This is a genomic window from Streptomyces abyssalis (assembly GCF_001751365.1).
Classification (GTDB): Bacteria; Actinomycetota; Actinomycetes; order Streptomycetales; family Streptomycetaceae; genus Streptomyces; species Streptomyces abyssalis.
Window position 1 is genome coordinate 1 of record NZ_LJGT01000037.1, and the last position, 57,671, is coordinate 57,671.

Here is a 57,671-nt window from a genome sequence, read left to right on the forward strand (position 1 = left end):
CCGTCGTAGTGGTCGACGAGGTACTGGCACAGCTGCTGCACGCGCTTGGCCATCGAGCCCGGATAGCGGTGCACCGCGGGCTTCTGAGACAGCAGAGCCGCGAACTCCTCGGGGTCGCGTGCGGCGATGGCGTGCGCGTCCAGATCGTCCTCGCCCATGCGCTGCGCGATGGTGTACGGGCCCGCGAACGCCCACTCCATGGGCACCTGCTGGTCCAGCAGCATGCCCGTCATCGCGGCGAGTGGACTGCGGCTGAGCAGTTCGTCGGCTTCCGGCTGCTGCGAGAGGCGAAGCGTGATGTCCATGCACAGATGATCGCCCTCTCGGCGCCGCACCGCACGCTTGCCGCCGTGTCCTTCACAAGGGGTGACCGGCCGGCTGCCGTGAGCCAGGGTGTACGCCGCTGCCCGCCGCTCGGTCGGTCCCGGGGCTCGCGTCAGCCGGCGGGAGCACGGGATGTGCGGATCGGAGCGTGGCCGATTCTTTCAAGACCGGCTGAATCAGCCTGCTTACGCTCGGGGCATGAGCACAGATGCCGGAGGCGGCCGCACGTACGACGAGCACTTCGCCTTGCGCCACCCCAGCCGTACCCCGCCGCTCGACGCGCCCGGGCCCAAGGACGACCCGGGCCGGGAAAGGGACGAAGGAGGGCCCGATGAACTCGAGTCGGGTCCCGGGTGAGGATTCGGACCTCACTGAGCTGGTCAACGTCGGCCGGTCCGTGGCCCGTTACTTCGAACGCATCGGCATCACTCGCATTGCGCAGTTGGTGGATCAGGAGCCGGTCGATCTGTACGAGCAGATGTCAGCCGCCTTCGGCGAACGGCTCGACCCGTGCCTGCTCGACACCGTCATGTCCGCCGTGGACCAGGCCGAAGGGCGGCCTGCCCGACCGTGGTGGCACTACACCCCGCAGCGCAAACGGCTGCCGGCCTGGCGCAACCGCTGAGACCGGGCTGCCCGTGCTCCTCGTCCGTCGTGCTGCCGGACCGACGCGGCCTCTCAGCACGCCCGCAGTTCGGACCGGCCGACGGCGGGGAGCACTTCGGCCGCGAAGCGTTCGTTGGATTCCGTGACGAAGGACGGGTCGGCGTCGCGCGAGGCCGGGACGGCGACCAGCCGGCCGAGGCCGAGGCCGCGCAGCTCCGCGATCCGTTCCGTCAGCTCCTCCGGCGGGCCGGCGAGCGCGAACCGCCGGAGGAAGGCGTCGGGCAGCGCGCTCGCCTGGGCGGAGCGCGTGAGTCCGTGCGCCGACTCGCGATAGCCGTCCCTGAGCGCTTCGGCCGTCGACCGGTCGGCCTCGGTGAGGGGCACGCCGTGCCGGGCAGCCTCGGCCGCGAAGTGCGCGAATATCGACGCGGAGCCGCGCACCATCTCCGTGGCGCCGTCCACGTCGTCGGCGCAGGCGACGTTCACGTAGGCGCCGTAGGAGACGTCGTCCGGGTCGAGCCCGGCGCGCTCGCGGGCGCGGCGAGCAGTGCCGAGGGCCCAGGAGAGCAAGCCCGGCTCCGCGCCGAGGTTGAACGTGAGGCGCTCGGCCCGGAGGGCGCCTGCGGCGATCACCTTCGGCCCGCTCGCGGCCACGTCCAGTGGCACCTTCGTGAGCCCGGCAGGCAGCCAGGCCAGCCGTGCGCCGGTTCCCCGTACCTCGACGGTTCCGCCCCGCAGGTAGCCCTGGAGTGTCTCCAGCGCCTGCGTGAAGACATTGAGAGGCGCCGGCTCCAGCCCGATCTGCCGCAGCGCGGAGTCACCGCGGGCGAAACCGAGTACTGCCCGGCCTCCCGACTCGGCGTGCACGGTCGCTATCGCGGCCGCCGTGACGGACGGGTCGCGGGTGACGGGATTGGTGACGGCCACGCCCAGCCCGAGTCGCCCGGTGGCGCGGGCGGCCAGCGCCAGCTCGACATACGGATCGCCGACGAGATTCTGCGAATCGGCGAGAAGCAGCCCTGCGTAGCCCTGGCGCTCCGCGGAGCGGGCCGCCTGCTCCGTCGTACCGGGGAGGGGGAAGCCGTGCAGCCAGACATCCATGCTGCTCACACCTCGTCCTGCCAGTGGTCCGGACACCACTCGTGAACCGCTCGCACTCGGTTCGCCATCTGTGTTCGACGGTAACTCCCGACGCTGTGCCGGGGACCGCACACCCTTGATCGCCTGGTGAGACCGGCGGAGGGCGAGGGAACCATCCGCCGCGGGGCGGGGTCGCGCCGGGTCGCCCGGGGAATCCGAGCCGGCGCCCTGCGACGGATGCGAGCCGAGCCGGGGAGCGCGAAATATGACTGCCGCACGCAGGGGATAATCGTGCAATTCGCAAGTATCAATATCAGGGAAAGGCTGCTGAGTTCGGTGAGGTTGAACCGGCCAAGCCGTCAGATACGCCAGTAGATCCTCACAACGCGCCTTGAAAACAAGGCAGTTGGTGGGCGAGCCAAGCCTTTCTGTGCTGCCTGTCCGTGGTTCGGTTCGAGAGCGGCTCGAAAAAATCCGCGAATTCGACACGTCAGTTGGCGCCTCTTCATTACGGGTATCGCCATGATATTGGATGCGCAGAAGGTAACCCTGGGAGACCGTTCATGCTATTAACAACGCTGGCTGAGTATCAGGTGCGCCCGGGGCTGCTCAGGGAGTGGAAGCTGGACGCCGCCTCGTTCCACGAGGCGGCGGGAGCGGCGGACGGGACCACGCCTCCCTCGTACAACCAGGAATGGCACCTGAAGTATGTGTCCAAGCTCGCGGAGCGCGGCATCCGGATACCGATGTGGATGGGGTTCGTATTCGAGATATCCGGGTCGCTGAGAACCGAGATGTTCCGCGAGACGCTGCGTGTGTGTGCCGAACGCCACGAGACGCTGCGCAGCGCGTTCCGCGTGCGGGACGGGCGGACGGAGTGCTTCACGGTCGCCCCCGAGCGCCTGCGCGTGAAGGACGAGATACTGGGTGACTTCGCCGGTGGCGATGAGATGTGCCTCTGGCTTCAGGAGCGCATCGACGATGCGACGGATGCGTTCTGCCGGCCCAGCTATGTGGTGGAGACCGTCGAGCGAGTGGATTCCACCACGGTCATTGTGGCGCTGGACCACGCACACACTGACGGTTTGTCCGTGATGACAGCCGTCCAGGAGTGGCAGGACCTGTACGCGGCCGTCGCCGGGGGGCGGACGGTCGAGCACCAACAGGTCGGCAGCTACGTGGACTTCGGCGTCGCCGAACGCGCGGCCGCCGAGAGCGTCGGCAGCGACGATCCGGCCGTCGGATGCTGGCGCCGCTTCATCGAAACCGGCGGTGAAGGGCTCCTGAGGTTTCCGCTCGACCTCGGAGTCGCAGAGGGAGAACTCCTCCCGCACACCAAACTCGACGTCCGGCTGCTGGACGGCCCGGCTGCCGAGGCGGTCGAGGAAGCGTGCCATGGCGCGGGCGGCGGCTTCCTCGCCGGACTGCTCGCGGCCTTCGCGATCGTGACCCATCAGATCACGGGCGATCCGGTCTACCGGACGGTCATGCCGTGGCACACCCGTTCCCGGCCGGAGTGGCTGCGCTCGATGGGCTGGTACGTCGGAATAGGCCCGGTCGAGATCGACCTCAGCGCGGCGGAGAGCTTCCGCGACGTGGTGCGGAGCGCCCAGCGGTCCGCGGTGACGGCACAGCTCCTGAGCCGCACACCGATCGCCAGAATCGCCCAACTTCTCGGAATTGAGGATGAGTTGGAGCAACGGATGCCCGAGGTGTTCCCGTTCGTCTCCTTCACGGACATGCGGGTGATCCCGGGAACGTTGCGGTGGAGCGAATGGAACGCCCGGCCCCTGGTCCGGATGAAGACCCGCGGAAACAGAGTCAACACCTGGATCCACCGCACCCACGAGGGCGTGTGGGTCACCGCGCGCTATCCCGGCACGGAGACCGCCGATGCCGGCGTGGCCTGCTACGCCAACGGCGTTCGGAAGGTGCTTCAGACGGTGGCGCAGACCGGTGACTACGTTCTCGGCGGATGCCCGACGACAGCCGGAGGGGCGGCATGATCCCCGTACGTGAGACGTTGGCGGCCGTTCTGACCGACCAGTTCAGGGTGCCTCCCGAGGAGATGAGCCCCGAGACGGCCCTGGCCTCCTTGGACGTGGACTCCCTGGCCGTGGTCGAACTCCTCTTCGCCCTGCAGGAGGAGCTGGGGGTGACGATCGGCGAGGACGAGGTGACTCCGCGGCACACGCTGCAGGACCTGGTGGAGATGCTGGAGTGGAAGCTCCAGCAGAAGTCCTCGGAAGGGGACCGGTGATCCGCCGCGAGGTCGCCGTGACCGGGATCGGCGCGGTCACCCCGGCCGGCGTCGGCGCAGAGAACACCTGGCGGGGCGTGATCGCGGGGACACCGACCGCCGCACCCGATCCGGAACTCGCGGGCCTGCCCGTCGACTTCTCCTGCCGCGTCCCCGGCTTCCGGCCCGAAGACCATCTCGGTCGCAAAGCCCTGTGGCGTACGGACCGCTGCTCGCAGTTCGCTGTCGCGGCGGCCCTCGAAGGCGTACGTGACGCGGGCCTGGACCCCGGCACATGGGGGGCTGCCAGGGTGGCCGTGATCATCAGTACCTGCTTCGGCGGCCAGTCTGCGTGCGAGAACGCCCACCGTGGCCTGCTGAGGGAGGGACACGAGGCCGTGCCACCGACCCTGGTGCCGAAGATGCTGCACAACATGCCGGCCGCCGAGGTCTCCATGGCCCTGGGTGCCCGCGGAGTCAGTCTGGGCGTCTCGGCAGCCTGCGCGTCGAGCGCCAATGCCCTGGAGCTTGGCAGGGGCCTGCTCGTCGCCGGCTCCTGCGACATCGTGATCGCCGGCGGCGCCGATGCGGCCGTCACACCGCTGATCTCCTCGGGCTTCCACCGGATAGGCGCCCTCTCCGGTCGCCGCGACGACCCGGCCGCGGCCTCACGCCCCTTCGACGCCGACCGGGACGGGTTCGTCCTCGGCGAAGGAGCCGCTGCGCTGGTCCTGGAACGGATGGCCGATGCCCTGCGGCGTGGAGCGAGGCCCCGCGCGATCCTGGCGGGCTGCGGCTCCACCAACGACGCCTTCCACGCCACCGCCCCGAGTCCCGGACACCTCGTCGCGGAAGCCGCGTTGCGTGGCGCTCTGTCCCAGGCCGGTGCCACCCCCGATGAGGTGGACCACGTCAACGCACACGGCACCTCGACCCGCCTCAACGACGTCACCGAGGCGGCCATGATCGCCCGCGTCCTCCCGCACATGCCCAGCGTGACCTCGGCCAAGGGGGCCCTCGGTCACTCCTTCGGCGCCAGCGCGGCGGTGGAAGCGGCACTCACCGTGCTGACCCTCCAGCACCAACTGGCCCCGCCCACCGCCAACCTGGAGACCGTCGCCCCGGACATCGAGATCGACCTGGTCTCCAAGTCCGCCCGAACGCAGCGGATCGACCTCGCGGTGAGCAACGCGTTCGGTTTCGGCGGGCACAACGCGGTCCTGGTCTTCCGGCGCTACCCGTAGCGGCTCTGCGGCCACTCCTGCTGCACCTCGTCCACGGACGGCCGCTCCGACGGGGTGAGCCAAGGGCCGGCGGAGCAGCCGCGGAGCCCGGCAGCAGGCGGTGCGAAGCAGTGGGTCCCGCCGCCCTTGCCGGGTTGACGAGGACGTCGACGGGGGAGACGCCGGAGCATCCCGTGGCGGCGAGGTGGGCCTCGTCACGGGCGACGAGAACGAGATCCGCTCCGCGGGCGGCGAGCCGGCGGGCGAAGGAGGCTCCGATGCCGGAACTGGCTCCGGTGATCAATACCGTGTCATGGGTCCCCGGGGGTGAGGTGTGCCGGTTCCCCCGGTGGGCCGACTGTCAGCCGGTGGGTCAACTGCCAGTACGGACAAGCTCCGTGTCCGGGGGGCGCCTGCTGAACCGGGCAGTGGTGATGGGCAAGACGAAGCGGGGACCGGGCCGCCGCAGAAATGCCTCTCCGTCACGCACGTACGGCCCTTGGGTCATGCCCGGCCCCGGACCAGGCCGGACACCGGGCCAACCCTCTCCGCACGACGGCGATTTCCACCGTCGGTCCCTGGAGTCCCGCCAAGGCGCCTCGGTGCTCATGGCGGCAGCACGGGACTCGGAACGTCAGAGCTGGAACTCGGCCGGAGGCACCTGCAGTGTCGTGCAGGCTTCCCGGATGACCGTCTGCTCGGCCGGGGAGAAGTCGCCGTCGGCACCAGCGATGACGATGCCGGTCTGCACCACGGCCCTTGCTTCGGCCGGCTTCTTGGCGGCCTTGGCGATCTCCTGCATCGCTTCGGCCTTGCCCTGCGCGAAGTTCTGCGTCAGCTGGTCCACGTGCTTGTTGAAGCGCTGCCGCAACTGCTCCGGTGGGAAGTTCTGCAGGACCTCGTTGCTGACGATCATCGACTCGACGCGCTGCCGCTCGGCGGGGTCCACATGCCCGTCCGCGGCCGCGACCAGCGCACACATCGCCATGCTCGCGTCCCGGTAGGCGCCGCTCTTCAACTCGGTCTTCAGGGAGCCGAGTTGCGTCTTCAGCGCGCTGACCAGCTGGGCACGTGAACCACCTCCGGTGCCGCTGCCGCCGCTTCGCCCGCCGGCTCGTCCGCCCTGGGACTGCTGCAGAGTCCTGGCCTGATCCTTGAGCCGGTCCCACATTGCCATGGAGTCACCTCGGTATTCGTCTCGGTCGTCGTCGCGCATGCCACGCGCACGCCTACCGGCCCAACGCCCGCGCCCGGCTCAGGGTTCCGCAACGTACGCAGCCCCGCCCCCCGTTGGGGCTCCCTCCGTCACGGCTCGGGTCCTCCCGCTTCACGCCCGCTCCGCCGTCCCCCGAAGCCGGCGGCGCGGGGGGACGCACAGACCTGACGCATCATCAAGGTTCTCACCCCGCACATGACTTGTCAGAAAACAGCACTACAGAAGGAGTTACATCAGTCAAAACATGAATCAGATCGGACAAGCCTCTTGTTTTTCCGTTCAGGGGCATCGAATACTCCCTTCGGCGCTTGTCATGAGCACGGGGCCACAGCTCCGTTGTGCTCATGGCCGCGCCTCACGGGCCCGTGAAGCGGACCCACGAATCCCCCCAGGAGGCATTGTGAGGATCAGGCGCATCACCCCCACCAAGGGCACCCCGAGACGCACCCGGCTGATCGCCGTCGCGTCCGGACTGGTCGCAGCGGCAGCGCTCACCACGCCTGCCGTCGCTGCCGACGCTCCGAGCCCCAGGTTCAGCGCCTCCCAGCTGGCGGCGGCGAGCGACGCGGTGCTCGGCGCCGATGTCGCCGGCACCGCGTGGCACGTCGACAAGAAGGCCGACACCCTCGTCGTCACGGCCGACAGCACCGTGTCCCGCGCCGAGATAGCCAAGATCAAGAAGGCGGCGGGCTCCGAGGCCGCCGCCGTGAAGATCGAGCGCACCCCGGGCAAGATCCGCAAGCTGCTGCAGGGCGGCGACGCCATCTACGCCAGCAGCTGGCGCTGCTCGGCGGGCTTCAACGTCCGCAGCGGCAGCACGTACTACATCGTCACCGCCGGGCACTGCACCGACGGCGCGGGCACCTGGTACTCCAACTCCGGCCGTACGTCGGTGATCGGCCCCACCGCCGGGTCCAGTTTCCCGGTCAACGACTACGGCCTCGTCCGCTACAGCTCCTCCTCCGCCAGCCACCCGGGCACCGCGGGAGGCGCCGACATCACCAGTGCGGCCAACGCCACCGTCGGGATGTCCGTGACCCGGCACGGCAGCACGACTGGCACCCACAGCGGCACCGTCACCGGCCTGAACGCCACCGTGAACTACGGAGGCGGCGACGTCGTCTACGGCATGATCCGGACGAACGTGTGCGCGGAGCCCGGCGACAGCGGCGGCTCCCTGCGTTCGGGGAGCAGGGCGATCGGCCTGACCTCGGGCGGCAGCGGAAACTGCTCCTCGGGCGGTACGACGTTCTTCCAGCCCGTCGTGGAGGCGCTCAACGCCTATGGCGTCAGCGTGTACTGACGTGAACTGACGGCGCGGTCACCGTCGGCACGAGCCCGGGTCGTACGTCACCGCCCGGGCTCTGCCGGCTCCGCCCGGGGAAGCCGGATGCCCTGTGCGGCGGCTCGCAGAGATCCGCGAGATCCGAGTGGTGGGTGTTGTTCAGGGGTATGGCGGGAGCGAGCGGTGACAGGAAGTACGTCCTTCCAGGCACGCGAAGGGGCGGCGTGAGGCACTCCGCCAATTCGCGTGTCATGCACCGAACATGCACGTCCACGTGACGCCCAGGAGAAAGGCGCCGACGCCATGAACAGATCCGCCTCCCGCGGCTTATTCCGTACGAGCCTCGCGTTGTTCGGTGCCGCGGTGGCATCGACCGCGCTGACCACCGCGGCGAGCGCGGCCGTGCCCGCGGCGGCGTCGCACGACGCTCACGCAGGGGCGCGTGCGGCCGCCGAACACGGCTGCGCCGTCGTCTGGTTCGATCTGGGCGAGACACTGGTGCACACCGCTGAGGACTCCAGCACCGGCTACATGCCCGGCGCGGCCGCCTATCTGCGCGAGCTGCGGGAACGGAACATCGACGTCGGCCTGATCACCAACGTGCCGTCCTCATGGGGCGAGACGGACGCCGAGCGTGCCGCCGCTCTGAAGAAGGAGGTCGACGGGACATGGAAGGGCTCCGTCCCCTTCGCCTGGGAGGACTTCGGCGACCGGATACTCACCCCGCGCGCCGAGGCGGAGCGCAAGCCCGCGCCCGCGCTCTGGGAGCGCGCCAAGGGGGACGCGAACGGCTGCCGTCTCGTCTACGAGGCCGAGACCGCCGATGAGACCGATGTCGCCGCCTCGCTGGGCTACGTGGCCTACCAGGTCGGGCAGCCCTCCCGTCCCGCCTACCTCCCGGTGCGCGTGATCGAACGCCTGGCGCACGACTCCTGACGTCCCGTGAGCCGCGACGGCGGCAGGCGAACACTCGCCTTCGCGGTCTCACGCGGGCACGCCCGCCCCGGAGCCGGGGCGGGCGTGCGCCCGTTCTACGGGCCGGCCGTGGGGTGCGCGCCCGCTGCCGGGTGGCCCGCTCCGCCCGCGCCTGTCGTCCCCGGTGCAGGCGACGCCGCCGGCGCGGGACCCGTGTCCGCCGTCGCTGCCGGGACGGTCCGCCCGTCCGTCTCCCGGACGGCGCTCCCGTCCGCCGACCCGTCGCGACCCTGCCGCAGCATCCCGCTGCGCAGGACCAGTTGGAAGGCGCCGAGCAGCACGGCGGTCGCGAGCGCGCTGTGCCAGAGCAGGGCGTCCAGGTGTCCGGCGGAGAGATAGGCGCCGACGGCGACGGCAGCCAGAGCGCACACCGCACGGTCGACGATCGACTCGACCGACAGCAGCGTCGCCCGCGGGGCGTGGGCGGGCACCGCGTCGTTGACCAGCTTGCGCTGGACCGGGTACGCGAAGCCGGTGGCTGCGGCGAACAGACACAGCAGGGCCACGGCCGTCCAGGGCCCGCCGAGGGTGATGCCCGCAAGGGTGCCCGCGAGGACGAGGCTGAGGACGGAGACCCAGGCAACCGGCGTCAGGCGGCGACCGAGCCACTGGGGGCGCGCGGATGCCACGGCCTCCGCCACCGTCATGGCGGCGAGCACCCCGCCGTGCGAGGACTCGCCGATGCCCTGGTCGAGCAGGATCGGCTGGAAGAGGTTGACCTGGCAGATGCGGGACAGCGTGAAGACGGCGACGCCCTGCACCATCACCAGCGCCAGCCACGGCGAGGAGGCGACGCAACGCAGCGCGGTCTTCGCCTCGTTGAGGGAGGTGGCGCGCCCGCGGCGGCTCCGCGTCGCCCCTGATGCCTTCCCCTTCGGGTCCGGCGAGTTCCGGTCCGGCGAGTTCCGGCGCGGCGAGGCCGTACCGCCCCCGCCCGCGGAGGCGGCCAGCCGGGGCAGGGCCACGGCGCAGGCCAGGGAACCCGCCGCGCTCACGGCGCTCAGGACGTACGGGACGGAGTGGGCGAGGACCATCAGCGGCCCGACCAGCGGCCAGCACAGAACCTTCGCGGCCAGCCCGAGCGCCCGGGCCGTGCCCTCCGCCTTCAGGTAGTGCTCGTCGCACCGCTCGGCGCGCAGCCCGTCGTACAGGTAGGCGCTGGCAGCTCCCGAGGTGAGGGAGCGGCCGGCGGCGATGGCGAGGAAGTGGACGAGGAATCCGGTGTACGAGGCGCTGAACACCGGGGCGAGGTTCGCCGCCGTCATGACGACGGCGCCGGCCCGCAGGCAGTTGCGGGTGCCGATGCGGTCGGCGATCAGCCCGGTCGGGATCTCGAATAGGCAGAAGGCCACGTAGTAGATGCTCTGGATGCCGAAGATCTGCCCGTCGGAGAGTCCGGCGTCCTTCTGGTACGCGTAGAACACCGGCATCCACCACAGCAGGTTGAACAGCAGCTGGAAGCCGTAGTTGAGGCGGATGATGCGGCGGGCGGTGGCAGTGAGGGGAGCGGCCGCCGTTCGCGCGGCGGAGCGCGGGCGCGGGAAGCGGGCGCTCACAGCGCGTAGGGGCGGATCTGGACCAGGCGGAAGTCGCCCTGATCGGTCAGCAGCCACTCGATGTCCAGGGGGTCGTCCACCTCGGGTGCGCTGAAGTGGGACTGCAGCAGCCGCCCGGTCAGCGACAGGTCCGCGAGCCGGGCGCGTGTGCGGGAGGACAGCCCTTCGTTCCAGGAGCCGAGGGCGACCGTGCGGCCGCCGCCCTCGACGGTGTTGTAGAGGTACTGCTGCGGCAGGACCGTTCCCTCGACGACCTGTTCGGGCGAACCCGGCGAGCAGTTGAGATAGACGTTGCGGAAGTCCTCGCGCCGGGTCGGGTCGCAGGTCACCAGGACTCCGCCGAGCGCGGCAGGGACGTACGCCTGGACGATCACGCCCATGTACGTGTCGTCCAGGGAGATGCGCACCTGGTGGCGCAGCCGCACGCTGCGCGGCGAGAGCAGGGAGGCCCACACCTGCCGTACGGCGTCGGCGAGTTCGCCGGTGCCGCGGACGGTGGTGACGGAGTCGTAGACACCGGCAGCGGAGAAGCCCGGCAGATCCTCGGCGTTGGAGGACGAGCGCACCACGAGGCGGCCGCCGGCTGCGAGTTCGGCGGGGGAGGCCTGCGTGATCTCCCGGACGACGGACTCTGGCACGGGGGTCTGCCGGATCAGGTGCTGGATCTGCAGGCAGAGCGAGTCGAGCACGTCGCCGGCGTCGAGTTCGAGCGCCATCTTCAGCTTGCCTATGCCCTGCTGGAGCGCCGGGGAGGAGGTGAGGAAGCGGTGCTGGAGGGAGAACGGCAACGCGACGCCCTCGGGGGCCTCGACCGTGTCGGCCACGAAGGAGGCCGCGGCGGCGCGGAGTTCGGCGGCGGAGGGCGCGCGGAGGCCGAGCCGGGCGGCGAGGTGCCCGTACAGGTTCTCCCGCGGCGGGCGGGGGCGGCCGTGGAACGCGGTGAGATCGGCCGTGCGGCTGTCGAGGACGTGGTGCAGCTCTCCGAGGTTGGCCGCCTTGGTGCCGTAGCGGTCCCGGTCGGCGCTGCGCAGCCGGTGGAGGGAGAGTACGGGCGCGTCCTCCAGGAGCGGTGGTTCCAGCCGGATGCGCTGCTGGTGCCAGGCCGGGGCCCGCAGTTCGGGCGGGTGCTCCAGGCGTTCCAGGGTGATCTCGTCCTCGCGGACGCGGTAGCGGACCCAGGCGCCGTCGAGGCCGTCCTTCTCGACGAGCTGTCCGAGGTCGCGGACGATCGCGTTGGGGATGCCCCATCCGGAGGCGAGGACGTTGGTGTGGGACAGCGGGGTGATGGGCGCGGTGTTGACGAATCCGGCCACCCGCCGCACGTCGTCCGGCAGGCAGGGCATGGCGACGATGTCCGACCAGCCGAGCCCGCCGGCCGCCGCCTCGTACTCCTCCACGGTACGGAAGCAGCGCAACCGGCCGGTGGCTTCCCCTGTGTTGAGCGCCGTCCGGGTCCTGGTGCCGAAGAGTTCGTGGCTGAGGATGCGCGGCACCTGCTGTTCGCTGACGGCGGCCAGCGCCTCCTCCTGGCTGTGGTTGGCGGGCTTGAGCAGCAGCGGCAGCCGGCCGTCGACGCGCTCCCGTACGAAGGCGTGGAAGAACTCCAGCAGCTCCGCGTGCATGGTGTCGGCCTCGGTCGTCTCCAGCACCAGGAAGGTGCGCTCGCGGCCGTCGGTGTCCTCGTCGGTGTGCAGGGAGAGCACGCCGAGCAGGAAGCGGCGCTCGGGGTCCATGTAGACGGAGGCGTTGAACTCGTCGAGGGCGGCGTCGAGTTCGGCGAGGTCCATGCCGAGGACGGCGGTGGCGATGTAGTCGACGTGGAAGGGGTGCGCGGCCGTGTCGAGCAGGTGCCAGGTGGCCTCGGCACGGTCGACCACGACCTTGAGGTACGGGTGGCCGGCCAGGGTGCCCGACAGTGTGCGGAACAGCGGCAGCGAGAGGTTCTCGCCGACCACCGTGCGGTCGGTCGCGGGTTCCGGGGCGCCGGTGGAGAGCGGGGCGGTGCTCACGCGGCGGCCCCCTCGGGCGCCGGCTGCGGCGCGGCGGGTACGGCGGGCGCGGACTGCGACGCGAGCGGGGCCTGCGGCGCGGGCGGGGGCTGCGATCCTGGCAGGGCGGGCGGCAGCACGGCGGGCAGGGCGTCCACCAGGGTCGTGAAGTCGCGGAGAACGGTGCGCGCATCGGTGGCGGAGAGCAGGCACAGCGCCGCCATCGTGTTCGCCCCGCCGACCGGGTCGTAGACCGGCACGGTGCTGCCGTCGTGCAGCGAACTCTCCGGAACCACGGACAGGTTGCTGCCCTCGCTCAGTGCGACTGCCTCCTTGACCACGGAAGAGTCCCAGACCCTGCGGTCCCGCCAGGCCTCGCCCCGGCCGTCCACCGCGAGGACGACGAGGGAACCCGCCGCTCCCCGCGCCTGCTCGGGGCCGAGAGTCCGCTCGGGCCAGACGACGGGGCGGCCCAGGAGGTGGTCCACGAGCATGCCGACGAGGTCGAGCCGGAAGACCTCCTCGATCTGCGGGACGGTCATCGCCCCGCCGAACCGGGCGGCCGTCTCGATGAGCCACATTTTCCCGCCGGCGCCGAGCTTGATCTCGGTGTGAGTGCCGCAATCGCGCAGGCCGAGGGCGTCCACGGCCTCGCGGGCCAGGGCCACGACGCGCTCCTGGAGGTCCGCGGGGAGCAACGCGGGGGTGATGCCGGCCCGTTCGGTGAACGGTTCCACCGTGGGCATCCGGCCGCTGACGCAGACCGGGTGGAAGACGCCGTCGGCCACCACCCCTTCGACGCTGACGTAGTCGCCCCAGCCGGGCTCGTCGAACCACCCGGCGGTGGTGCCCGTGACGATCTGCTCGACCACGAAGTGCGCGTCCGCCTCGGCGACATGGAGTTCCGCGAAGCCCAACTGGGCGGATTCGGCCATCACTTCGCGCGAGCGCCGCCAGGCGGCGTCGGCCTCCTGCGGGGACCCGATGATCTGGTGGGCGGTGGAGCCCGCGCTCCAGGCCGACTTCAGCAGCATGGGGACGGGCAGGCCGGCGGCGGCCTCGTGGAGTTCCGCCTGCGTGGCGACAGGGCGGAACTCCGGCTGCGGCAGGCCTCGGCTGTGCCAGGTGTCGCGCATCTTCCGCTTGTCGCGGGCGAGCGCCGCGGCGCCTCCCGCCCCGGCGAGGCCGAGCACCTCGCATGCCTCGGCGACCGCCACGACCGCGTACTCGGAGAAGGTGAGCACCGCATCCGCGCCGACGGCCTCCGCCCGCGAGACGATCTGCGAGACGAGGTCGAACCGCTCCGTCCCGGCGGGAGTCACGACCGATGCGCAGAGAACCCGTGCGGACGCGTCGACAGCAGACGGAAGCGCGCTGAGCGCCAGCAGGTGCACTTCCGCTCTCGCCGCCGCCCGGGACAGGACGTGACCGAGCGGCGGACCACCCTTGGCGTGCACCAACAGCACTGTGCTCACTGAAGATCGTCTCCCATCGCTCGTCCTGTCGTCCTCGCCGGTGGCGGCTCGCTCCCGCGGCACGGTCGCCGGCCCGGTCCCGCTCTCGGACCCGGCCGGGCGCATGCCGACGCAACCCGCGTAGATTCACTGCGGGTAACGGGCCCCGCACACAAGGGAATCAGGCCGTCGGCCGCAGAAGTGCCGCAGCAGGCGGGTGCCGGTCAGGCAAACGCCAAAGTCACCGACATCGCCGGGTGGTCGTGAAGGCCTGGGCTCGGCCTGGCGCCGGCCGGGACTGACCGGGACTCGCCTGTGATCACATATGGCGCGCCTCACCGGGGATGCCCTCACACTTCGCACTCGGCCGGAAACCGGGCATGGGCGGGACCGCCACGGGATAGGCATCGCGGTGTCGACTCCCGCCGTCCGGCGGGAACATGAACGGAAGGCAGTCGTGGTTGATTCCGGTCTCGAAGCACTGCTGGAGCACCTCCCCGTGTCGTGGTGGGAGGCCGACGAGCAGTGGCGCCTCCTGGAGCGGGGCGGCGGCGCCTTCGCGGACCTGCGCACCGCGCAGCGCTTCCTCGACCGCATGCGGCAGGAGATGTCCTCGCCGGGGCACTCACTCCAGGACGGCCACTGTCTGGTCCAGTTCGACGGCCGTACCTTCGACGTGAAATGGCCGCTGGGCGAGAGCCGGGGCCAGGGCTGTACCCGCGGGCTCGCGGTGGAGTCCGGTGTGCGGCCCACGGGTGGCCGCCGGTACGCCGCCTTCGCGGAGTTCGCCGACTTCGCCCCGGCGGCGGCCTTCATCCGCGACGGCGACGGCTGCTACCTGTGGGCCAACCACTCCTACGCGCATCTCTACGGCACGACACCGGAACGGGTGGTCGGCAGTCGCATCGAGGACCTCGACGCCCCCTCCGACGCCGCGCAGTTCCGCGCCCTGGACCAGGAGATCCTCAGCCGTGGCAAGCCGGTGCGCCACAACCTGAGCTATCACCGCTCGGACGGCAGCACGGGGCGGGCGGCCGGCCACCGCTTCCCCGTTGAAGAGGACGGCCAGACCTGCGTGGCCGGGATCTACGTCGACATCACCGAGCACACCCGCGCCATGAACCAGCGCCGGGAGGCCGAGGAGAACCTGCGGGCGCTGCGCGACCACAGCGGTCTGCCCTGCGCGCTGCTCTCGGCCAACGGCCGTATCGAGCAGGCGGGTACGGCGACCGCCGAACTGTTCCGGACACGCCTGTCCGAGCTCGTCGGCCGCCGCGCACACACCCTGCTCGCCACCACGCCCGACCTGCGCCAACTGCGCCTCGCATGGGAGGCGTTGATAACCCGCCGCATAAGACGGGTGGAGACGTCCGCCGTACTTCTCGATGCCCGGGGGCGCCAGCGCCGTGCGCAGCTCCACCTGGCCGCGGTGAGCCGGTCCTCCGGCCGGGCCGCGCACGTGTGGGCCGTCGTCACCCACCAGAGCCTCGCCCACGAGGCCCACCCCCCGCTCACCGCCGCGCAGATCCGGATACTGTCCCTCCTCGCGGAAGGCAGCACCAACGGCGAGATCGCCACCTCGCTCAAGCTGTCCCGGCAGGCAGTCGACTACCACCTCAGCCGGCTCCGCGACCTCCTGGGAGCCGCGACGAGACCAGCCCTCGTCGCCCGCGCCTACGTCCTCGGCATTCTCGCCCCCCGCGCCTGGCCCCCGCGTTCGGCCGCGACCACCCGGCCCCTCGGCTGACCCCGGGACCGGCCGCGCAGGTCCCGCAGCCGCGGACGGTCGGCGACTACCGGACCTGCGCAGCATTCCCGCAGCTCCCGCGGCCGGTTCCACAGGCGAGATGACGGTCTACGGCTGGAGCAGCAGGTCGCGCCGATACCAGGTGCTGGGCTCACCACCGAAGGCGGCAGGGTCGGCCGGGCCGACCGCGACGAAACCCGTCTTGGCCAATACCCTGCGGGACGCCGCATTGTTGCTGGAGGTGGCCGCCCGCAGGACGCGCAGCCCGTACCGCGTCGCCGCCAGCCGGCACAGCTCCAGTACGGCCGCGGTCGCGACGCCACGGCCGGCGGCATGCTGCGCGACACGGTAACCGAGCTCGGCGGAGCCGCCCTCGAAGTCGTACAGGTTGAACCGGCCCAGAACCGAACCGTCCTCAGCGGTGAGCACGTGGAAGGCGCTGATGCCGGCGTCTTGCTCGGCCAGCAGGGCGCTGAACCGGTCGGCGAACCGGTCGAAGAATTCGTCACCGCGGTCGGTAACCGAGGCAGCGAAGTAGGCCCGGTTGGCCAGCTCGAAGGCCAGCACCGCCGGTGCGTCACCGGCCTGCAGCCGCTTCAGCTCGGGCACGGCCCGACTCTACCCGTACAGCCTCAGGACCAGGGCGATGACGATCTTCTCCTGACGGCACCGTGGGCCGTCCCTCGCGCCGTCCCCGCGTCACGGCTCGCGTGCACCCGGCACCCGCGTCGTCCGCGGCTGCGGCCGGCGGCCAGAATGAGGCGAAGACACTGATGAACGGGGCGGGGGCGGAATGCTTTTGAAGGTGAAGTCGTGGCAGTGGGGGTACGCCGCGTGTTCGTGGGCGGTCGTCTTCGCCGGAACACATTTCTACTGGGCCCTCGGCGGCAGTGCGGGGTTGAAGGTGTCCGCCGGGGAGCAGCTCGCCACCGGGCGGCCGCTCTGGTTCGTGCTGACGGGCCTGTGGGGCGTGGGGGCTCTCTGCCTTGTCGGCGCCTGGCTCGGATGGCTGCTCGCCCGGTCACGGCCGCGTGGGGCGGCGTTGCGCATCGTTGAGTATCTGGGCTGGGTCCTGGGCTTCGTCCTGCTTGCCAGAGGCATCGCGGTGGAGTTCCTCCTGCTGACGAACGTGACGGACCTGGACGGCGTGACTGCGGACCAGCGGTTCTGGACCCATGTGCTGTGGAATCCCTGGTTCTTCGCGGGCGGGCTGGCGTTCGGGTTGGCCGCCCGCGACGCCCGCAGGCGCAGTCGCTCCTCAGCACCTCAGGCAGGGCGGAGCTTGCATACGGTGAACTCGCGCTGAAACGGGGACGGCCCTCCGGCCAGGGAAGCCGGCCGGGGTCGTTGCCGTGGACGCTGCCCGTCTGATCCCCTCGGCCAAGGGGATTGATCGTCCATGAGGGACATGGGGAGCGAAGCGGGGGAATCTTGACGACAGGACCGAACGGCGAGACGACGCTCCTGCAGGTGTTGCTGGACGCCGCCGCCGACGCCCCCGGCCAGGTGCTGGTGCATGTGGGGGGAGACGGCGGGGAACGGGCTGTCACCTTCGCGCAGTTGCGGGACGATGCGCTGCGCGTCGCGGGCGGATACCTGGCATCCGGCGTGGCACCCGGTACCTGCGTGCCGCTGCTCGCCGACCGTGGCGACGACTTCCAGGCGCTGTTCTGGGGCGCCCTGGCAGCTGGCGTCGTCCCGGTGCCGCTCGCCCCCGACGTGCGACGGTTGCTGCCGGTGTGGGAACTGCTCGGCCGTCCTCCCGTGGCCGTCGACGGGGCGAGCGAATCCCTGCTGGAGGAACTGTCCGGCGGTGTACGGGCATTGAGGCTGGCGGAGCTTCGGCAGGGGCATCCGCCGCCTCGGCTGCCGGACGTCTCCTCCGATTCGCTCGCCCTTCTTCAGTTCTCGTCGGGCAGCACCGGAGCGCCCAAGGGCGTGAGGCTGACACATGGCGCGGTCCTGGCCAATCTGGAGCAGATCCGCCTCGCCGCGGCCATCACGTCCGGCGACGTGGTGGTGAGCTGGATGCCGTACTTCCACGACATGGGGCTCATCGGCACACATCTGGCCCCGCTCGCCGCACGCATCAAGCAGGTGAGGCTGGAGCCGTTGTCGTTCGCGAAACGGCCCGCACTGTGGCTGGAGGTCGCGGAACGGCACAGGGCGACGCTGCTGTCGGCGGCGAACTTCGCTCTGGCCCTGGCCGTGCGGCGCATTCCCGACGAGGGGTTCGCCCGGTTCGACCTGGCCGCGGTGCGGCTGCTGCTGGTGGGCGCGGAGCCGATCGCTCCGGCCGTGTGGCGGCGGTTCCTGCGCAAGGCGGAACGTTCCGGTCTCGACGCGTCGGCGCCACAGCCGGTGTACGGCCTCGCGGAGGCCACGTTGGCGGTCACGTTCCCGCCGCCGGACGAGGTGGCTGTGCCGCTGGTCCTCGACCGGGCCGCACTCAGCCGCGGCCGCGCGGTGGACACCGTCCGGGGCCCGTCCGCCGTGGAGCTCATGGACGTCGGCGTGCCGGTGCCCGGATGCGAGGTCCGCATCGTGGACGACGCGGACCGCCCGCTGGAGGACGGACGGGTGGGACATCTGCAGGTGCGCGGGCCCCAGATCGCGCAGGGCTACCACAACGCACCCGAGGCGAGCGCCGGTGCGTTCGCCGGCGGCTGGCTGCGCACAGGCGACCTGGGGTTCCTGCGCGACGGGCGGCTGTGCGTGACGGGCCGCCACAAGGACGTGCTGTTCGTCGGCGGCCGCACCTTCCACGCCCCCGACCTGGAGGAAGTCGCGGTCGGCACCTCCGGCCTGCCGTCCTCCGTGGCGGCGGTCGTGGGCTCCACCGACCCTGAGGAGGGCGGGGAGCGAGTCGTCGTCTTCGTGCAGTGGGCGAGACCGCCCCGCGAGGCGGCCGATGTGCTGGAGCGGGTGGCAGGGCGGGTGCGGCAGGCTCTGGCCCACGACGACGTACGGGTGCTGCCGCTGCCGGCGGGTGCCTTCCCGCGGACGACGAGCGGCAAGCTGCGTCGGCGTGCGATGCGCGAGCGCTTCGAAGCGGGGGCCTACGCCGCGGTCGGGGAACGCTGGGCCCGCCGTGCGCCCGGCACCGCACCGACGGCGGACTCCCCGGTGGCGCCCGGCGGGTCGGTGACGCCTGCTCAGCCGGTGGCGTCCGACGGGTCGGTGACGGCGCGCTCGCGGGAAGAGGCCGAGCAGACCGTTGCCGGACTCTGGGCGCGGGTGCTGGGCCGCTCCCGGGACTCCATCGGGCCGCATGACCGGTTCCTGGCCATCGGCGGCTCGTCGCTGAAAGCCATGGAGGTGCTCGCCGCGCTGGAGGACACCTTCGGCGTCACCGTTCCACCGGCAGCGATGCGCGATCACGACACCGTCGCCGCGCTCACCGAACACGTTCTCGCGTCCCGGCGCGGCGGGCCGCCGGAGCCCGCCGCCCGCTCCGTCACCCCGGGCGGGGACGGCGACCCGGCGCCGCTTGCGGTCGTCTCCATGGCCTGCCGCTTTCCCGGTGCGGACTCTCCGGAGGCCTTCTGGGACCTGCTCGCGGCCGGCCACGACGCCGTCGGCACCGTACCGGCGTCCAGGTGGAGTACCCCTCCGGAGGCCGCTGCCCGCTGGGGTGCCTTCCTCGACGATCCGGCGGGCTTCGACGCCGCGTACTTCGGCATCGACGAGCAGGAGGCGACGGCGACGGACCCGCAGGCCCGGATCTTCCTGGAGCTGGCCCACGAAGCCCTGGAACGGGCGGGCTATGCGGGCGTACGGCGGTCGGGCCGCCGTATCGGCGTCTTCGCCGCGACAGGGGAGAGCGGCTACCGCGAACTGCTGGCGCAGGCTCACGGGCCGGGATGCGAGCTGCCTCCCGGCGCGCTGGTCGGCAACCTCCCCAACCTCGTCGCAGCCCGCGTGGCGCAGAGCCTGGACCTGACCGGACCTGCCCTCGCCGTCGACACCGCCTGTTCTTCCGCCCTGGTGGCACTGCATCTCGCGCGCCGCAGCCTCCAGTCCGGTGAGTGCGACGTCGCCGTCGTCGGCGGCGTCAACCTGACGCTGGCACCGACCGGCCACCGGCTGCTGGAGGCAGCGGGTGCCCTGTCGCCGACCGGGCGCTGCCGTCCCTTCAGTGCCGCCGCCGACGGTTTCGTCCCCGGGGAGGGCGGCGCGGCGATCGTCCTGGCCCGGCTGGAAGACGCGCACCGCGCCGACGACCCGGTCCTGGCCCTGCTGCGCGGCACCGCGGTGAACAACGACGGACGCTCACTGAGCCTCATGGCTCCCAACGCTCTGACACAGCGGGAGATCATCGTCCAGGCCTACCGGGACGCGGGCGTCGACCCGGGCACGGTGTCCTACATCGAGGCGCACGGCACCGGAACCGCCCTCGGTGACCCCGTCGAACTGCGCTCCCTGGCCCATGCGTTCGCACCGCGCAGCGACGGGCAGCCCCGACTGCTCGGCTCGGTGAAGAGCAACCTCGGCCATCTGCTCAACGCCGCCGCCATGCCGGGCCTGGTGAAGGTGGTCCTCGCCCTGGGCCACCGGCAGTTGCCCGCCTCGCTGCACCATGAGCCGCTCGCCTCCCTCCCCGACGGCGCGGCCGGCGCCTTCGAGGTGGTCACCGAGCACCGTGAATGGACGGCGTCCGGCCCGCTTGCGGCCGGGATCAACGCGTTCGGATTCGGCGGCACCAACGCGCACGCCGTTCTCGAACAGGCGCCCGCGCGCCCGGCGTCCGGCTCGCGCGGGCGGAAAGAGGCCCAGGCCGGGGCCGGTTCGCGGGACGAAGACGGGCCGTACCTGCTGGCGCTGTCCGCGCGCAGCGCCGCCGCGCTGGGCGCGGCGTCCCGCGACCTCGCGGCTCACCTTCGCACCCATCCGGCCCTCGACGAGCGCGACGTGTGCGCCACCGTCAGCACTGCCCGCGACCACGGCCGCCACCGCCTGGCGTTGGCGGGCCACGGCCGAGGCGACCTGGCCGAACGCCTGGAGGCAGGCCCGGCCCCCGTGGTGGCGCGCTCCCGGCCTCGGCTGGTGTTCCTCCTGCCGGGTCAGGGCACCGTGCGTCCCGGGGCGGGCCGGGACCTGTACCGGTCGGCTCCGGAGTTCCGCCGTGTCATGGAGGAGGCCTCCGAACTCACCGGTCCGGTCGGCGGACGGACTCTCGCCGAGTGGTGCCTGGAGCCCGGCATCCCGCGAGCCGGCCTTGCCCGTACGGAGGTCGCGCAGCCGCTGCTCGTCGCGTTCGGCGTCGCGCTCGCCCGTCAGCTGAACGCATGGGGCCTGAGCGCCGATGCGGTCGCCGGTCACAGCGTGGGCGAGATCAGCGCTGCGTGCGTCGCCGGTTCGCTCACCCTTGCCGAGGCCGTGGGGTTCGCCGCCGAGCGTGGCAGGCTGATGCGCGACCTGGCCGCACCGGGCGCGATGGCTGCCGTGGCCGGCGGCGAGGAGACCGTCGCCACTGTTCTGGCCGGCTCGGGCGACGCGCTGTGCGTCGCCGCGGTCAACGCCCCCGGCCAGGTGGTGATCGCCGGGACCGCCGACGCCGTGGACCGGGCCGTCGCACAGCTGGACGCCGAGGGGGTCCCGGCCCGCGGACTCCACGTCTCACACGGCTTCCACTCGCCGGCGATGCGCCCGGTGGCGGACCCGGTCGCCGCCGCGGCAGCGGCACTCACTCCCCGCCCGTCGTCGGTGCCGCTGCTGAGCACGCTGAACGCGCGGTGGCAGCCGTCCCTGGACCCGGCGCACTGGCGTGAGCACACCTTGCGACCGGTGCGATTCGCCGACGCCGTCGAACGCCTGCTGGACGACGGATACGACACCTTCGTCGAGCTCGGCCCCGGCACCACGCTGCCAGGGCCGGTCCGCGCCGTGGCCGCCCAACGCGACCCGTCTGCCGAGGTGTTCGCCCTGGCGGCCCCGGGCACGGACTCCGACGCGGGACACGCTCTTCTGACGTCCGTCGGGCAACTGTGGGCGCGCGGTGCGGAAGTGGACCACGCGGCGTTGGCCGGCGGGCGGGCCCGGGTCCCCGTTCCGGCATACCCCTTCCAGCGCCGCCGGTACTGGCCCGGACGCGCACCATCGTCACTGCTGCACCGCCTCACCTGGCGCGATACGTCCACGACGGCGGGCGGCGGCGCCCCGTCTGCCGTCCGGCTGGCCGGGCCGGACTCGGAACTGGCCCGGGCGTTCGCACATCGGCTGGAGAACCGGGGCACCGTCGTCCGGCGGGAGTCCGACGCCGACGGGCCGGACGCGTCCCCGCAGATCACCGTGCTGATCACCGGGCCGGCCGCCGACTGCGAAACCGTCGCGGATCTCGACACCGCGACGGGCGCCGCGCTGTCCACCGTGCCGGGCCTGTGCACGCCGCCGGCCGGAAACGGTGCGCGGCTCGTGGTCGTCACGGAGGACGTCCACGCCACCGGCACGGCCCCCGAACGGCTGCGCCCCGCCCAGGCCCTGATGACGGGTCTGACGCTTGCGCTCCCCGAGGAATATCCGGGCCGCACCGCCTACAGCGTCGACCTGTCCTCGTACGACTCCCTGGACGTCCGACTCGACGCCCTCGAACAGGAGTTGCTCCGGCAGCACGCGCAGGCGAGCCCGGAGGTGGTCGCGTGGCGCGGGGGCCGACGCCTGGCCCGTGTGCCCACGCCGGTGGGGACCGGCGCACCGTCCTCCCCGTCTCTGCCGCCTTTGCCGCCGCTGCCGCCCGGCGGGACGTATCTGATCACGGGTGGTACGGGCGGGGTCGGCGCCGAGCTTGCCCGCCATCTGGCGGGGCGCGGCCGGCCGGTGCTGGTGCTGGTCGGGCGTTCTGCCGGCCCGCCGGGACGCCTGATGGCCGAACTCCGGGCAATGGGGGCCATGGTGGAGTACCGCGCGGCGGACGTGGCGGTCGAAGCCGATGTCGAGGTTCTGGCATCGGAGTTGCCGCCCCTGGACGGGGTGTTCCACGCCGCCGGTGTGCTGCGGCCCGGCACGCTGCGGGCCAAGTCGCAACAGGAGATGGCCGATGTCCTCGCGGCCAAGGTGCGCGGCAGCCACCTGCTGTCCCGGACGCTGTGGCGACACGGGCACCGTCCGGCGGTGTGTGTCGCCTTCTCGTCCGTCGCCTCGGTGCTGCCCGGGCTTGCGGGCGCGATCGGCGACTACGCCGCGGCCAACGCCTTTCTCGACTCGTTCGCCGCCTCCGAGCGAGCTGCCGGCAGGCCCTGGCAGTCGCTGAACTTCGCCGCGTTCGCCTCGACGGGGCTCGCTGCCGGACAGCGGACGCGGACGTCCGTCGCGGCAGGCGGTCTCCCGCCGCTGACTCCCGGCACGGGGCTCGCGGCGCTGCACGAGGCATGCGGCATCGATGCCGCCCAACTGGTCGTGGCGGAGCTGGACGACGCGTCTCGCAGCGCGGCGGCCACGAGCGCGGCGAACTCCGAGGCGGAAGCGAATGCCGGGGCGGAAGCGAACACCGAGGCACCGGTAGGGGCAGGGACAGCGGCCGTGGCTGGAACCGCCTTGCCCGCGACCACCGTTGGGCGGGCACCCGCATCGCAGCCCACGCCTGCCACGGGCGCGGCCGGTGCCGCCTCGCACGGGACACACGAGGCGCACGAGACGCCCGAGTACGAGACATACGAGGCGCACGAGGCGCACGAGATCACGGAGGTGGTGAGCCGGCTCCTGGCCGAGGCCCTGCACCGCGCCCCGGCCGACATCGCCGACGACGAGCCGTTCCTCACCGTGGGACTGGACTCACTCACCGCCGTGGACCTCGTCAGACGGCTGGAGTCGGAACTGGGCCGTCCCCTGCCGCCCACGCTGTTCTTCGAGTACCGGACGATCGGCGAGCTGGCCGACCATCTGAGCGCCGGTTCCCCCGGTGCGCAGCTTCCCGCGGGAGAGCGGCGACAACTCGCTGCCGGGAGGGGCACGTTCGACGACCGAGCCGCGCTGCCCCTCACTCCCGTGCAGCTGGCCTTCCACGCGGGCGGCAGACTGCACCCCGGCGTCACCGCCTACGCCTTCGTGCGTCTGACCGTGAACGGCCCTCTCGACACCGGGTTGCTGGGCCGCGCCTTCGCCGTCCTGGCAGCCCGCCACCCGATGTTGCGCCTCAGGATCGAACCCGGCAGCGGCTCGCCACCCGTGCAGAACGCGGCACCGGCCGAGCCGGAGGACTCTGTGCCGTCCTGGTACGAAGTCCGTGACACCGACGGCTCGTTGGCGGATCTGGAGGAAGGGCTGTGCAACCGCCCGTTCGACCTCGCCGTCGAGGCACCCGTGCGCGCGGTCCTGGTGCGTGAGGGCGCGGAACACGCCCATCTGCTGCTGGTACTGCACCACGCGGCCGCGGACGGATTCAGCCTGAACGTCCTCGGCGAGGAGCTGTGGTCGGTCTACACCGCCCTTGCCGACGGCCGCTCACCGCAACTGCCGCCGCTGGAGGCCGACTTCGCCGACTACGCGGCCGCCGTCGAGGTCGAGCGTTCCTCACCGGAGTTCGCCGGGGACCTGCGGTACTGGCGTGAGAAGTTCACCGAGCACCCCGGGCTCCAGGGAGACCTGCCGTACGACGGCGCCCCGGACGCGCCGCACACCGCGCCGCTCACGGCCCACCAGGTGCCCACCGACCCGGAGTTCACCGACGCATTGCGCAAGTGCGCCGCCGCGCACGGCGTCTCACTCTTCCACCTGCTGCTGGCCGCGTATGCACGCTGCCTGTCGCGGTGGAGCGGCCGGCGCGACGTCACGGTCAACGTCGCCCGCGCCCGCCGCGATCTGCGGCTGGCGGGTATCGGCCGGCTGATCGGTCCGATCGCGGACACCCTGCCGCTCCTCGCCTCGGTCGACGTGGACGAGCCGGTGCCGGACCTTGCTCGGCGGCTGCACGGGATCTGGCTGGATGCCGAGCGGCACGCCCGTCCATCGAGCATCGACGTCTCGCGGCTGCCGCCCGCCACGGGCAACAGATCCCGCACGCCATCACGCACGCCGACCCCGGCGGGATTCAGTTTCGCCCGCTTCCCCGCCACGGTGGACCCCCGCTGCCCGGTCACGGTGCGCCCGGCCGCGGCACGCAGCGCCTCCGCCGCCACGCGCCTGGGACTGCTGTGCTGGGAGAGCGACCAGGCTCTGCACTTCTCCTGGAACTTCCCGTCCCGGCTGTTCACCCGTACCACCGTCGAGCGCCTTGCGCGCGAACACCTCGCGGAACTCGCCGGACTCGTCGCACCTGCTCCACCCGGAGCTCCGGCAGAGACGGAGCAGCAGGAAGTACGGGCGGGGGCGGTGGCACGGGCGGAGGCAGAGGTACAGACACAGGCAGAAGTACACGCAGAGACACCGGTCCCCGTGCCTGCGACCGAGCGGGGCGGAGTCGTCGAGCGCCTGTGCGCGCAGTTCCTGGCGGCCCCCGATCACGTGGCCGTCGACACGGGTGGGGCAACCATGACCTACCGGGAACTCGACCGCGCCTCGTCCGTACTCGCGGACAGGCTGCACGCCCGGGGTGTCGCAGCCGGGGACCTCGTCGGACTGCTCACCGCACCGGGTGCCGACACCGTCGCCGGCGTCGTCGGCATCCTCCGCGCGGGCGCGGGGTGGGTGCCGATGGATCCCTCCCACCCCGCCGGACGCCTGGCCGACCAGCTCCGGCGGTCCACGGCCCGCACCGTGGTGTGCCACGCCGCCTCCCGCGCAGTGGCCGACGCACTCGACGACGTGACGAGGATCGCCGTCGACGACCCGTCGCCGGTCCCGGTCCCGGCCCCTTCGGCCGGTCATGTACCCGACGGTCCCGTACCCGACGGTCCCGTACCCCCCGATCCCGGCGCTCCCGCCTACGTCATCTTCACCTCGGGCTCCACCGGCCGCTCCAAGGCCGTGCCGATCACGCACCGGGCGATGGCGAACTACCTGGACTGGGCACTGGACACTTTCGGCTATCGCCGCGGCGACAGGCTCGTCCAGACCGCCTCCGTCTGCTTCGACGCCTCCGTGCGGCAGCTGCTGGCGCCGCTGCTGGCCGGGGCCACCGTTCACACCCTGCCCCCGGACCTGGTGCGCGACCCCGAGGCGCTGCTGGAGCGACTCGTGAGGGACCGGATCACCGTGTGGAGTTCGGTGCCGACCCTGTGGGAGCGACTGCTGAGAGCCGCCGAGACCCGCGTACGGCGGGGTGCGCCCCCGCCTGACCTGTCCGCGTTGCGCTGGATCCATGTGGGCGGCGAGGCGCTGTCCCCCGGACATGTGCGTCGCTGGTACGACCTGTTCGGGTCCGGCCACCGCATCACCAACCTGTACGGGCCGACCGAGGCCACCATCAACGCGACCTGCCACATCATCGACGCCCGTCCCGCCGACGACGTGCGGCGGCTGCCGATCGGCCGTCCCGTCGCCGGCACCGAGGTGGCGGTCCTGTCCCCGGACGGGCGTCGCTGCGGCACCGGTGAACCGGGTGAACTGCTCATCAGCGGAACGGGACTGACGCCGGGTTACCTCGGCGATCCCGGGCTCACCGCAGCCGCGTTCACCGAGCGGGACGGGAAGCGCTGGTACCGCAGCGGCGACCGGGTCAGCCAACGGCCCGACGGCGAGCTGGAGTTCCTGGGCCGCCTCGACGACCAGGTGAAGATCCGTGGCCACCGGGTGGAACCGGGGGAGATCGAGGCCGTACTCCGCACCCACCCCGGCGTCGTCCAGTCCGCCGTACTGCACCGGGACGGCCGGCTGACCGCGTTCGTGGAGCCCCTGCCCGGTGTTCCCGCGCCCGGTCCCGTACAACTCCGTGCCCATCTGCGCGAGGCCTTGCCCGACTTCATGGTCCCGGGCCGGTTCCGCTTCCTCGACGCGCTGCCCCTCACCGGCACCGGAAAGATCGACCGCCGGCGGCTCGATGCCTCGCCCGTCGGCGAGCGGTGCACACGCGCGGCGGACGACGAACCCGACGAGGCCGCCTACGGGACTCCGCCCGCCACACCGACCGAGCGCACTCTCGCGCGCATCTGGTCGGAGGTTCTGGGGGGCGTTGCCGTCGGCCGTGAAGACGACTTCTTCGAGCTGGGCGGAGATTCCATCCTCGTCCTGGACGTGTTCGCACGCCTGGAGAAGGCGAACGGACTGCGACGGCACGACGCCGTGCTGCCCAGACCGACGGTCGTCTACGAACACAGCACCCTCGCCGCCCTCGCCTCCGCCATCGACGAGACCGTAAGGGACGGTGCCGTCCTCGACGAGGCCGCCAGGGACGCCACCGATGTCACCGATGTCACCGCGCTTGACGCCGGGGACCGAAGTGCCCTTCCGTTCCCCCTCACTCCCACCCAGCGGGGCTTTCTGATCGCTGAGGCCGTCGCGCCCGGATCCGGTTCGGCGTGGCTGGCCCGGCTGCGCCTGCGCGGTCCGCTGCGGCCCGACGTCTTTCAGCGCGCGGTCGATGTCCTGGTCGAGCGTCATCCCATGCTGCGCACGGTGTTTCCCGCCGGCACCCGGCCCCCGGTGCAGCAGGTACTGCCGCCCGCGCTCCGGCTGCCCGTCGAGTTCGAGACGCGGGCCTCGCCCGGCCTGGTCGACGAACGCGTATCCGCCGAACGCCGCCGCCGGTTCGAGCCCTGGGCCTGGCCGCTGCTGCGCCTGCGGGTGATGAGCCTGGGACCCGAGGACCACGTGCTGATCGCCCACGCCCATCACCTCATCGGCGACGGCTACAGCGTGGCCCTGTTCGGGAGGGAACTGCTCACCGTCCACGACCGGCTCGCCCGTGGCGAACCGGCAGGACTGCCGCCGTTGCGGGGCACCTTCCGCGACTACGTCGACTTCCTCCAGGAGCCGGCCGTGGACCGGCGTCCGGACCCGGTGAAGGCCGCGCGGACGGCACGTCACCAGCGCCCCTACCGCCGGCCCGACCTGCGCCAGGGCAAGGCAGGGGCCACCGTCTCCCCGGATGAGGGCTGTGCCGGGTTCAGGTCGGAGGGGTTCACCCTCGATACCGGGCTGACGGACGCACTGCTGCGGTCCACCACCGTCCGCGCGGCGCCGTACGCCCCTGTCCTGACCGCCTACTACCGGGCTCTGGCCGGCCTCACCGGGCAGCAGGACCTCGTTCTCGGGCTCGCGGTCACCGGACGCGACCATCCCCTGCCAGATATCAGCCGCCAGTTCGGACCGTTCGCCGCCGTGGTGTCGCTGCGCCCCGCCGTCGCCGAGCCCGATGCCTCAAGTGGCGCCTCCCGCCCGTCCTTCGGTGACGACCTGCGACGGATCACCGACGAGGTCGTGGCCGCACGGACGCGCGGCACCGACGGGATGTTGTCCGACGGGCCGCCGATGGCCACTCAGTTCCTCTTCAGCCACCTGGACTTCTCCGCTCTGGGCCCTCCCGCAGGCGAAACCCTGACTCTCGACTGGGAGGACCAGGACACGGAGCTCGCCGCGCCGCCGGCGGGGAACGACGTGTTCCTGGCTGCCCGGCCGGTACGGGACGGACTGCGCCTGACCCTGCGCGCATCAGCCGCCGCACTTGCGCCGGAGACCTTCACCGCGCTCAGCCGCGCCTTGCGGGACGAGGTCGCCCGGGCCGCCGCACCCCATTCGGCCCCGGGTCCGGGTCCGGCCCCGGGTCCGGGTCCGGGTCCGGCCCCCGCCCCGCCGTCGGCCCTCGCCCCGGCGCCGCCCGGCAGCGCACGCTCGTCCGTCACGGATGCGGCGCTCGTCGGTTACCTGCCGGCTCCCGGGCAGCTGGCCGCGCTCGCCGGGATGCCGGCGGCGGCCCTCCCCCGCGAGCAGCTGCGTGCCCTGCTCTTCCCGGACGGAGGTCCACGCCTGCTGGAGGAGATCACCACGCCGCTCGGACGCTCGGGCTTCGTCGCGCTGCCCCTGTTCGCCGACGAGCTGGCCCCCGGAAGCACGCTCAGCGCCCACACCGCCCGCGCCGTGACCCACGCGGCGTCCCTCGGCGCGCGCTGCGTCTCGATGGCGGGCATGATCCCGGCGCTCACCGGCTACGGATTCGAGGTCCTGCGCGAGGAGACAGTGACGACTGCGGTCACCACAGGCCATGCGGCCACCGCCGTGTCGGTGGTCGGGACCGTCCAGAGCGCGCTCGCCGCAACCGGACGAGACCTGGGGGAACTTGCTGTGGCCGTCGTCGGACTCGGCTCGATCGGCACCGCCTCCCTCAACCTGCTGCTCGACCGCGCCCCGCGCCCGCCTGCCCGGCTGCTGCTGTGCGACGTCGCCGGCAGCGCGCCCCGTCTGCGTACTCTCGCGGCGGAGTTGCACAGGAGCGGCCTCGCGCGGTCGGTGGCGACTGCCGAGTCCGGCCAGGTCCTGCCCGCCGCGGTGTACGAAGCCGACCTGATCGTCACCGCCGTCAGCGGCGGCACGGCCGTCCTCGACGTGGACCGGCTGCGGGCCGGCTCCGTCGTGGTCGACGACTCCTTCCCGCACTGCTTCGACACCGCTCGCGCCGTTGCCCGGATGCGGCAGCACGGCGACGTGCTGACCGTCGGCGGCGGACTCCTGGCAGTCGGAGACACCGAGCGGCATGTCGCCGGCGACCTGCCGGCTGCGGCCGCCTCCGGATACGCGGCGTGGTCCACGGTGCCGGGCACCGTCGCTTCCTGCCGGCTCGAATCCCTGCTCCATGCAGCCGTGTCCGGCCTTCCCCTGGTGCACGGTCTGGTCGACGGCGCATGCGCACAGGCTTATTGGGACGCGGCTGAGACGGCCGGGGTGAGCGCCGCGCCGCTCCATCTGCTCGGGCACACCGTCGAGGACAGCTCCCTGCGGCAGTTCCCGCGCAGCCGGCTGAGTCGCGGCTGAACGACCGGACGGCTCCGTGCTCCACTCCGTGTTCCCCTCGAGTACGTGCAACACCCGGACCCGCCTGGAGCCCGCTCGGTAGGGTCGTCGCATGGTGCAGAGCAAGGCCGAGAGCGTCGACGCGTACCTCGCCGAAGCCGAGGAGGGGCGGCGAGCGGCCCTGACCCGGCTGCGGGAGCTGTGCCGGGAGGAGCTGGAAGGCTTCACCGAAGTGATGGCGTACGGCATGCCCGTCTATGAACGGGACGGCAGCGGCGAGGTCGCCTTCGCCGGCCAGAAGCAGTACATCTCCTTCTACCTGATGCGCAGTGACGTCCGCGCGGCCTTCGCGGAGCGGCTCGCAGGGCACGACATGGGCAAGGGGTGTCTGCGCTTCAAGAAGCCCGAGCTGATCGACTTCGACCTGGTGCGTGACCTGCTCCGGGCCACGGCGGCGGAGCGGGGCAAGATCTGCTGACGCCGTAAGGGCCGTGACGGCTGTGACGTCGGGGGAACACCGGCCGCGCCGCCGCACGGCGGCAGGGCGCGCACGTCGGCCGCGGGCACTGCACCGGTCATGGCGTCCCCGTGGCCGTATCGCACCCGCTTCGCCCGGTTGGCGCACAGTCTCCTGTACGTGCGCTTCCGGCGCGGTCACTCTTGGACGGGTGCACCGAGCACCGCACGTCCATTCCGAGGGGGCACCCGTGGACGGTGAGCGTCCGCAGCCCGCCGGCAGCGGCGGGAACGGCGACGCCGACCGCTGTTGCGCCGACCGCGATCGCGGCGATCGCTGCACGAGCACGAGCACGAGCACGAGCACAGGACGGGCCGGCAGCCACAGCCACGGCCACGGCCACGGACGTGCCGTGGCGGTCGCGATGCTGGTGCTGACCGTGCTCACAGTCGTGATGGCTGCCGCCGCGGCCTGGCAACTCGTCTCCTAGGCCCGCGAATCGGCCGGCCGGGAGCCGCTGTACACCAAGATCACGCTGCTCTAATCTTGTGCGCCTGCCCGGTGGTTGACGCTTTGTTCGGGAGGTTGGTTCGGGTGGATCCGGAGCAGCAGGACGAGGACGTCCGTACTTCCGTGTCCCCGTCGGGTGCCGGTGCCACTTCCGTCGTCGTCATCGGCGCGGGTCCCGCCGGGCTCACCCTCGCGAACCTGCTCCACGCCGAGGGCATCGACTGCGTGCTTCTGGAGGCGGAGAGCCGGGACTGCATCGAAGCGCTGCCGCGCGCGGGCTTCCTGGAGGAGTGGGCCGTACGTGCGCTGGAGCGGCGCGGCCTCGCCGGGCCGGGGCTGCTCGCTGCGGAGGCGCAGGGCGACTGCGAGTTCCGGCTGGACGGGACGCGCCACGTCTTCCGCTACGGGGCGCTCTCCGGCCAGCGCCACATCGTCTACCCGCAGCAGCGGCTGGTGACGGACCTGGTGCGCTCGTACGCCGACGAGGCGGGCGGCGACGTGCGGTTCTCGGCACGGGACGTGGCCGTGCACGGCATACGCACCGAGCGCCCGTCCGTCTCCTGGACCGACCCGGCGACCGGTGAACAGCGCAGCATCGCCTGCGACTTCGTCGCCGGCTGCGACGGCGCGCGCGGCTCGGCCCGCAGCGCGATACCGGAGGGCGGCGTCGAGGTCTTCCGGCACGATCTGGGTGTCGGCTGGCTCGCCCTGCTCGCCGAGGCGCCGCCGTCGGCCGAGAGGGTCGTGTTCGGGCTCCACACGCAGGGGTTCGCGGCCCACATGGCGCGCGGCCCGCAGGTCACCCGTTACTACCTGGAGTGCCCGCCGGGCGACTCCACCGCCAACTGGCCGCACGAGCGCGTCTGGAGCGAGCTGCGCACGCGACTCGGCGCCCGCGACGCGGCGCCGCTCAACGAGGGCGAACTGACCGAGCGCCGCGTGCTCGACATGCACAACTACGTGGTCGAGCCGATGAGTTACGGCCGGCTGCATCTCGCAGGCGACGCGGCGCACCTGGTGGCACCCGTAGCCGCCAAGGGCATGAACCTCGCTCTGAACGACGCGCTGCTGCTGGCCGACGCCCTGCGCGCGTACTACCGGGAGGGCGACGAGAGCGGGATCGAGGGCTACTCGGACGCCTGCCTGCGACGGGTGTGGCAGTACCAGGACTTCAACAACTGGGTCTCGGAACTCGTGCACGGCCCGTCCTCCGGCGACCCTTTCCGCGCGGGCGTGACGGCCGCCAGGCTCCGGCGAATGACCCGTTCGGAGAAGGCGGGCCGAGCGGTCGCCGGCCTCTACATCGGCAGCGACGCGGACCACTGACGGCGCGGACCACTGACGGCGAGGGCCGGGCGGGCGGCTCCGGGCGTGCTACGCGGCCCCGCCCTCCACGAAGAGCAGACGGCGGTCGAGCGCCGTGGCACGCAGCGCGAGGGCCTCCGCGTACTCCGGGGAGGCGTACCAGCGCCGGGCCGTCTCCATGTCGGGGAACTCCAGGACGATCAGGAGGGCTTCGTCCGGCCAGGCGCCTTCGACGGCTTCGGGGTGCCGCCCACGGGAGAGATACCGCCCGCCGTGCTTCTCAACGGACACTGCCGCCAGTTCGCGGTATTCGCGGGCCGACTCCTCGTCGAGCACGGTGGTTTCGGAGATGACATACGCAGGCATACGACGAAGTTACAGATGCGCGCTGCCGTCGTCAGTCGCGGGGGAAGTTCTCCGTCGAGAGGGTGAGACCGACGGGGGTGTCGGAGAGGTCGATCTCCTCGCCGAAGTCGACGGTGAGGTCCCTGCCGTAGTCGCCGTCCTTCGGGTGTGTGAAGAGCCGGGAGCGGCCGACGTACGGGTCGACGATCAGGTACGCGGGGACACCCGACGAGGCGTAGGTCCTCAGCTTGGGCCCGTAGTCGTTGGCGGCGGTCGAGCGGGAGATGACCTCGACGACCAACTCGATGTCATTCGGGGAGAAGAGCCCGCGCGAGTCCGGGGTGGCGCCGTCGGCGATCTTGACGAGATCGGGGGCGAATCCGTTGAGGTGGCCGGGGAAGTCGATCCGGACGTCGGAGTCGATCTCGGCCTCCTCGCCGAGATGACCCTCCAACTGCCTCAGCACCTTCCGGATGATCTTCCAGTGCGTACGGCGCTGTGGCGACGTGTGCACGGACCCCTCGACGATCTCGACCTTGTAGCCCTCGGGGACGGGCATCCGCTCCAGCCGCTCGAACAAGTCGTCCAAGGTGAGCTCGTCGGGCTCTGTCATCTCGATCCTGTCGGTCATGACGGTCACGGTGACGCTCCTCCCCGCCGCGCCGGATCGCGCAGCCGCGCAGTACAACGATACGCACGGTTCGTCGGTTACGGACTGCCCCGCCGTGTAAAGCACACCGTCCCGGCGCTCAACTCAGGCGCAGGGCGAGGAAGAAGTCGAGTTTGTCCTCCAGGCGGGACAGGTCGCGGCCGGTGAGCTGTTCTATCCGGCCCGTGCGGTAGCGGAGGGTGTTGACGTGCAGATGGAGCCGGTCGGCACAGCGCGTCCAGGAGCCGTCGGCGTCGAGGAACGCGGCGAGGGTGGGGAGGAGTTCGGCACGGTGCCGGCGGTCGTAGTCGTGCAGGGGAGCCAGCAGTCGGGCGGTGAACGCGCGCCGTACGTCGTCGGGGACGAAGCGGAAGGGCCGGTACGGGGCCGGAGAACCGCTGCGAACGGCGTGCGTGTAATTTCCTTCCGGTGCCGATTCACCAGGATGAGACCAGGGCGGCCTACGACGGGGTCGTCGAGCTGTATGCGTCGATGTTCGCCGATCGGCTGGAGACGAAGCCGTTCGCGCGGAACATGATCGGCACCTTCGCCGAGCTCGTGCGTGGCACGGGAAACCTGCGGGCAGCCGACGTCGGGTGCGGACCCGGTCATCTGACGGCGATGCTGCACGACTTGGGGCTGGACGCCTTCGGGCTCGACCTCTCCCCGGCCATGGTCGACCACGCTCGGCAGGCCCATCCGTTGCTGCGGTTCGACGAAGCGCGAATGGAGAACCTGCCGGTCGAGGACGGCGCGCTCGGCGGGGTGCTGGCCCACTACTCCATGATCCATACCCCACCCGGAGAACTGCCCGCGCTGCTCGCTGAGCAGGTACGTGTCCTGGCATCAGGGGGCCTGATCCTGGTGTCCTTCTTCGGGACCGAGGGGCCGGAGCCGGTCCGCTTCGATCACAAGGTGACGCCCGCCTACAGCTGGCCGACGGAACTGTTTGCCGGGTTGCTGGCCGGGGCGGGACTCGTCACGGTGGCTCGGTTGCTCCACGACCCGGTGTCCGAGCGGGGCTTCCTTGACGCCCACTTGCTGGCCCGCCGCCCGTAGGACGCGGCTGTGCGGGCCCGGTCCCGGACGGGCGGATCAGCGAAGTCCGGCGAAGAGATCGTTCTCGGGTACGGCCGCGCCGGTGACGTCCCTGACTCGCAGGAAGGTCTCCATGCCCATCAACTCGCCGAACCTCTCCTTGCCCATCCTGAGGAAGAAGATGTTCTCGCCCTGACTGGCGTGCGCGGCCAGCGCATCGAACTTCTGGCCGCTGAACGCGGTGGTGTCCACCCACGTGGTGATCTCGTCGTCGGGGAGGCCGATCTCGGCCATCGCGGCGGTCTCGGCGGGATCCGGCTCCGGCATGTCCTCCTGAAACTCCCGCATGGTCTCCCCGAACCGCCGCATCATCGAGCGGGGCACCGTCGTCCAGTACGTCTTCGGCGTCAGCGCGGTCATCTCCAGCGCCGCCATGGTGATGCGGTGGGCCTGGATGTGGTCGGGGTGCCCGTAGAAGCCGTTCTCGTCGTAGGTGACGACCACGTCGGGCCGGTAGTGCCGCATGAGTTCCGCGAGCCGTGCGGCGCCTTCCTCCACGGGGGTCTGCCAGAACGATCCGGGTGCGTCGTTGCTCAGCCAGCCGGTCATCCCGGAGTCGGCATAATCCAGCATCTCCAGGTCGCTGACCTTCAGGACGTCGCAGCTCGCCTTGAGTTCTTCACGGCGCATCAAGGCGACGGCCGCCGGATCGTGCTCGGGATCGCCCGGCTTGACACCCCCCGGCCCGTCGCCGCAACCGCCGTCGGTACACGTCACGAGAACCGTGCGGACGCCCTCCGCCGCGTACCGCGCGAGGATGCCTCCGGTTCCGGTGGCCTCGTCGTCGGGGTGGGCGTGTACTGCCATGAGCGTCAAGGGCCGGTCAGTCATGAAAGGGTCCTCCTGCCGAATACATCTTGGTCCGGGTGAGCGGCGGGCGTACCGCTGTCCTGGGCCGGGGTGGCGGGGCGGACGACCTCGTGGTCTCCGCCTTCCCCGCCCGTGCGGCGCCGGCCGTCCGTCGATGCAACCGTGCCGGTGGGACCGGCTGCTGCGGACGGCAAGCAGCACGAGGCACCGGCTCCTTCGGCAGTCGGTGCGATCGCTTGCATGACTGCTCCAACCCCCGCCCGGGGTGGATCAATTCCGCGGTCTGTGGCGCATACGCGGCGGCGGTCTCCTCAACTCAGGCGCAGGGCGAGGAAGAAGTCGAGTTTGTCCTCCAGGCGGGACAGGTCGCGGCCGGTGAGCTGTTCTATCCGGCCCATGCGGTAGCGGAGGGTGTTGACGTGCAGATGGAGCCGGTCGGCACAGCGCGTCCAGGAGCCGTCGGCGTCGAGGAACGCGGCGAGGGTGGGGAGGAGTTCGGCACGGTGCCGGCGGTCGTAGTCGTGCAGGGGAGCCAGCAGTCGGGCGGTGAACGCGCGCCGTACGTCGTCGGGGACGAAGGGGAGGAGCAGTACGTGCGACGCCAGTTCCTCGTGTCCGGCCGCGCACACGCGCCCTTCGCGGGCGGCGGCGACCCGCCGTGCGTGGCGGGCCTCTTCGAGTGCGCCGTGCAGCCCGCCCGCGGAGTGCACGGTGGCGCTGACTCCGAGAGTGAGACGTTCGCCTTCGGTCAGGCCCTGTTCCAGCGGTTCGCGGACCGCGGCGAGCAGCGTGCCCGCGTCCAGTCCGGAGGCCGGGCCGGGACCGGACGGGGAGCCGGACTCCGCGGTCCGCGGTGTGCCGGGCTCCGGCGCGTCGTGCCCGGGGGTGAGTGCCGGGAGGGGGAGGAGGGCGACGGCTTCGCGGCCGGCGTGCGCGACCGCTGCCCGGTCGGCCGACTCCACGCCGGTCGTACGGGGATCGAGGAGGATCTCCTCCAGCAGTGACCGGCATTCGCGGCCGCCCTCGTGGCGTGAGCCGTCGAGCCGCGCGACGACGACCTGCCAGTGCGGTGCCCCGCCCAGGCCGGGGAGCAGCACCGGAGCCGCGACGCGCAGGCGTGCCGCGGTCTCGGCGGGCGGCGCGCCGGCGTGCAGAAGCTCCAGGACCTCCGTGGCGAGACGGCGGCGCACGGTGCGGGCCGCGTCGCGGCGCTCGCGTTCGACCGCGATGAGCTGTGTGACGCCGTCCACGAGGTCGAGGCGTTCGTCCGGCCAGTCGGCGGCGTCGTCCTCGACCGCGAGGAACCAGTCGGCGAGGCCCGGGGGACCGGGGGAGCCGGAGTGGCCGGAGGAGCTGGAGGCGTCCGCTGGAGAGGGGTCGCGCCGGTCGGGCCCGGCGGTCGTCTCCGTTCCCTGGCCGCCGCTGCGGACGGGGAAGAGCGAGTAGGTGGTCCCGGCCACGGCGATCCGGTGCGGGCGGTGGCCGGGCCGTCCTGCGCGCGCGGCGGCGAGGTGCTCGCCGGCGAGCCGGGCGCGTACGCCGGGGGACAGCGACACGGGAGCGGGCGTGCCCCCGGACAGCGGGCCCCCGCCGGTGCGCGCCTCCCCGCCCCCGGTCCTGTCCCCGCCCGCGGCCCTCTCCCTCCCCGGGCCCGCCACCGTACGGCCCGTGACGGACAGGACCCATGCCCGCAGGTCGAGGTCCGATCCGAGCAGATCGAGCACGGCGTCGGGGCCGCTGCCCGCGGGTCCGGACGACATCATCCGCCGGTGCCGCGCCACCACGGCGGCGAGGTCGCCCGCGCGCTCCTGGGAGACCTGCCGCAGCACGTGCTCGGTGACGGTCGCGAAGGCAACTTCCTCCATCACCGCGAACAGCGGAAGCCGGTGCTCGGCGCAGGCCGTCACCAGGGCGTCCGGCACCATGCCCAGCTCTGCCTCGCCCGCCGCGAGCCCCGCCACTCCGGCCGTCGCGAGGATGCGGACGAAGGGCTCGGCGTCCTGCGGCTCCCGGTACCAGGCGAGGCCGGTCAGGACCAGCTCGTCGCCCGAGAGATAACGGCCGGGGTCGCGCAGGTCGGTCGTCATGACGCCGCGCACCGTACGGTCCAGCTCGGCGTCCCCGGTGAGCAGACGCAGCCCGAGAGAGCCGGTCTCCAGAAGTGCACGCAGGCGCATGGTCGGTGGCCGCCGTTTCTGTGGGTGACGAGTGTGCTGCAGTGCCGGGCGCGCCGGGAGAGCGACGGCCGGGAGCGTAGCGGTGCGCCCGGCACGGAGGCGGGAGAGGGTGCCCTTCGGCCCGTGCGATGGCGCGAGCGGCGTGCACGCGCGCCTTCGTGCGAATCTACAAGACTGCGGCGGACAGCGGCCCGGAGCTTCATGGTTTCGGTGACTGCCCGTGCCGGGGCATGCATCGATGTACTGATCCGGAATCGCCCGCACGGCGCGTACGCCGACTGCCCGCAGACACCCCTCGACCCCGAGTACGTCAGAGAACGCGCACGCCAGCGACCTGAAGCGAAACGAGAAGAGCCAATGGAGTTCCTGCGCCCCGCCCGGTGGGAGGAGGCGCTCGCCGCGAAGGCCGAGCACCCCGGAGCCGTGCCCATCGCGGGCGGCACCGACGTCATGGTCGAGATCAACTTCGACCAGCGCCGCCCCGAACAGCTGCTGGACCTGAACCGCGTCACCGAGCTGCACGAATGGGAGACCGGCGAGGAGGAGGTCGCCCTCGGCGCCTGCGTCCCGTACACGAGGATCATCGAGGACCTACGCCGTGAGCTGCCGGGCCTGGCCCTCGCCGCCCACACGGTCGGCTCGCCGCAGATCCGCAACCGCGGCAGCGTCGGCGGCAACCTCGGAGCCGCCTCGCCGGCGGGCGACTCGCACCCGCCGCTGCTCACCGCGGGTGCGGAGGTCGAGGCCGAGTCCGTGCGCGGCTCGCGCCGTATCCCCGTCGAGGACTTCTTCACCGGCGTCAAGCGCAACGCACTCGCCGACGACGAACTGATCAAGCGCGTGCACATCAAGAAGGCGAGCGGGCCGCAGCAGTTCTCCAAGATCGGCACCCGCAACGCCATGGTCATCGCCGTCTGCGGCTTCTCCGTCGCGCTGCATCCCGAGAGCCGCAGCGTGCGGGCCGCGGTCGGATCGGCCGCGCCGACGCCCTTCCGTGCCCTGGCGGCCGAGGACTTCCTGGGCGCCGCGCTGGAGGAGGAAGGCCTCTGGGACAGCGGCGGGGCCCTCCCGCCGTCCGTGACCAAGGAGTTCGCCGGGCTCTGCTCGGCGGCCTGCAACCCCATCGACGACGTACGCGGCAGCGCCGCGTACCGCCGGCACGCTGTCGGCGTCATGGCCCGCCGCACGCTGGGCTGGGTCTGGGACGACTACCGCGGAGGCGCCGGCAGCGGTGCCGGCCGTGCCGCGGGCGACGAAGGAGGCTCGCGATGCGCGTGACATTCACCGTCAACGGACGCCGGCACGAGGCCGACGACGTGTGGGAGGGCGAGTCGCTCCTCTACGTCCTGCGTGAGCGCATGGGTCTGCCCGGCTCCAAGAACGCCTGCGAGCAGGGCGAATGCGGTTCCTGCACGGTACGCCTGGACGGTGAGTCCGTGTGCGCGTGCCTGGTGGCCGCCGGGCAGGTCGAGGGGCGCGACGTCGTGACCGTCGAAGGGCTCGCCGACTACGCGAGGCAGCGTGCGGAGGCCGCCTCCGCGGGCGGCACGGCTGCTGAATCCGCGTCCGTCTCCACCTCCGCCGCCGACGAGCAGCGCTGGGCGGCGGCGCCCGCCGCGGACGGCGTCCCGCTCTCGCCCGTACAGGAGGCGTTCATCGACGCGGGCGCCGTCCAGTGCGGCTTCTGCACCCCGGGTCTGCTCGTCGCCGCCGACGAACTGATCGAGCGCAACGCGCGGCCCTCCGACGCGGACATCCGCGAGGCCCTCTCCGGGAACCTCTGCCGCTGCACCGGTTACGAGAAGATCCTCGACGCGGTACGGCTGGCTGCCGCCCGTACGGATCACGCGGAAGCACCCGGAGACGGAAACGGCCCCGGCCCCCACTCCGGACATGGCCCCGCACAGGGAGAGGTGGTCTGAGATGCCCGGAGCGTCCCCGACCCGCATCCCCACCGCCCTCACGCAGGGAACCGTCACCAAGGGCGGCATCGGCGAGTCCACGCTGCGCCCCGACGGGACGCTGAAGGTCACCGGGGAGTTCGCCTACGCCTCCGACCTGTGGCACGAGGACATGCTGTGGGGCTGCACCCTGCGCAGCCCGTACCCGCACGCCGAGATCCGCTCCGTCGACGTGTCGGAGGCGCTGAAGCTTCCGGGTGTGTACAGCGTGATGACGCACGACGACCTTCCCGCGACGACCCACTTCGGCCTGGAGATCCACGACCAGCCGGTGCTGGCCAAGGACCGGGTGCGCTACCACGGCGAGGCCGTCGCCATCGTCGCGGCCGACCATCCGGAGACCGCGCGCCGCGCCGCCGCGAAGATCCGCGTCGAGTACGCCGAACTGCCTCCCGTGCACGACGAGGACAGCGCGACCGGGCCCGGCGCCCCGGTGCTGCATCCGGGCCGTGACGACCATCACGCGCCCCACGTCACGCACCCCAACATCGTCCACCGGCAGCCCATCGTCCGCGGCGACGTGGCGGCGGCGAAGGCGCGGGCCGATGTCGTCGTGCGCGGCGAGTACGAAGTCGGCATGCAGGACCAGGCGTTCCTCGGACCCGAGTCCGGTCTGGCGGTGCCCGCAGAGGACGGCGGCATCGACCTCTACATCGCCACGCAGTGGCTGCACGTCGACCGCGACCAGCTCGCGCCCGTCCTCGGACTGCCCCAGGACAAGGTGCGGTTGACGCTCTCCGGCGTCGGCGGCGCGTTCGGCGCGCGCGAGGACCTGTCGATGCAGGCACACGCGTGCCTGCTGGCGATGGCCACGGGCAAGCCCGTCAAGATCGTCTACAACCGCTATGAGTCCTTCTTCGGCCACGTGCACCGCCACCCCGCCAAGCTCACCTACGAGCACGGCGCCTCACGCGACGGCAAGCTCCTCTACATGACGTGCCGCATCGTGCTGGACGGCGGCGCGTACGCCTCCTCCTCGCCTGCGGTCGTCGGCAACGCCGTGTCACTGGGCGCCGGCCCGTACGAGGTGGACAACGTCGATATGGAGGCGCTCGCCCTCTACACCAACAACCCTCCGTGCGGCGCGATGCGCGGCTTCGGCGCAGTTCAGGCCTGCTTCGCGTACGAGGCACAGATGGACCGCCTCGCCGCCGAACTCGGTATGGACCCGGTCGAGTTGAGGCAGCGGAACGCCATGTCGCAGGGCTCGCTGATGCCCACCGGGCAGGAGGTCGACTCTCCCGCGCCCGTCGCGGAGATCCTGCGCCGCGTCAAGGCGATGCCGATGCCGCCGGAGCGCCAGTGGGAGAGCTCGCAGAGCTCCGGCGCGGCGGGCGGCAGCACCGGAGTGGACGTACGGGCGCTGCCGGGCGGCCTGTCGAACACCACGCACGGAGAAGGCGTGGTGCGCGGAGTGGGCTACGCCGTCGGCATCAAGAACGTCGGCTTCTCCGAGGGGTTCGACGACTACTCGACGGCGCGTGTACGTCTCGAAGTGGCCGGCGGAGAACCCGTCGCCGTCGTGCACACCGCGATGGCGGAGGTCGGGCAGGGCGGCGTCACCGTGCACGCGCAGATCGCCCGTACCGAACTGGGCGTCTCCGGCGTGAGCATCCTGCCCGCGGACACGCAGGTCGGATCGGCCGGTTCGACGTCCGCGTCGCGGCAGACCTACATGACCGGCGGCGCGGTCAAGAAGGCCTGCGAGGCCGTACGCGAGAAGGCCGTCCGGCTCGGCCGGGAGAAGTTCGCGGGCCACCACCCCGCGTGGGTGTCCGGCGGTGAACTCCTGCTGGAGGGCGGCAAGGTCGTCACCGGGGACGGTGAGGTCCTCGCCGCGCTCGCCGACGTACTCGGCGACGAAGTCATCGACGAGGAGCTGGAGTTCAGGCACCGGCCGACCGAACGGCTCGACCTGGAGACCGGGCAGGGCTTCGGCCACGTCCAGTACTCCTTCGCGGCGCACCGTGCCGTCGTCGAGGTCGACACCGAACTGGGCCTCGTCAAGGTCGTCGAACTCGCCTGCGCGCAGGACGTCGGCAAGGCCATCAACCCGCTCTCGACGATCGGCCAGATCCAGGGCGGTACGACACAGGGCCTGGGCCTGGCCGTCATGGAAGAGATCCTCGTCGACCCGGGCGGCAAGGTACGCAACCCCTCCTTCACCGACTATCTGATCCCCACCATCCTCGACACCCCCGCCATCCCCGTGGATGTCCTGGAACTCGCCGACGAGCACGCCCCGTACGGGCTGCGCGGTGTCGGCGAGGCGCCGACGCTCTCCTCCACCCCGGCAGTCGTCGCCGCGATCCGCAACGCGACCGGTCTCGCCCTGAACAGGGTCCCGGTCCGTCCCGAGCATCTGACCGATACCCGATAGTGCCGCTCCCGGCACAGCTTGCCGGGAGGGGCACGAGCCGCCCGGCCGGTGCGGAAGAACCGCACCGGCCCAGGGCACTCCCCGTACCGTCTCGGGCCGTCCCCCGGGTCGTGCATCCCAAATCTCCGCAGTGCCGAGGCACTTCGGGGTGCCCCGACGAAACTTGGGAGCGCAACCATGACCCAGTCCAAGACAGCATCCGGCGGAAGCGCGGAAGACACGACCGCGGCCGCTCCCGGCCCCGCGGCCCAGTCGGCCGGACACTCCCGGCTCGACCGCTGGTTCCGCATATCGGAGCGGCACTCGACCCTGGCGCGTGAAGTACGCGGCGGTGCGACGACGTTCATGGCGATGGCCTACATCGTCCTGCTCAACCCGGTGATCCTCTCCGTTCCCGACGCGACGGGGGCCACCCTCGACGCCGGTCAGGTCACCACCGCCACCGCCTTCGCCGCCGCGGCCACCACCCTGGTGATGGGCGTGCTCGGCAACGTGCCGCTGGCGCTGGCCGCCGGGCTCAGCGTCTCTGCCGTGCTCGCCTACCAGGTGGCGCCGGAGATGAGCTGGGCCGGCGCCTTCGGCATGTGCGTCATCTACGGTGCCGTGATCATCCTGCTCGTCGTCACGGGACTGCGACGGCTGATCATGGACGCCATTCCCCTGGCGATGAAGCACGCCATCACCATGGGCATCGGACTGTTCGTCACCCTCATCGGGCTGGTACAGGCGGGCTTCGTGACGAGCATGCCGGGACCGGGCGGAGTCGCGGGCGCGAAGCCGCTCCAACTGGGCACCCACGACATGCTCACGGGCTGGCCCGTGCTGTGCTTCGCCGTCACGGTGCTGCTCGTATTCGTGCTCCAGGTGCGGCGCGTACCCGGTGCGATCCTCACCGGCATCGTCGGGGGCACCCTCGTCGCGGGGCTGGTGCACCACTTCGCGGGGCTGGAGAAGAAGGACTGGGGCGGACGGAACGCCCCGGAGATCACCGGAAGCATCGTGAGCACCCCCGACTTCGGCCTCTTCGGGAAGATCTCCTTCGACGGTGTCACCGAGGCCGGCGCGGTCACCGTCGGCGTCATCGTCTTCACCCTCGTGCTGGCGGGCTTCTTCGACGCCATCGGCACCATCATCGGAATCGGCCAGCAGGCCGGACTGGCCGACGACGAGGGACGGATGCCGGGTCTGAACAGGGCCCTGGCCATCGACGGCGCGGGCGGTGTCGCCGGCGGTGTCGCGGGCGCCTCCGGACAGACCGTCTTCGTGGAGTCGACGGCCGGTGTCGGCGACGGCGCCCGCACCGGACTGGCAAGCGTCGTCACCGGACTCGGTTTCACGCTCTGCCTGTTCTTCACGCCGCTCGCCCAGGTCATCCCCACGCAGGTCGCCGCGGCGGCGCTCGTCGTCATCGGATCGATGATGATGAGCAACGCCAGGCACATCGACTGGAGCGACATCGCCACCACCGTGCCGGTCTTCCTGACGATGGTGCTGATGCCCTTCACGTACTCCATCACCGCCGGCATCGCCGCGGGCAGCATCTCCTACGTCGTGATCAAGGCCGCCCAGGGCCGGTGGCGCGACGTGGGCCCGCTGATGTGGGGACTGGCCGCCGTCTTCCTGCTGTACTTCGCGCTCAGCCCGCTCGAAGGATGGCTCGGCGTGAAGTGACGAGTGGGGCCCTGGACGCCCGTCGCGCGTAAACTCGCAGGTCGCAGCCTCAGCGCTTGCCCGTAAGGAGCCAACGATGCTGGACATCGCCGCCGAACTGCACCACTGGTGCGAGCAGGAGCGCGATTTCGCCGTCGCGACGGTCGTCGCCGTGAGCGGCAGCGCGCCCCGCCAGCCGGGTGCCGCGCTCGCCGTGGACGGCGCCGGCGAGGCGGTGGGCAGCGTCTCCGGAGGGTGCGTCGAGGGTGCGGTCTACGAACTGTGCCGGGAGGCCATGGAATCCGGCCGCAGCGTCGTCCAGCGCTTCGGCTACAGCGACGAGGACGCCTTCGCCGTGGGGCTGACCTGCGGCGGCGTCATCGACATCCTCGTCACGCCCGTACGCGCGGGCACCGGGGCCTACGCGATGTACGCGGAAGCGGTCGCGGCCGCGGCCGATGGCCGGGCCGTGGCGCTCACCCGCGTCGTGGAGGGGCCGGAGCAGCTGATGGGCGGCGCGATGTACGTGCCGGCCGCCGGCGAGGTCTCCGGCACCCTCGGCGGTTCCGCCGCGCTTGACGAGACGGCCGCCGCCGAGTCCCGGGCGCTGCTGGACGCGGGGCGCACCGCCACGGTCGAGACGGGTACGGAGGGCGGCGCGCCGGGTGCCGGAGGCCGGGCCGGCGCAGGCGAGGGCGACCCGATGTGCGGCCCGTCGGTGACGCTGCTGGTCGAGTCGAGTGCGCCGCCGCCCCGGATGCTCGTCTTCGGTGCCATCGACTTCGCGAGCGCGCTCGCGCGCACCGGCGCCTTCCTCGGCTACCGGGTCACCGTGTGCGACGCCCGCCCCGTCTTCGCCACCGCCGCCCGCTTCCCCGACGCGGACGAGGTCGTCGTGGAGTGGCCGCACCGCTATCTCGACTCCCAGGAACTGGACGGCCGTACGGTCGTGTGCGTACTGACACACGACGTCAAGTTCGATGTGCCGCTGCTGGAGCGGGCACTGCGGCTGCCCATCGCGTATGTGGGGGCCATGGGCTCGCGCCGTACCCATCTGGCCCGGCTGGAACAGCTGCGTGAGGAGGGCGTCGGCGAGGACGAACTGGCGCGGCTGCACTCGCCGATCGGCCTCGACCTCGGTGCCCGTACGCCCGAGGAGACGGCACTGTCGATCGCCGCCGAGATCGTCGCCGTACGGCACGGCGGCACCGGAACCCCGCTGACGGGGGCGCACATCCCGATCCACCGCTAGGGCGTCCGCAAAGCTCCTGGCCCGGCTGGTCCGCCGGCCGAACCGCCTGCTGCGGCGTTCCCGGGCGTCCCGGACCCGGACGCTTCAGGCCCTCGCGCTCGCCCATCGTGTCACTTAATGCCATACTGTCGCTTGGCGACGTGCAATGGGGAGGTGACGCGGCGTCATGACGACGGAGAAGCGCAGCGGTGGGGGGATGAGCGAGCACCGGCGTGCGCGGCTGCGGCTGGAGATCTCCCGGGAGGCGTCGCGCCTGTTCTGGGAGCAGGGTGTGGCCGCTACGAGCGGCGACCAGATCGCGAATGCCGTGGGGCTCTCCACGCGCACCATCTGGCGGCACTTCCGCAGCAAGGAGAGCTGTGCCGAGCCGGTCGTCATGCAGGGCGTCGTGACCCTGCTGACGGTGCTGCGCAGCTGGCCCAGGCAGAGCTCCCTGGAGGACCACCTGGCCACGGAGCTGGCCAGGCTCCGTCACGAGGAGCCGCCCGTCGACATCGCCGACGAGATGCTGGCGATGAAGATGATCCGGCTCGCCGACACCGAGCCGGCACTCCGCACGGCCTGGCTGATGGCCTGCGACCAGACCGAACGGGACATGCGCGTGATCGTCGGCGACCGTCTCGGACGTCCGGGCGGTGATCTGGAGGTGCGGCTGCACGCCGCGGCCGCCGCCTCGGTCGTGCGGGTGATGGACGAGCACATCGGTGCCGCCATCCTCGCCGGCGCCGACGTCACGGAGTTCCAGGACGTGACGGCCCTCGCGCGGCGCTTCGCCCGTGCGATCCGCACGGCCACCGGCGGAGCCGTCGGAGACCCCGTCGCATGAGGGCGTCGAGCAGAGCGAGGACCGTAAAGCGCGCCGGCCGAACCGGGACCGACCCAGGGAGTGTCCGTATGACCGCCGTTCCGCGCGAGACCCCGCATCTCGCCGTCGAGGACCTCTTCGGCCCGCCCGCCACCTGGGCGGACAGCCGGACGCGGAGTAGCCGCGGCACGCAGCGCGGCACCTGCAACCCGTACACACGAACGACTACTTGGTGAGTTGATCCCGCATCATGACTGAATCCGCGTTTCCCGCCACCGAGAAGGCCCGCCACCATGAGCCGGACGGGGCCCCCTCAGCACGCCGGGCGAAGCAGACACCCCTCGACCACATGGGCGGCACGACCGGCCTGGTGTACACGATGCTCCCGATCGTGGCGTTCATCCTGGCCAACGGCTCCTTCGGGCTGACGGCCGCCATATGCGCCGCCGTCGGTGTCGCGCTGGTGATCTCAGTGCTGCGCCTGGTGCGCAAGGAACCGCTCCAGCCGGCTCTCTCCGGTCTGTTCGGTGTCGCGGTCGCCGCGTTCGTCTCCTGGCAGACCGGGTCGGCCAAGGGCTTCTTCCTGCTGGGCATCTGGAGCAACCTCGCCCTCGGTGTGCTCTTCCTGGTCTCGGTCCTCGTCCGCCGGCCGCTGGCGGGAGTCGTCTGGGGCGCGCTCAACGGCACCGGGACGGCCTGGCTCAAGGACAAGCCGTCACGGCACTGCTACGACATCGCCACGCTCACCCTCGTGGGAGTCTTCGCGGCCCGGTTCGTGGTCTGGCAGTGGCTGTACGAGGACGACGAGACTGGCTGGCTGGGCGTCGCGAGGATCGCGATGGGCTACCCGCTCCTCGGGCTGGCGTTGCTGGTGGTGCTGTGGGCGGGCAGGCGCTCCGGCAAGCGGCTGAAGGCCCTGGCCGCACAGCAGCCGGCCGGACAGCAGCCGGCCGGGTCGGCCTGACCGGCCGACCCGGTCAGGCACAGCTCAGCTGCTGTCCGCACCGGCCGCGGCCGCCGTCTCCGCGACGGCGGCACCGAGGGCGGCGCGAGGGCGCCCGTCGTCCCGTCCGGTGGCAGGGCCCGCGATGACGACGCCCGGCCGTTCGTCCAGCAGCGCGAGACCGACAGGCGTCAGCATGTGCCGCACCGCATTGCGCTCCCGGCTGCTCGCGATCAGCCCAGCCCCCCGCAGCACCGCCGCGTGCTCGCTCGCCGAGGAGACCGAGACCCCGGCTCTCCGTGCCAGTTCGGTCGTGGTGCAGTTGCCGCCGACGGACTGCAGGACGGCCGCCCTCGTGACCCCGAGGAGCCGCGCGAGGTGGGCGCCCGTCTCCTCCGCGGTGCTGCCGGTCATGTGACCCGAACGGTCGGGCGCGCGTGCCGGATACACCAGGGTCGGCGGCAGGGTCGGATCGGCCAGCGCCACCGGCGTACGGCGGCAGAAGTAGGACGGGACCAGCAGCAGCCCGCGACCCCGCAGATGCATGTCGCTCTCCATGGGGTAGTCGCACTCGAGCACCGGCGGATTCCAGCGTATGCGGGGTGCGAACGTGCGCAGCATCGCCTCCGTGCCGCTGTACCACTGCACGCGTGCCCGCCACGTACGGTCGCCCTCGATGCCGGCACAGAGGCGCTGCCACGATGCGCCGAACGCGACGCGCCGGTAGTCGCGCATCGCCTCGCCCAGCCGGTGCAGCACGGGTGCGGAGCCCTCGGCGACGGAACGCGTCCAGGAGCAGGGAGGACGAGGCTGTCCCCTGCTCAGCTTCTCGATCTCGGCCCGTAACTGACTGCGGGGTGTGGAGAGCATCGACTCCAGGCCCGCCTCGAAACCCTCCGAACCCTCGGGCGGAGTCAGGAAGTCGGGAAAATAGCCGCGGGCCGGCACGAGCGGCAGCAGCAGCCGGAGCGAAGCGGAGCCGTGCCCCAGCACATGACTGCGCCAGTCGTCCAGCGCGCGCTCCCGGTTCCTCTCCCGGAGTTGATGAAGGCTCAGTACGGACTCCCAGAGCGGGTCCGGTCCGTCGGCGACCCTCGTACGGGCAATGTCGCCCGCGGTGAAATGCACACGCAGCATGAATCCCCCGATTTCTCAAGCGTGTTCGCGCAGTACCGCATTGCGGCGCGCCGCCCGGCCGTGTCCTGTTGTTCCTGCAGGCGGAACACGGCGACGGCTGCACTCGACGTTGGTGTGCGGGATGTCCCGTTGCAAGGGAAAAGCCACTCTTGGGACAACGGGACATCCTGGACGCCGTGAGCTGCTATTTTCCATCGATGTGGGACGGCCCGGCCGCCGTCCCGCCGGGCCGGGGGGCCGGCAGGAGGGGGAGGCCATGTCATCGGGGAGGGAAGCTCCCGTGCCGTCGCGGCTGGGTGAGGAGCTGGAGGACCTCAAGCGGCGCAGCGGACGCAGCTACGCGGCGCTGGCTCACCGCACCGGCCTGAGCCGGTCCACGCTTCACCGGTACTGCCAGGGCGCCACCGTTCCGGGCAGCTTCGGCGTCGTCGAGCGGATCGCGCGCGTGTGCGGGGCGAGTGATGAGGAGGTCGACCGTCTCTACCGCGCCTGGCGGAGCCCGGACGGCAGGCAGAGCCCCGTCGGGCAGGAGAGCGCCGGGCAGGACGACTCCGGTCAGGTCCACGGAGGGCCGGACGACACCGGCCCCGAGCCCCCTCCGCACGACGGAGCGGAAGCCGCAGCCGGCGGTCAGTACGGCGGGCACGGTCAACGCTCAGCCCTCGCAGCGCCGTTGCGCACCTTCTACTGGCTGCGGGCGGCCGCGCTGCTGCTCGCCTTCGTCGTCACCTCCGCGGTCAGCGTCACCTCGTACCCGGGCGTCTGGCAGTTGCCGGGCAGGGCAGCCGGGAAGGCCGGTGGCCAGCGGTCCCCGGCCGTACCCGGGGAGCAGCAGTTCAAGGGGCCGTTGTGGTCCCTCGCTCCGAAGCCCGTGCCACCGGAGTTCCTGGGGCTGACCCTGAACACGGACACCGGGCTGATGCCCGGCTTCCGTACCGGCTCAGTTCGTCTGTGGAACAGCGAGACCCGCTGGGGCACCATCGAACGCCGCCGCGGGGACTACGACTGGACGATCCTCGACAGGATGGTCGAGAGCGCTGAGCGCGAGCGGCTGCCGGTCCTCTTCACCTTCGGCGGCACGCCGCTGTGGGCGGCTTCCGACGGCCGCAATCCCATCTTCAAGGATTCGCTGGCCTCACCTCCGGACGATCTGGACGACTGGGACCGCTTCGTGGAGAAGGTCGTCGAGCGCTACCGGGGCCGCATCGAGTCCTACGAACTGTGGGACTACCCCAGCCACGAGGGCATGTTCTCCGGCACCGTCTCCCTCCTGGCCCGGATGGCCGAGCGGGCCGCCCGCATCATCCGCCGCCTCGACCCGGACGCCCGGGTGGCCTGCCCGTCGTTCGGACACCTGCGCAGCGAGCGGGGCCGCTCCCTGCTCCGGGAGTTCGCTCGCACAGACGCGCTTGAGAGCTGCGACGCGCTCGCGCTGAAGATGCCGCCCCGCAAGCCTGACGGGCCGCCGGAGGAGATCATCGAACTCGCCGCAGATGTGCACAGGCTCCTCCACGAGGAGGGCTACAACGACATGCACTTGTGGAACACCGGCCCTGACATGAGCATCGTCCTCGCCGAGCCGCTCGACGCCCGCCGGGCCCGCGACTACGCGGTGCGCTTCTACCTCTCGGGTCTGTTCAGCAGGCACTACGGCATGCGGCGCATGTACTTCTACAACTGGGGAGGCACCGGACTGCCCATCGTCGTGCAGCCGGTGGGCGGCCGGCCGACGGAAGCCGGGCTGCGGATGGGCAGGCTCGCGCGATGGCTCAAGGACACCAGCATCGTCTCCTGCGGCGAGGGCGGACGGAGCGGGCTTGCGGAAGGCGCCTACACCTGCCGCTTCGAGCGTGACGGCAGGGCCCTGCGGGTGTACTGGACGACCCGTGGCCGCGCGGAGGTGACCCTCGGCCGGGGCGCGCAGCGCCTGCGGCACATGGACGGCAGCACGACGCCCGCCCGGGAGGGCGACCGGATCGGCTTCGGCGAGGAGCCGGTGATGATCGAGTACCGCGCGAAGTGACCCGCTGCCGTGCGGCTGAGCCCCTTCGTCCTTCCCCTGGTCAGAACAGCTTCACGTCGGCCAGTACGGCGAGGTGGTCGGAGCCGTCCAGTTCGAGGAACTCGGCCTCGACCGCCGTGAGCGGGTCGCTGACCAGGACGTGGTCGATCTGCGCCCCCATCGGACGCAGCGGCGTGTTGTTGGGCCAGGTCGGCGTGCGGGACTGGCCGGTGAGGCGGGCGGCGTCGTTCAGCCCGGTCTGCAGGACGGCGCGGAAGGAGGCGTGGTCCTGCGAGGAGTTGAAGTCGCCCGCGACGATCGCGGGGGTCTCGCCGCGCGAAGCGCTGTACGAGCGCAGCGCGCCGAGCTCCTTGCGCCAGGTGCCCAGGGCGTCCGGATTCGGCGGCATCGGATGGGCGACCTGCACCTTGACAGGCGTGCCGGAGACGTCCGCGACCGCGTTCGGCATGGCCAGCTGCCCCGGCAGCGAGGCCTTCTCCTCCAGCGGGAACGCGCTCAGCAGAGCCGAACCGCCCGCCCCGGGGGCCTCCATGATGTGCCGGTAGGGGTAGGCCTCCTGCATCCGCGCTCCGCGCAGCGCCTCCGCGCACCGGTTGTCGCACTCCTGGACGGCGACGAGCTGCGGGCGCTCCCGGCGCAGCGTATCGACGAGTGACTCCGTCGCGGTGCCGAGGCGCAGGTTGGCGGTGAGGACGCGGAAGCGCGCCTTGCCGGTGCGTTCGGCGGCGCCGGCCGGTGCGTCGGGGCCCTGGGGGAGGGTGTAGCCGACGGTCGCCGCGAGGACGGCGATGGCCCAGAAGGCGAGGAGGCCGCGGCGGGCCAGCACCGTGTACAGCAGCGCCAGCCATCCCGGTACGAGGAACCACGGCAGGAAGGCGAGGAGTTGGGCGATGGGCGTGGGCCCGTCGTCGTTCATGCCGCGGAAGGTGAGCGGCACGCTCAGGAGGGCCAGTACGAAGCCGACGAACCAGGCCATCGGACGCCGGCGCGTCCGCCGCGGTGTCTCTTCGCGCCGTACGCGCTCATAGCGGGGGCGGACGGGCCGTGCGGTGGGCTGGAGCGGATGCCCCGTCACCGTGCCACGGCCGCCGCCTCGCTTGATGCGCTGGTTCCGGTCCCCCGTCAACACGTTCTTGATGGTGCCTTATCGCACTCGTCTTCGGGCGCACGTCCTTCTGATCTTTTCTTCGTCCGCGCATTCACGACGAGACCTGACGGTGACGGTCGCGTGACCGTCAAGAACTCCCCCCACACGGCTTCATATGCGGGTGCCATGGCCCTCCTTGCCCCTTTCGGAAGGTGCGGGCGGTTCTGGGCGATGAGTTCCGGCGTCACCGGATGTCCATCACTCGTACAGGCCCCCGAAGCGGGGCGAGAACGCGAGTGAGGAGACCCGCCGTGAAGTTCATGATCCTTCTCCAGGGGACGCAGTCCGACTACGACGCCATGGACGGCAGCGCGTCCGGGGACACACCCGTCTGGACGGAGGACGACGTGAAGGCGATGGTCGGTTTCATGGGGAGGCTCAACGAGGACCTGGCCGCGTCCGGCGAACTGAGGTTGTCCCGTAACTGATTTTGAGGGTGTTCGGTCAGGACCGGGTTCTGGGCTCCGACGCCAGGATCGCATCGTTCTCGCGGAAGGTCCGGGTTGGTCGCCTGGCGTCAAAGGTGGTTCAGGGCGCGACCGGGTTCCAGCTGATCTATCTGGAGAAACGACTGCCAGCCCCTTGCTACGGTGCGCTGATGCCAGCGCGGTACGGGCGCACTTTCACGAAGATCGGACGCTTCGAGCCGACCTCGCAGGTCTGCTCCGTGTGCGGAGTCAAGGGCGGCCCCAAGCCCCTCCATATTCGGACGTGGACGTGCGGGGCGTGCGGGGCCGTCCTCGATCGGGACATCAACGCGGCGGTCAGCGTCGCCAAGGCCGCCGGACTGGCGGTGACAGCCTGTCGAGCGCAGGTAAGACCGGTACTCCTACCGGCACAGCGCGATGAAGCAGGAACCCACCGAGACGGTCAACCGACCGTGGCAGGAATCCCCACCCGTTGAGGCAGGGAGCGGAAGTCAATGGCTGCTGGAGTGCGAGAGAGCTTCGACCGGGCGACCGAGATCACGGCCCGTATCCACCAGTGCCCGGTCCCGGCGGGCACGGTCAGCCCTCCGGTGATCGTGCGCCCCGTGGGGGAGGCGCCCCCGGTCGCCGAGTAGAAGCCGACGTGGGTGTGCCCGGACGCGAGTGGAACGGAGCCGAGCTGCCGGGACCGGCATCCTCGGCCGCGGTAGGAACTGCTGCCCGGGGGTGGTGCCCGGCCGCCGCGTGACTCAGGATGATCCGCAGTGTGACCAGCGGCGTACGGGCGCACCGACGTGCGGGCGCCCGGTGCACGCCCGTACGGGCGGAGCCGGACAGGCGGGCCGGCGAAGGCCCGGGGCCTGCGAAGCCCGGCGGAAGCGCCGATGGCGCACCGGCAGCGGAGAAAGCGCCACCCGAGGAGTGACGATGACGGCGACCGAGCCCACCAGCCCCACCGACGCCTTCCGCGCCGCCCGGGACACCCTGCTGCGGCACCGGACGGACTACGACGCGGCGCGCACCGCCTTCTCCTGGCCCAGGCCCGAGCACTTCAACTGGGCGCTGGACTGGTTCGACGCCGTGGCCCGTGACAACGACCGCACCGCGCTGCACATCGTCGAGGAGGACGGCGCCGCCGCCCGCTACTCCTTCGCCGAGATGCGCGACCGCTCGGCGCAGACCGCCAACTGGCTGCGCGCGCGGGGCGTCGCGCCCGGCCACCGCGTCATCGTGATGCTGGGAAACCAGGTCGAGTTGTGGGAGACCCTGCTGGCCTGCATGAAACTGCGCGCAGTCGTCATCCCCGCCACTCCGCTGCTCGGCCCCGCCGACCTGACCGACAGGATCGAGCGGGGCGAGGCGCGGCACGTGGTCGTACGGGCGGAGGACACCGGCAAGTTCGCAGACGTGGAGGGCGGCTACACCCGTATCGCCGTGGGAGGTGCCGACGGCCCGGGAGACGGCTGGCTCGCCTACGAGGACGCCTACGGCGCGTCCGCCGACTTCGAGCCGGACGGCCCGACGCGCGCCGACGACACGCTCCTGCTCTACTTCACCTCCGGGACGACGGCCCGTCCGAAGCTCGTCGAGCACACTCATGTCTCGTACCCCGTCGGTCACTTGGCGACGATGTACTGGATCGGGCTGCAGCCCGGCGACGTACACCTCAACATCTCCTCGCCGGGCTGGGCCAAACACGCGTGGTCCAACGTCTTCGCCCCGTGGAACGCCGAGGCGACGATCTTCATCTACAACTACACGCGCTTCGACCCGGACCGCCTCCTCGCCGAGATCGAGTCGGCCGGCGTCAGCAGCTTCTGCGCACCGCCGACCGTGTGGCGCATGCTCATCCAGGCCGACTTGAGCAAGCTGACGGCCGTGCCCCGCGAGGTGGTCGCGGCGGGCGAGCCGCTCAACCCCGAGGTGATCGAGCACGTACGCCGCGCCTGGGGCAGGACCATCCGCGACGGGTTCGGGCAGACGGAGACGGCGGTGCAGGTCGCCAACTCGCCAGGGCAGCAGCTCAAGCCGGGCTCCATGGGACGTGCCATGCCCGGATTCGAGGTGACGCTGCTCGATGGGGTGTCGGGCGAGGCCGGCGCCGACGAGGGTGAGATCTGCCTCGATCTGTCGGCCCGTCCCGTCGGTCTGATGACCGGCTACCGAGGGAGCGGCGAGCGCACCGACGAGGCCATGGCCGGCGGCTACTACCGTACGGGCGACATCGGTTCGCGCGACGAGGACGGCTACATCACCTACGTCGGCCGCTCCGACGACGTCTTCAAGGCGAGCGACTACAAGATCTCACCGTTCGAGCTGGAGAGCGCTCTGCTGGAGCACGAGGCGGTCGCCGAGGCCGCGGTCGTGCCCTCGCCCGACGAACTGCGGCTGGCCGTACCCAAGGCGTACGTGGTGCTCGCCGAGGGATGGGAGGCGGGGCAGGAGACGGCCGAGGCGATCTTCGCGCACTCCAGGGAGACGCTGGCGCCGTACAAGCGGGTCCGCGTCGTCGAGTTCGCCGAGCTGCCGAAGACGATCTCCGGCAAGATCCGCCGCGTCGAGCTGCGGGCGCACGCGGCTCAGGGGCCGGGGGAGGAGTTCCGCGAGAAGCGCTGAGCGGCGCCGCGGCGGCCCGGCGGTTGGGGAGGAAGCGAGGCGCGGGCCGTGCGTCAGCAGACGGAGCGGATCAGGGCGTCGGCCGGGTCGTTGACGGCCTGCGGCATGCCCGTCAGGTCGAGGACGAAGAGGGCGACGGACAGCGAGTCCGCGCGGGTGCGGGCCTCACGCGAGTAGCCGGCCAGGGAGAAACAGGCCGTGTCGACGTCTTCGTTGAGGCCGTTCAGCCAGAGCGTCTCGACCTCGCGCATCGTCGTCGGGGCGGTCGTGGGATCGACGTGCGCGATGATGCCGGCGCCGCGCACGTCCACGCCGGAGGCCGGGCGCTTCTCCGTCACCCGCACCTCGGGGAATCCCAGCCAGCGCAGATACTCCGCGGCGGCGGTACGCGCGTCCTGTGCGGTACGGATCGTGACGGGGCGGAAGGCCGGACGCGTCCGGTGCCGGGGCTGCTCCTGGGCGCCGTGCGGCTTGACCGGGGCGGGGGCGGAGGGGCCGCCGCTCCCGCTTCCCGGCGTCGTGCCCGCCGTGGCGGGCCGGCCCGTTCCGCCGTCGTCCGGCCCCGGGCCGGACGCGGCTTCCGCCGCGGGCAGCTCGCCGGGCGCGGGGCCCGGCTGCGGCGGCAGGACGGGCATCCTCAGCAACGTGCCGCATCCGCAGCCGAGTTCGGGCTGCGGCCACTCCTTCGACATGCCGCAGGAGGGGCAGCGGACCTCGACCCAGGATCCGTCCCATGTCCGGTGCCGCACCTGCGCGGGCACCCCGTCACGCATCAGCGGAAGCGCGACGGGAGCACCGCAGTCACACGGATAGACCGGCGGCGTGTAGTTGTGCTCGCGACTGCACTCCGGGCAGCTCACGGGCACGCTTTCTGCCATCTCTTCGGCTCCAGCGGCATCAGCGGGACTTCGGGCAAAGGGCATTGAGGGCCTGCTCATATCGTCGCCGAAAGGGCGGGGTTTCCGAAGAGGAACGGAACAGAAAATGGTGCGAAGAGGGACGCGGCGGGGTCCCTTGGCGGGACTGCCCCCCGCGTTCCTTCGGTTGATACGAGGGCGCGATGGGGCGCGGTGCGCGGGGGCGCGACGGTCCGTGGGTGGCCGGGAGCGGCGACTTGGTGCGCGGTGAAGTGCCTTACTTCGCGGGGTACTTCCGTTGGTCGCGACGGGGCGGCGCGGGATGTGGTGCTCGGGGGTGGTGAGGTTCGGGCGGTCCGTGGGCGGCTGGGCCCGACCGGGCGCGTGCGAAGTGCCGTACCTCGGGGGGTACTTCCGTCGGTCGCGACCGGGGGCGCCCGGGGCGGAGAGTCCGGCGGTCCGTGGGCGGCCCGGGTGTGGTGCGACTGCTGGCCCAGGCGTCGGGGTGGCCCCGTTGCCGGGGCCCTGGGCGGTGGGGCCGTACCGCTGCCTCTGCCGTGGCGACGGTGGCGCGCCCGCGGTCCGTCGGCGGCCGGGAGCCGCGGACTTGGGCGTGCCGCGAAGTGACGTGAGCCGCACGGCACTTCCGCTCGCGGCGGCGGCATGCGCGGCCCGCGAGGGCCGACCGCGCACGAGGGCCGGACCGCGAAGGTCCGGCCCCGTGACGGCGGCGGACGGGGCGGAGGCGGCGCCGCCCCGTCCGCACATGCCCCGGAAGGCGACCGCGCCGCCCGCCAGGGCGTCACGCCTCTTCGAACTCCCGCACCGCGTCGATGTCCGGACCGTGCGGCGTGTTCGCCTCGCGCTCGATCATGATCTCCACGAGAACCGGGCGGGATGTGGCCACCGCCTCCTTACGCGCCCAGGTGATCGCCCCGGCGATGTCCTCCGGTTCCCACACGCGGCGCCCGGAACACCCGTACGCCTCCATGACCTTGACGTTGTCCGTGCCGAAGTCGTCGTAGTGGATGTCGACCTGGTAGTTCATGCCGTAGCCGATCTCCGCCTGCCTGATCAGGCCCAGATACTCGTTGTTGAGCATGATGAGCACGTAAGGCACGTGGTACTGGGCGGCCACCGCCAGCTCTTCCACCAGGTACTGGAAGCCGTAGTCGCCGACGATGCCCACGACTTCGGCGTCCGGTTGGCCCATCCCCTCCAGCGCCTTCTTCACGCCGATGGCCGCCGGCACCTCCCAGCCCAGCGGGCCCGCCTGCCCGCAGACCTGGTAGTGCCGCGGCAGATACGCCTTCTGATGCTGTCCGCCCCAGATCTGGTACAGCCCGATGGCCGTGACGAACCAGGTGTTCTCGTCGAAGGCCTCGTTGATCTCCTTGTACGCGCGCGGCGCCTTCACCGGCGTCGAGTCGAAGTCCTCGCGGCGCACCAGCGTCCGCTTCAGCTCCTTGCAGCGCTCGACCCAACCCTCCACGTCCGCACGTGCCTTGCGCTTGCGCGCGGCCGCCAGCAGGGCCGTGAGGAACAGCCCGGCGTCGGAGACGATGCCCAGATCGGGTTCGAAGACCTTGCCGATCTGGCCGGGTTCGATGTCGACGTGCACGAAGGTGCGTCCGCCGCGGTAGACGTCGATGTTCGCGCCCGTGTGCCGGTCGCCGAAGCGCGCGCCCACGGCGAGTACGAAGTCGGCTTCCAGGAAGGAGGCGTTCGCGTACTTCTGCGAGGTCTGGATGCCGGTCGTGCCGAGGTTCAGCTCGTGGTCGTCCTCGATGACGCCCTTGCCCATCAGCGTCACCTGGAAGGGCACCCGCAACTCCTCGACCAGTTCCCGCAGTTCGGCGCCCGCATCCGCGAGGATGACGCCGCCGCCCGCCAGCACCATCGGCCGCTCGGCGGCCAGCAGCATGTCCAGCGCCCGTTCCACACGCGGCAGATGAGGTTCGACAGCGGGGACGGGCAGCCGCGCGTCGATCTCCGCGTCGTAGGTGATCTCCCGCTTGGCCAGATCCAGCGGCAGATCGATGAGCACGGGCCCGGGACGGCCCGTACGGGCGACGCGGAACGCCTCGCGGAAGACCCACGGGATCTGTGCGGGCTCCTTGATCTGCACGGCCCACTTGGTGACCGGTTTGGCGATCTCCACGATGTCGACCGCCTGGAACGCCTCCTGGTGCAGCTTCGGCGAGACCGCCTGGCCGGTGAGGCACACCATCGGGATCGAGTCGGCCTGCGCGGTGTAGAGGCCGGTGACGAGGTTGGTCGCGCCCGGCCCGGAGGTCGCGATGGCGACGCCGACCTTCCCGTTCGTACGGGCCCAGCCGTCGGCCATGTGGGTCGCGCCCTCCTCGTGGCGGACCGTCAAGTGCTCGATGCGGCCGTCCACTTCCATTGCCTTGTAGAGCGGCAGGATCGCCGCGCCGGGGCAGCCGAAGGCGATGTCCACACCTTCGTCGACCATGATCGCGACCGCGGCGTTCATCGCGGGCATCCTCTTCGGGGCCATGTGTCAGTCCTCCACCTTCTCGCCGGACAGGCGTCGCACGCCGCGCACCAGCGCGGAATGGTCGAGGCCCCCGTCGCCCTGCTGCCGCAGCGCGGCGACGAGCTGTGCCAGCAGCGCGCCCGCGGGGACGGCCGCGCCGACGTCGCGGGCGGCGTCCGTGACGATGCCCATGTCCTTGTGGTGCAGGTCGGTCTTGAACCCGGGCCGGAAGTCGCCCGCGAGAATGTTCTCCTTCTTGCGGGCGAGCACGGTGGAGCCCGCGAGCCCGCCGCCCAGCACGTCCAGTGCCGCCGGCAGGTCGACGCCCGACTTCTCCAGGAAGACCACGGCCTCGGCGACAGCCTCGATGTTGACGGCGACGATCAGCTGGTTGGCGGCCTTCACCGTCTGTCCCGAGCCGTGCGGGCCGCACAGCACGATCGTCCTGCCCAGCGCTTCGAACACGGGCTTCGCGGCGTCGAAGACCTCCTGTTCGCCGCCCACCATGATGGAAAGGGCCCCTTCCACCGCTCCTGCCTCACCGCCGGAGACGGGCGCGTCGAGCACGTCGACTCCCTTCAGCGCGGCGGCCTTCGCCACGTTCACGGACGTCTGCGGAGTGATGGACGACATGTCGATGATCAGGGCGCCGGAGCGGACGTTCTCCAGCACGCCTCCCTCGTGCAGCACGACCTCTTCGACCTCCGGTGAGGCCGGAACCATGGTGATGACGACGTCCGCCTCACGCACCGCCTCCGCGACGGACGGGGCTCCCTTGCCGCCGTCCTCGACGAACGCCTCGACCTTGGCCTGGCTGCGGTTGTACGCCGTGACGTCGTAGCCGGCGCCGATGAGGTTGCGCGCCATCGGCGCGCCCATGATGCCGAGGCCGATGAAGGCGACCTTGGTCTTTTCCGGGGTGTGGCTCATGAGCTTCTCGCCTTCCGATTCTCGGAGTACGGGACGACGGGGGAGCGGGTGGAACAGCAGCGCGGTGCCGGGCAGTTCAGGCGCGGCGCAGCGGACGCGGCAGCCACTCGAAGCTTTCGGCGCTCGGCAGATCGCCGGGCTTGTACTCCAGGCCGATGCGGCCCTCGTAGCCCGACTTGG

The 57,671-nt window shown here is 71.7% G+C and carries 43 protein-coding genes and 3 pseudogenes (1 of these 46 running past the window's edge); 27 read left to right on the plus strand and 19 right to left on the minus strand.

Annotation, left to right across the window (positions count from 1 at the left end; translation table 11 throughout):
* A partial coding sequence (locus AN215_RS03310) for an HhH-GPD-type base excision DNA repair protein (RefSeq protein WP_275520718.1) occupies positions 1 to 305 on the minus strand: 305 nt, incomplete at its 3' end.
* Positions 306 to 522: 217 nt separating this feature from the next.
* Here AN215_RS03310 and AN215_RS29690 point away from each other — a divergent pair.
* Both AN215_RS29690 and AN215_RS03315 read left to right on the plus strand, forming a co-directional pair.
* Entirely contained in the window at positions 523 to 681 is a 159-nt protein-coding gene (locus AN215_RS29690) for a hypothetical protein (protein WP_171904118.1), read from the plus strand.
* A complete protein-coding gene (locus AN215_RS03315) occupies positions 656 to 949 on the plus strand; it encodes a helix-hairpin-helix domain-containing protein (protein ID WP_070010295.1) in 294 nt (97 codons plus the stop codon). The genes AN215_RS29690 and AN215_RS03315 overlap by 26 nt, the downstream gene beginning before the upstream one ends.
* Before the next feature lie 53 nt (positions 950 to 1,002).
* Here the strand turns inward: AN215_RS03315 and AN215_RS03320 are convergent, their stop codons facing one another.
* Entirely contained in the window at positions 1,003 to 2,031 is a 1,029-nt protein-coding gene (locus AN215_RS03320; protein ID WP_245694286.1) for an LLM class flavin-dependent oxidoreductase, read from the minus strand.
* A gap of 542 nt (positions 2,032 to 2,573) precedes the next feature.
* Here AN215_RS03320 and AN215_RS03325 point away from each other — a divergent pair.
* Genes AN215_RS03325 through AN215_RS03335 form a run of 3 tightly spaced genes read left to right on the plus strand, consistent with a single transcriptional unit; the run spans position 2,574 to position 5,493 of the window.
* Positions 2,574 to 4,016, plus strand: a complete 1,443-nt coding sequence (locus AN215_RS03325) for a condensation domain-containing protein (protein ID WP_079122651.1) — start codon at positions 2,574 to 2,576, stop codon at positions 4,014 to 4,016.
* Positions 3,986 to 4,270 carry an acyl carrier protein gene (locus AN215_RS03330; RefSeq protein WP_245694195.1) on the plus strand — a complete coding sequence of 95 codons (285 nt, stop codon included), beginning with the start codon at positions 3,986 to 3,988 and terminating at the stop codon, positions 4,268 to 4,270. The genes AN215_RS03325 and AN215_RS03330 overlap by 31 nt, the downstream gene beginning before the upstream one ends.
* Positions 4,267 to 5,493: a beta-ketoacyl-[acyl-carrier-protein] synthase family protein gene (locus AN215_RS03335; RefSeq protein ID WP_070010292.1), complete on the plus strand. Its 1,227-nt coding sequence runs from the start codon at positions 4,267 to 4,269 to the stop codon at positions 5,491 to 5,493. Before AN215_RS03330 ends, AN215_RS03335 begins: the two co-directional genes overlap by 4 nt.
* Before the next feature lie 181 nt (positions 5,494 to 5,674).
* Here AN215_RS03335 and AN215_RS30195 read toward each other — a convergent pair.
* Positions 5,675 to 5,776: pseudogene (locus AN215_RS30195) on the minus strand (SDR family NAD(P)-dependent oxidoreductase); the annotation flags it as partial.
* Positions 5,777 to 6,106: 330 nt separating this feature from the next.
* The gene (locus tag AN215_RS03340; protein WP_070010291.1) at positions 6,107 to 6,649 is read right to left on the minus strand and encodes a tellurite resistance TerB family protein; all 543 of its coding nucleotides are present in this window, start codon (positions 6,647 to 6,649) and stop codon (positions 6,107 to 6,109) included.
* 439 nt (positions 6,650 to 7,088) lie between these two features.
* Here AN215_RS03340 and AN215_RS03345 point away from each other — a divergent pair, with 439 nt between their 5' ends.
* Entirely contained in the window at positions 7,089 to 7,991 is a 903-nt protein-coding gene (locus tag AN215_RS03345; RefSeq protein WP_070010290.1) for a S1 family peptidase, read from the plus strand.
* A gap of 285 nt (positions 7,992 to 8,276) precedes the next feature.
* Positions 8,277 to 8,909: an HAD family hydrolase gene (locus AN215_RS03350; RefSeq protein WP_070010289.1), complete on the plus strand. Its 633-nt coding sequence runs from the start codon at positions 8,277 to 8,279 to the stop codon at positions 8,907 to 8,909.
* A gap of 95 nt (positions 8,910 to 9,004) precedes the next feature.
* On the opposite strand, the gene AN215_RS03355 is transcribed toward AN215_RS03350, so the two are convergent.
* The 3 genes from AN215_RS03355 to AN215_RS03365 are packed head-to-tail and all read right to left on the minus strand — an operon-like array spanning position 9,005 to position 13,967.
* Entirely contained in the window at positions 9,005 to 10,504 is a 1,500-nt protein-coding gene (locus AN215_RS03355; protein ID WP_070010288.1) for an MFS transporter, read from the minus strand.
* Positions 10,501 to 12,513 carry a PEP/pyruvate-binding domain-containing protein gene (locus AN215_RS03360; RefSeq protein WP_070010287.1) on the minus strand — a complete coding sequence of 671 codons (2,013 nt, stop codon included), beginning with the start codon at positions 12,511 to 12,513 and terminating at the stop codon, positions 10,501 to 10,503. The genes AN215_RS03355 and AN215_RS03360 overlap by 4 nt, the downstream gene beginning before the upstream one ends.
* Positions 12,510 to 13,967 (minus strand): ATP-grasp domain-containing protein, encoded by a 1,458-nt coding sequence (locus AN215_RS03365; protein ID WP_070010286.1) that lies wholly within the window; start codon positions 13,965 to 13,967, stop codon positions 12,510 to 12,512. Before AN215_RS03365 ends, AN215_RS03360 begins: the two co-directional genes overlap by 4 nt.
* A 436-nt stretch (positions 13,968 to 14,403) precedes the next feature.
* Between AN215_RS03365 and AN215_RS03370 the strand changes: the two genes are divergently transcribed.
* A complete protein-coding gene (locus tag AN215_RS03370) occupies positions 14,404 to 15,693 on the plus strand; it encodes a PAS domain S-box protein (protein ID WP_070010285.1) in 1,290 nt (429 codons plus the stop codon).
* A 108-nt stretch (positions 15,694 to 15,801) separates the two neighbouring features.
* Here AN215_RS03370 and AN215_RS03375 read toward each other — a convergent pair whose 3' ends face one another.
* On the minus strand, positions 15,802 to 16,302 hold the full coding sequence (locus AN215_RS03375; RefSeq protein WP_070010284.1) for a GNAT family N-acetyltransferase: 501 nt from the start codon (positions 16,300 to 16,302) through the stop codon (positions 15,802 to 15,804).
* A 196-nt stretch (positions 16,303 to 16,498) separates the two neighbouring features.
* Between AN215_RS03375 and AN215_RS03380 the strand changes: the two genes are divergently transcribed.
* The 5 genes from AN215_RS03380 to AN215_RS03400 all read left to right on the plus strand — a co-directional run bounded on the left by AN215_RS03380 (position 16,499) and on the right by AN215_RS03400 (position 31,804).
* Positions 16,499 to 16,999 (plus strand): DUF3995 domain-containing protein, encoded by a 501-nt coding sequence (locus tag AN215_RS03380; protein WP_216093816.1) that lies wholly within the window; start codon positions 16,499 to 16,501, stop codon positions 16,997 to 16,999.
* A 125-nt stretch (positions 17,000 to 17,124) separates the two neighbouring features.
* Positions 17,125 to 29,532 carry a hybrid non-ribosomal peptide synthetase/type I polyketide synthase gene (locus AN215_RS03385; RefSeq protein ID WP_070010282.1) on the plus strand — a complete coding sequence of 4,136 codons (12,408 nt, stop codon included), beginning with the start codon at positions 17,125 to 17,127 and terminating at the stop codon, positions 29,530 to 29,532.
* 91 nt (positions 29,533 to 29,623) lie between these two features.
* Positions 29,624 to 29,989, plus strand: a complete 366-nt coding sequence (locus AN215_RS03390) for an iron chaperone (protein WP_070010281.1) — start codon at positions 29,624 to 29,626, stop codon at positions 29,987 to 29,989.
* A 229-nt stretch (positions 29,990 to 30,218) separates the two neighbouring features.
* Entirely contained in the window at positions 30,219 to 30,458 is a 240-nt protein-coding gene (locus AN215_RS03395; RefSeq protein ID WP_070010280.1) for a hypothetical protein, read from the plus strand.
* A gap of 143 nt (positions 30,459 to 30,601) precedes the next feature.
* Complete coding sequence (locus AN215_RS03400) at positions 30,602 to 31,804, plus strand: 4-hydroxybenzoate 3-monooxygenase (RefSeq protein ID WP_070010385.1); 1,203 nt, start codon at positions 30,602 to 30,604, stop codon at positions 31,802 to 31,804.
* A 48-nt stretch (positions 31,805 to 31,852) separates the two neighbouring features.
* On the opposite strand, the gene AN215_RS03405 is transcribed toward AN215_RS03400, so the two are convergent.
* The 3 genes and pseudogenes from AN215_RS03405 to AN215_RS28345 form a co-directional block, all read right to left on the minus strand.
* Entirely contained in the window at positions 31,853 to 32,149 is a 297-nt protein-coding gene (locus AN215_RS03405; RefSeq protein WP_070010279.1) for a DUF1330 domain-containing protein, read from the minus strand.
* A 31-nt stretch (positions 32,150 to 32,180) separates the two neighbouring features.
* On the minus strand, positions 32,181 to 32,759 hold the full coding sequence (locus AN215_RS03410) for a Uma2 family endonuclease (RefSeq protein ID WP_079122771.1): 579 nt from the start codon (positions 32,757 to 32,759) through the stop codon (positions 32,181 to 32,183).
* 118 nt (positions 32,760 to 32,877) lie between these two features.
* A pseudogene (locus AN215_RS28345) lies at positions 32,878 to 33,144 on the minus strand (PucR family transcriptional regulator); the annotation flags it as partial.
* A 62-nt stretch (positions 33,145 to 33,206) separates the two neighbouring features.
* Between AN215_RS28345 and AN215_RS03415 the strand changes: the two are divergent.
* The gene (locus tag AN215_RS03415; RefSeq protein WP_070008653.1) at positions 33,207 to 33,836 is read left to right on the plus strand and encodes a class I SAM-dependent methyltransferase; all 630 of its coding nucleotides are present in this window, start codon (positions 33,207 to 33,209) and stop codon (positions 33,834 to 33,836) included.
* A 36-nt stretch (positions 33,837 to 33,872) separates the two neighbouring features.
* Here AN215_RS03415 and AN215_RS03420 read toward each other — a convergent pair whose 3' ends face one another.
* Both AN215_RS03420 and AN215_RS03425 read right to left on the minus strand, forming a co-directional pair.
* Positions 33,873 to 34,706: a PIG-L family deacetylase gene (locus tag AN215_RS03420; protein ID WP_070008652.1), complete on the minus strand. Its 834-nt coding sequence runs from the start codon at positions 34,704 to 34,706 to the stop codon at positions 33,873 to 33,875.
* Between the two features lie 290 nt (positions 34,707 to 34,996).
* Positions 34,997 to 36,862 carry a PucR family transcriptional regulator gene (locus AN215_RS03425; protein ID WP_070010277.1) on the minus strand — a complete coding sequence of 622 codons (1,866 nt, stop codon included), beginning with the start codon at positions 36,860 to 36,862 and terminating at the stop codon, positions 34,997 to 34,999.
* Positions 36,863 to 37,219: 357 nt separating this feature from the next.
* Here AN215_RS03425 and AN215_RS03430 point away from each other — a divergent pair, with 357 nt between their 5' ends.
* The 8 genes from AN215_RS03430 to AN215_RS03460 all read left to right on the plus strand — a co-directional run bounded on the left by AN215_RS03430 (position 37,220) and on the right by AN215_RS03460 (position 45,874).
* Positions 37,220 to 38,140 carry an FAD binding domain-containing protein gene (locus AN215_RS03430; RefSeq protein ID WP_070010276.1) on the plus strand — a complete coding sequence of 307 codons (921 nt, stop codon included), beginning with the start codon at positions 37,220 to 37,222 and terminating at the stop codon, positions 38,138 to 38,140.
* On the plus strand, positions 38,131 to 38,784 hold the full coding sequence (locus AN215_RS03435) for a (2Fe-2S)-binding protein (RefSeq protein WP_070010275.1): 654 nt from the start codon (positions 38,131 to 38,133) through the stop codon (positions 38,782 to 38,784). The genes AN215_RS03430 and AN215_RS03435 overlap by 10 nt, the downstream gene beginning before the upstream one ends.
* A complete protein-coding gene (gene pucD, locus AN215_RS03440; RefSeq protein ID WP_070010274.1) occupies positions 38,756 to 41,203 on the plus strand; it encodes a xanthine dehydrogenase subunit D in 2,448 nt (815 codons plus the stop codon). The genes AN215_RS03435 and pucD overlap by 29 nt, the downstream gene beginning before the upstream one ends.
* Before the next feature lie 177 nt (positions 41,204 to 41,380).
* Entirely contained in the window at positions 41,381 to 42,874 is a 1,494-nt protein-coding gene (locus tag AN215_RS03445; RefSeq protein WP_070010273.1) for an NCS2 family permease, read from the plus strand.
* A gap of 76 nt (positions 42,875 to 42,950) precedes the next feature.
* Entirely contained in the window at positions 42,951 to 44,105 is a 1,155-nt protein-coding gene (locus tag AN215_RS03450; protein ID WP_070010272.1) for an XdhC family protein, read from the plus strand.
* A gap of 166 nt (positions 44,106 to 44,271) precedes the next feature.
* The gene (locus tag AN215_RS03455; protein ID WP_070010271.1) at positions 44,272 to 44,931 is read left to right on the plus strand and encodes a TetR/AcrR family transcriptional regulator; all 660 of its coding nucleotides are present in this window, start codon (positions 44,272 to 44,274) and stop codon (positions 44,929 to 44,931) included.
* Between the two features lie 68 nt (positions 44,932 to 44,999).
* Positions 45,000 to 45,146 (plus strand): hypothetical protein, encoded by a 147-nt coding sequence (locus tag AN215_RS29695; protein WP_171904120.1) that lies wholly within the window; start codon positions 45,000 to 45,002, stop codon positions 45,144 to 45,146.
* Positions 45,147 to 45,160: 14 nt separating this feature from the next.
* Complete coding sequence (locus tag AN215_RS03460; RefSeq protein ID WP_070010270.1) at positions 45,161 to 45,874, plus strand: DUF3159 domain-containing protein; 714 nt, start codon at positions 45,161 to 45,163, stop codon at positions 45,872 to 45,874.
* A 24-nt stretch (positions 45,875 to 45,898) separates the two neighbouring features.
* Here AN215_RS03460 and AN215_RS03465 read toward each other — a convergent pair whose 3' ends face one another.
* Entirely contained in the window at positions 45,899 to 46,990 is a 1,092-nt protein-coding gene (locus AN215_RS03465; protein ID WP_070010269.1) for an ArsR/SmtB family transcription factor, read from the minus strand.
* A gap of 280 nt (positions 46,991 to 47,270) precedes the next feature.
* Here AN215_RS03465 and AN215_RS30020 point away from each other — a divergent pair, with 280 nt between their 5' ends.
* Positions 47,271 to 49,013 carry a helix-turn-helix domain-containing protein gene (locus AN215_RS30020; protein WP_245694199.1) on the plus strand — a complete coding sequence of 581 codons (1,743 nt, stop codon included), beginning with the start codon at positions 47,271 to 47,273 and terminating at the stop codon, positions 49,011 to 49,013.
* A 40-nt stretch (positions 49,014 to 49,053) separates the two neighbouring features.
* Here the strand turns inward: AN215_RS30020 and AN215_RS03475 are convergent, their stop codons facing one another.
* Complete coding sequence (locus tag AN215_RS03475; protein ID WP_245694200.1) at positions 49,054 to 50,142, minus strand: endonuclease/exonuclease/phosphatase family protein; 1,089 nt, start codon at positions 50,140 to 50,142, stop codon at positions 49,054 to 49,056.
* A gap of 269 nt (positions 50,143 to 50,411) precedes the next feature.
* Between AN215_RS03475 and AN215_RS29700 the strand changes: the two genes are divergently transcribed.
* The 4 genes and pseudogenes from AN215_RS29700 to AN215_RS03480 all read left to right on the plus strand — a co-directional run bounded on the left by AN215_RS29700 (position 50,412) and on the right by AN215_RS03480 (position 53,204).
* Positions 50,412 to 50,588: a YciI family protein gene (locus AN215_RS29700; RefSeq protein ID WP_171904121.1), complete on the plus strand. Its 177-nt coding sequence runs from the start codon at positions 50,412 to 50,414 to the stop codon at positions 50,586 to 50,588.
* A gap of 179 nt (positions 50,589 to 50,767) precedes the next feature.
* Positions 50,768 to 51,064: pseudogene (locus AN215_RS28350) on the plus strand (zinc ribbon domain-containing protein); the annotation flags it as partial.
* Positions 51,065 to 51,082: 18 nt separating this feature from the next.
* Positions 51,083 to 51,223, plus strand: a complete 141-nt coding sequence (locus AN215_RS29705; RefSeq protein WP_171904122.1) for a hypothetical protein — start codon at positions 51,083 to 51,085, stop codon at positions 51,221 to 51,223.
* Positions 51,224 to 51,515: 292 nt separating this feature from the next.
* Positions 51,516 to 53,204, plus strand: coding sequence for an AMP-binding protein (locus AN215_RS03480; RefSeq protein WP_070010267.1), 1,689 nt, complete (start codon positions 51,516 to 51,518; stop codon positions 53,202 to 53,204).
* A gap of 53 nt (positions 53,205 to 53,257) precedes the next feature.
* Here the strand turns inward: AN215_RS03480 and AN215_RS03485 are convergent, their stop codons facing one another.
* The 4 genes from AN215_RS03485 to AN215_RS03500 all read right to left on the minus strand — a co-directional run.
* Positions 53,258 to 54,082: a hypothetical protein gene (locus AN215_RS03485; RefSeq protein ID WP_070010266.1), complete on the minus strand. Its 825-nt coding sequence runs from the start codon at positions 54,080 to 54,082 to the stop codon at positions 53,258 to 53,260.
* Positions 54,083 to 54,863: 781 nt separating this feature from the next.
* The gene (gene gcl, locus AN215_RS03490; RefSeq protein WP_070010265.1) at positions 54,864 to 56,582 is read right to left on the minus strand and encodes a glyoxylate carboligase; all 1,719 of its coding nucleotides are present in this window, start codon (positions 56,580 to 56,582) and stop codon (positions 54,864 to 54,866) included.
* A gap of 3 nt (positions 56,583 to 56,585) precedes the next feature.
* Positions 56,586 to 57,491: a 2-hydroxy-3-oxopropionate reductase gene (locus AN215_RS03495; RefSeq protein ID WP_070010264.1), complete on the minus strand. Its 906-nt coding sequence runs from the start codon at positions 57,489 to 57,491 to the stop codon at positions 56,586 to 56,588.
* 76 nt (positions 57,492 to 57,567) lie between these two features.
* On the minus strand, positions 57,568 to 57,671 hold the final stretch of the coding sequence (locus AN215_RS03500) for a TIM barrel protein (RefSeq protein ID WP_070010263.1). 760 nt of this gene lie beyond the right edge of the window; the window shows 104 of its 864 coding nt (coding positions 761-864); the start codon falls outside the window, past its right edge — the gene reads right to left on this strand; its stop codon occupies positions 57,568 to 57,570.

Excerpts from the sequence above, each read along its gene's own strand:
- AN215_RS29690 (WP_171904118.1), top strand. The coding sequence starts at position 523 with ATGAGCACAGATGCCGGAGGCGGCCGCACGTACGACGAGCACTTCGCC.
- AN215_RS03315 (WP_070010295.1), top strand. The coding sequence starts at position 656 with ATGAACTCGAGTCGGGTCCCGGGTGAGGATTCGGACCTCACTGAGCTG.
- AN215_RS03320 (WP_245694286.1), bottom strand. The coding sequence starts at position 2,031 with ATGGATGTCTGGCTGCACGGCTTCCCCCTCCCCGGTACGACGGAGCAG.
- AN215_RS03325 (WP_079122651.1), top strand. The coding sequence starts at position 2,574 with ATGCTATTAACAACGCTGGCTGAGTATCAGGTGCGCCCGGGGCTGCTC.
- AN215_RS03330 (WP_245694195.1), top strand. The coding sequence starts at position 3,986 with ATGCCCGACGACAGCCGGAGGGGCGGCATGATCCCCGTACGTGAGACG.
- AN215_RS03340 (WP_070010291.1), bottom strand. The coding sequence starts at position 6,649 with ATGGCAATGTGGGACCGGCTCAAGGATCAGGCCAGGACTCTGCAGCAG.
- AN215_RS03350 (WP_070010289.1), top strand. The coding sequence starts at position 8,277 with ATGAACAGATCCGCCTCCCGCGGCTTATTCCGTACGAGCCTCGCGTTG.
- AN215_RS03390 (WP_070010281.1), top strand. The coding sequence starts at position 29,624 with ATGGTGCAGAGCAAGGCCGAGAGCGTCGACGCGTACCTCGCCGAAGCC.
- AN215_RS03405 (WP_070010279.1), bottom strand. The coding sequence starts at position 32,149 with ATGCCTGCGTATGTCATCTCCGAAACCACCGTGCTCGACGAGGAGTCG.
- AN215_RS03410 (WP_079122771.1), bottom strand. The coding sequence starts at position 32,759 with ATGACCGACAGGATCGAGATGACAGAGCCCGACGAGCTCACCTTGGAC.
- AN215_RS03420 (WP_070008652.1), bottom strand. The coding sequence starts at position 34,706 with ATGACTGACCGGCCCTTGACGCTCATGGCAGTACACGCCCACCCCGAC.
- AN215_RS03425 (WP_070010277.1), bottom strand. The coding sequence starts at position 36,862 with ATGCGCCTGCGTGCACTTCTGGAGACCGGCTCTCTCGGGCTGCGTCTG.
- AN215_RS03430 (WP_070010276.1), top strand. The coding sequence starts at position 37,220 with ATGGAGTTCCTGCGCCCCGCCCGGTGGGAGGAGGCGCTCGCCGCGAAG.
- AN215_RS03435 (WP_070010275.1), top strand. The coding sequence starts at position 38,131 with ATGCGCGTGACATTCACCGTCAACGGACGCCGGCACGAGGCCGACGAC.
- pucD (WP_070010274.1), top strand. The coding sequence starts at position 38,756 with ATGGCCCCGCACAGGGAGAGGTGGTCTGAGATGCCCGGAGCGTCCCCG.
- AN215_RS03445 (WP_070010273.1), top strand. The coding sequence starts at position 41,381 with ATGACCCAGTCCAAGACAGCATCCGGCGGAAGCGCGGAAGACACGACC.
- AN215_RS03450 (WP_070010272.1), top strand. The coding sequence starts at position 42,951 with ATGCTGGACATCGCCGCCGAACTGCACCACTGGTGCGAGCAGGAGCGC.
- AN215_RS03455 (WP_070010271.1), top strand. The coding sequence starts at position 44,272 with ATGACGACGGAGAAGCGCAGCGGTGGGGGGATGAGCGAGCACCGGCGT.
- AN215_RS29695 (WP_171904120.1), top strand. The coding sequence starts at position 45,000 with ATGACCGCCGTTCCGCGCGAGACCCCGCATCTCGCCGTCGAGGACCTC.
- AN215_RS03460 (WP_070010270.1), top strand. The coding sequence starts at position 45,161 with ATGACTGAATCCGCGTTTCCCGCCACCGAGAAGGCCCGCCACCATGAG.
- AN215_RS03465 (WP_070010269.1), bottom strand. The coding sequence starts at position 46,990 with ATGCTGCGTGTGCATTTCACCGCGGGCGACATTGCCCGTACGAGGGTC.
- AN215_RS29705 (WP_171904122.1), top strand. The coding sequence starts at position 51,083 with ATGGCTGCTGGAGTGCGAGAGAGCTTCGACCGGGCGACCGAGATCACG.
- AN215_RS03480 (WP_070010267.1), top strand. The coding sequence starts at position 51,516 with ATGACGGCGACCGAGCCCACCAGCCCCACCGACGCCTTCCGCGCCGCC.
- AN215_RS03485 (WP_070010266.1), bottom strand. The coding sequence starts at position 54,082 with ATGGCAGAAAGCGTGCCCGTGAGCTGCCCGGAGTGCAGTCGCGAGCAC.
- gcl (WP_070010265.1), bottom strand. The coding sequence starts at position 56,582 with ATGGCCCCGAAGAGGATGCCCGCGATGAACGCCGCGGTCGCGATCATG.
- AN215_RS03495 (WP_070010264.1), bottom strand. The coding sequence starts at position 57,491 with ATGAGCCACACCCCGGAAAAGACCAAGGTCGCCTTCATCGGCCTCGGC.